Raw genomic sequence first — 53895 nt, forward strand, 5'->3', positions numbered from 1 at the left:
GGTTAAGTCCTGTCGCTGCCGCGATTTCCTGAAGCTGGATGCGCTTCCTCCCCCGGAACTCGAGATCCGCAATCCGCTCCCGCACCTTAAATCTTAACATTGCATGAATACCGATAGTTAAAACTATCAAACGATCTTGTATTTCGTCATCCGATAGCTAGTATTGTCATCGTGAGATCATTTAAATGATCGCATGATCACCAACACTCGCATAGGAGAATGCCGATGAGCGCCACGTACCTTACCACCGAACAGCTGTCCGAACGGATCCATTACGACGTCCGAACGATCCGCAATCGTCTTAAGGACAGCGTCCTGCTGGAGGGAGTCCACTACGTCCGCCCGTTCGGTGGGCGGAAGCTGCTTTTCCTCTGGGAAGCCATCGAGCGCGACATCCATACCGCCTCCTCAGCGCATGTCCCGTTGATTCCGATGGCCAACGGCGGAGTTGCGCATGGCTAAGGTTCGCGCGCGCCCCGAGACCAACTGCCTCTACCTGGACTTCTCGTTCCGCGGCAAACGATGTAAGGAGCAGACGGCCCTGAAGGACACCGCCCCAAACCGGCGGACCTTGGAGACGTTGGCGAACCGCATCAAGCGCGAGATGGCCAAAGGAACGTTCGATTACAGGGCGTTCTTCCCAGACAGTCCTCGCGCCGCCCAGTTTGACGGCGACACGGAAGCCATTCCTACGGTGGTGTCGACAAGCAGCCACGCCTCGCCGCCAAGTGGCTCCTCCACACCGACGCTGGGGCAGTTCGCCGGGACCTGGTACCAAGAGAACCTGCCGCGCTGGCGCCAAACCCATGCCGACACGGTTGAAGGGACCCTGCATCAGCACATCCTTCCCAAGCTGGGTGAGAGGCCGCTGGCTGAAATTACGAGGGCAGACTTGCTGGCTTTTCGGGCCGAGTTGGGCAAGCAAACCGGCAAAGGTCGTGGTGCCCTGTCTCCCTCGAGGATCAATCACATCATGACGCCTTTGCGCATGTTGATGGCCGAGGCTTCCGAGCGTTACGAGTTCCTCACCCCGTTCCGGAACATCAAGCCGCTGCGCCTGCCCAAGCTCGACATCCAGCCGCTTTCGCTGGATGAGGTGCACCGTGCGCTCGGCACCGTCCGCAAAGACTGGCATCCGTACTTGGCGACCCGCTTCTTCACCGGGATGCGGACAGGCGAGATCAATGCGCTGGAGTGGAAGCACATCGACTTTGAGCAGGATCTGATCCTGGTCCGCCAGTCGATCGTCAAAGGGAAGTTGGAGAACACCAAGACCGATGGCTCGATGAGGGATATCCCCATGGTTCCCTTGGTGCGCACGGCCCTGCTTGAACAGCGGAAACTGGTTTCCGAGGATTGCCGCTGGGTCTTTGCACAGCGCAACGGTGATCCGATCAACCTGGTCAACTTCACCAACCGGGTCTGGCATCCCCTGCTCCGCCATCTGGGCTTGGCGCCCCGCAGGCCCTACCAGACCCGCCACACGGCAGCCACGCTGATGCTGGCCTCGGGCGAGAATCCGGAGTGGGTGGCCCGGACCTTGGGCCATGCCAATACGGAAATGTTGTTCCGGGTCTACTCGCGCTACGTGCCGAACCTGACCCGCAACGACGGCAAGGCCTTCACGGGGCTGGTCACCGCCTCCTCCATGCCGACCAGTAGCACTGCCCGGACGAAGGATGCCCCGCAGGGCACGACCACTCCTTTGGCTGTGCTGACGCGCAAACAGCTCGAAGCCTTGGTCGCTCAACTGCAGCAGCAGTAACGGCCGCGCCGAGCAACCCCTGACGGCCCAACAGCATCCGCTTGACGCACTCGCGACGAGCCAAGCCCTCCTGTGTCTCAAAACCCACTCCACGGCAACTCATCCAAGGAAGACCCATGAACAAGCATCCCCTCATCACCGAGCCCGTCACCTTCGATGCCGTTCTCGAACCTGGCCTGATCAGTGGCGATGGCCTCCAGTCGGTACGCGTGCTCCATCCTGACGGCGAGCTCGCCGCGTGGACCTGGCATCACTTCGATGCAGCCAACACGGACTCCGTACTGACTGCCACCGTGAGCATCCACCCCCTTGGCTATCCCGTGGGACTGACCTCGGTCATTGATCGCATCCAGTGGCAGCCGGCCTTGCAGGTCATCGACCTGATCCCCGAGGTCACAGGCACCGAGAAACTGGTCGCTCGCTTTCGCGAGTTGGTGGATCAGATCCGCCACCCCGGTATGCGGCAGCTGCTCCAGGACGTCTTCGCCCTGCGCCCGCTGTTCTACAACTACTGGAACGCGACGATCGAGGTCGACGGCAAGGCCTGCTCCCTAGCGCAGAAGGCCATCACGAATGCCGAACTGGTGCAGTGGGGAGTTGGATTGTCGCCTTTCCAGCGCGCGGTGGGCATGACGTTCGCCCTGCTCCGAAACGCCGGACAGGCTTGGCCACGGGAGCAGTGGTCAGATGGCGAACATGCCTTGCATCTGCTTCAGCAGATCGATGGATCCATGTCGCATCTTGCCCAAGGGTACCCTGAGGATGCGGACGTGCTGAGGGAACTGATGGAGCACGAGTATCGCCTCTCCCTCAGCCCGCTGGCATTGTCCACCCTGGAGCATGTCGATCACCTCGCTGACATGAGCTGGCTTGATGCTCATTGGGGAGGATTGGACGGACAGGAAGCTAGCGGCACCAGCAACCTGGTTTCCTTGGACGCCTTCCGGCGCCGTCGAACTTCCGGGTCTACCTGACACCAGCGTTCCGCCCGATATGGGCGCAGTCGCGGTCTCACTACCTGATATCCGCTGCAGCCATCCTCTAACCCGACTATTTCGAGGCCACCTCATGACCATGCCAGATGAACGGACCCGAGCCCTGTTGTGGGCAGGGAGCTTCCTTGTCGACATTGCGCGTGACGAAGCACTTCCTACGCCCGTCAGGCGAAAGGCCGCAACAATCGCGAGGCATTTCCCTACTGTGGAAGACGTCGCCTGGCTGGCAGAGTCGATTCGCGAGTCTGTTCTCAGTATTCAGCTGGCCTCACCGGAAAAAGCACTTCCCGAACAGAGTGACTGGGACTTCGAGCCACTAAGGCATTCCACAAGACTCAGTTGGCCTGACGGCCCATAGATTGAAACATTGGCAACCATTCAGGGGCACGGTCACCGAGCTGAGCCGACGACAGGACATATCGAACACTCCTGCAATTCGAGAAGCAGTACCGGATAGTTCCATCAAGGGCATACAGGTCATGACATTCGCTCAACAGAAGCCATCAAGTTGCTTCCTACAGGGAATATGTGAAAACGGAACCCTTTCCCCGAGGATGTTCGCCGCACAGTTCCGCATTGACTTGGAGACGCTGGCTGATCTGGCACACGTCCCGCCAGAGCTCATCTCGCATGCTCCGGAGTCGGAGCTATTGCAGGACTACATGCGCAACGCCGCGAGCGTCATATCCGCACTTGTCGAAGTCGGCGACTTGGACATCGAGCGCGCAGTTACCTGGTTCCGCCACGCTCCATTGATCGAGCTGGGAGGCGCAACCGCCGAGCACTACGTGTCTCAGGGAAAGACCGCCTCGGTTCATGGCTACGTGCTGGCCCTAGCGGCTGGAGCAACCGGCTAAATATGGGTAAGCCGGTCTTGGCGTCTTTTCAATATGACTGCGATCAAGGTTCATTCGTCCTGATGTGCCTAGCGTTGGGTAGCTATTCCGATGGGTGATAGTTTGGAAGCCATGGCAGCGACATATCGCGCGGCGCTGGCGCAGAAGTACTTGTCGAGCCAGACGGCACAGGCTGTTCTTGACATTGATTCAACGATGCTGACGGCCTGGCGAAAAGAGCGGCGATTGCTTGCGGTCTGGCATCGACCTGCTAATGATTGGCTCTACCCAGACTTTCAGTTCGAAGATGGATCGCTGATCAAAGAAGTACAGGACCTGCTGGCTGTCTACGATACCTACTACAGCCAGGTCTGGAAGAACACGTGGAGCATAGTGGAGTGGTACATGTCCCCACATCTTCTTCTCGACGGAGCGCGGCCCATGGAAGTGCTGGTCAAAGATCCGCAGAAGGTACTCGAAGTAGCGCGAGCAGAGTTCCTGCAAGACCCCTCTACGATCTGGTGACGACACAGCCTGCACGCGCCGAGCTGGTAGCAGCTTTGTCTTGGTTTCCGCTTTCGCGAGAATTTCCACTTTCCGGCCAGAAGCGGACATCGACCAACGCCTAGATTGGGCTGATTTGGCCGCGCCGGCGGACAAGTTCGGCTTGAATGTACTGTTAGGTGCCCTTTCCTTCGCCTACTTTCTTTCGCTCCAAGTACTGTAGGTCGTCGATTGCAAGCTCCGGCGGAAATGCAAAAAATCTAGCAAACGGCTCTTGATCGAACATATATAGGAGATGGGGCTGCTGCCCACGCATCCGAAGCAGAGATTGGCAATTACCAGGCTGAATATTTAGCCTTTGCCGCGTTGTTAGCTTGTCACCAGCGCATGGTGGGCTATCCCCTTGACACGGCTCGATCTTAGGGCGGCTTGTAGGCGGCTAAAGCGCGTCATGTTGCGCGCGCTCCACATCCAGAAAAGTACGACAGATCCCCAGACGATCTCCGTCATGGAGTCTCCCCTTTGGTAACCGATACGGCGGCTTTCTGATTCGTAGACTCCGTCCAGGGGAATGCGTCCCGCCAGTTGAGCCACCATGCCTTGGGAGGGCGCGGAATGCGCTCCCACCACAGATTCATCGCATGCATGCTGCCACGTGACCACGCCTCTTGGTGCTTGGCATCCATCGGCACGCCGAGCAGCGCCGCCAGCTTCGAATAGACCGGCCCGTTGGCCAGTGCTGGATAACGTGTCAGCAGACTAAGCAGGGCGAAGCTGTCCGCTGTCGTCGCCTCGCGGACGACAGCCTCCTCGGCGCCGGACGGGTGTCCTTCTTCCGCCATCGCCAGATCGAGATGGCGGACGGCCGCGCGGAACGCGGCGCTCGAAGTGGTCGCGAGGGGGATGCCACTGCGCGTCGCATCGAAGTCGAGGCCCGATCCCGCCGGCACCAGCGTCTCCTGTCCGTTGACGCGATGCATGATCCAGCCGTTGGTTACGTGGATCGTCCCCTCACCCCGCAGGTTTCGGCTCATCTCGAATTCGCAGCCCAGGTCGACGGTTTCGCTGGTGCCCGCCGCGACGGCGAAGTAGCCGGGAGGCGCCCAGATGCGCGCACGCACGCGCCCCTCCAGCAGTTCCACACGATGATGGCCACCACGCGTATCCAGCAGCCGGATCCGCGTTCCCGGCAGCATGTCCATGCGGCCGATGCGCGCCACCCGGACGGTGGCCGACTCTCCGGCACGGGTCGTCAGCGTGCCGCCGACGGCCAGCGAGGCCGGCGCCGGACTGGCGTCGGCATCGACGGCCCATTCCCGGCGCTCCTCCCAGTGCAGGCGCCAAGGCACCCAGACGGCGACGCCGGCCAGGCACGCCGCAAGCGCGACGGCGGCGGCAAACAAGGCGCGCCGCGCGCGCGTGCGCGGAACGGCCGGCGGCTCTGTCGACCACACCCGCTCGGGGGCCGGAACATGCCGGTACCGGCCCAGCAATGACGCGAGATGCGCCAGCGTCTCGTCGCCGGGTTGCTGCGGATCCCACAGCGGATCAGGTCGTTCGATCATCACCCTTCTCCTCGTGCTGCGTGACGATGCCCAGCGCATCGCGCAGCCGGGCCATGCCGCGATGAAGGTTCACGCGGACCGACTCCGGTGTCAGTCCGGTCAGGTTCGCGATCTCCGGACCGCTCAGGCCTTCGACCAGGCGCAGCATCAGGGTCTCGCGGTAGGCTTCGGGCAAGCGCCGGATCGCACGCAGCGCTTCGCTGGCTTGGGCGGCCGCATCGGGACCCGCGCCACGCCACGCGTGATCGTCGACTTCTGCGAGGTCCCGTTCCTCGACCATTGAAACCGGGCGCCTCCTGCGGGCGATCATCGCGATCCACGGGCCGAAGGACGCAGGCTCGCGCAACTGCGCCAATCGCTCGAACGCGATGACGAAAGTTTCCTGCGTCAGCTCTTCTGCTCGCGCGCGCGACGTCACGCCCAGGTGGATGGCATGCACCAGCGGCGCGAAGCTGCGGTAGAGCCACGCGAACGCCGGCTGCGATCCACGTCGCGCGTCCTGCACCTGCCTGGCGATGTCAGCGGGATCGATCGTGGCCTTCATGGCCCATGGGGTCCGGGGTGGCCTGGAAGTAGAGGGCAGTTCGAGCGGAAGTGTTAACACGCCGGACGCGGTTAACGCAGCGTGGCGACGCCGGCTCTTCCCTTGTGGACCCTCCGGAGACCGCCCATGCCCCACCCCACGCCCTCGTTTCGCCCCTTCGCTGCCCGTGTTGCGCGCGTGCTCCTCGCGCCGCTGCTCGCCGCGTGCTCGGCGCCGGGCGCCGCCGCCACGCCGGTCGTCGGGTTGCCCTGCGAGGACTGCGACGTGCCCCTGATCGGGCTGCCCGCCGATCCTCCCGCCCTCGTCCGCCTGGCGCCCGATGACGAACCCGGCGAGCGCCTGCGCCTGACCGGACGCGTGACCGACGCGCAGGGCAGGCCGCGCCGCGGCGTGGTCGTATACGCGCACCAGACCGACCGCCAAGGCGTCTACCCGGGCGAAGGCGGCAAAGGCGATGACGGCATTCGCCAGCATGGACGACTGCGCGCCTGGGCCGCGAGCGATGCGGAGGGGAGGTACACCTTCCTGACCATCCGTCCCGGCAGCTATCCGCGCAGCACGATGCCGCAGCACATCCACCTGTACGTCATCGAGCCCGGCTGCGCGCTGTACTACATCGACGACGTGCTGTTCCGCGACGACCCGCACCTGACTGCGTCTGCCGCACGCAAGGCGGACAAGGGGCGCGGTGGCGGCGGCATCGTGACGCCACTGCGGACCGCGGACGGATGGCTGGCGCGCCGGGACATCGTGCTGGGCCAGAACATCCCCGGCTATCCCGGTTGTGCGCCATGAAACCGCAGCCCTTGGACCGCTATCCCTGCATCCTGCGCGTGCTGCATTGGCTGCTCGCCCTGATGCTGGCCCTGCAGTTCGTGCTCGGCTTCGGAGCGGAGTATGGCGCCGCGCGGGTGTCCGAGGCGCTGCTGCCGCTCCATTTCCGGCTCGGCGTCATGATCCTGGGACTGACGGTACTGCGTCTGTGCCTGCGCTTCGTGATGCCGACGCCAGCGGCCGACCCGGGAGAGTCGCCCAGTCTCCGTCGCGCCCGGTCGGCGGTCCACGGCGTGCTTTACCTGCTGGTGCTGGCGGTGCCGGTCAGTGGGCACGTGATCTGGGTATGGATGGGCGCGGACCGCAGTTTGCCCGGAGGATTCGAGGTGCCGGCATTGTTCGTGCCGCCGGAGGATGAAACCGGCCGCGCCGTCGCCTGGTACGTGCACGTCTACGGCGCCTGGATCCTGCTAGGGCTCGTAGGCCTCCACATACTCGCTGCAGTACTCCGCCAGCGGGCGCGACGTGATGGGTTCATCACCCAACGTATGGGGTTCAAGCGGCTTCAGCGGGAAGAACGCGGATCATGAGAGTCCTAGCGAGAAAGTTCGCAAATCCTCGACGCACTAACACCGTGGTGGAATGTCCGCTCCCGGCCAGAAGCGGACATGGGCGCCGACCAGAGAGATCGGCAGGCCACTTCCCTACCTAGATCGCGCGGAGGCTGACCCGCTTGGCGAGCTCTTCCGCGCTCTCCTTCCGTTCGCTATAGCGATCGACGAGGTAGGGCGAGACATCCCGGGTCAATAGCGTGAATTTCATGAGCTCTTCCATGACGTCCACGACGCGGTCATAGAAAGCGGAGGGCTTCATGCGCCCGTCTTCGTCGAACTCGTTGAACGCCTTTGCGACAGAGGACTGGTTGGGGATCGTGATCATGCGCATCCAACGCCCAAGCACACGGAGCTGGTTCACCGCATTGAAGGACTGCGAACCGCCGGAGACCTGCATGACGGCCAGCGTCTTGCCTTGGGTTGGTCGTACGGAGCCTTGAGACAACGGAATCCAATCGATCTGCGCTTTCATGATGCCGCTCATGGAACCGTGTCGCTCGGGTGAGCTCCAGACCATGCCCTCCGACCATTGCACCAGTTGCCGCAGTTCTTGGACCTTTGGATGGGTATCGGGCTCTCCATCTGGAAGCGGCAGGCCTGTCGGATCGAAGAGCCGGGTCTCGGCCCCCATCGCCTGAAGTAGTCGAGCCGCCTCCAGCGCGAGCAACTTGCTGTATGACCTCTTCCTCAGCGATCCGTAGAGCAGAAGGATACGCGGGGCGTGCATAGCGCGCGGGGTCGAGGATAGTCGGTCAACCTCGGGCAAATGGAACAGTTCGGCCGAGATGTTGGGCAGATCGCCAGGATTAGACATAAGGCTTTCCAAGTAGCTTGTGGATCATGGCGCCCAGAGCAGCCCCAATGGCCTGCGCCACAACGAAGGCAGGCACGTCGCCAGGCGAAATGCCGGCGAAGCTGTCACTGAACATGCGACCGAAGGCTGCAGCAGGATTCGCGAAAGAAGTCGACGAAGTGAACCAGTAGGCTGCACCGATATACGCAGCCACCATCATGGCTACACGGGATGCGGGTGCCCGCAGCACCACCAGCAGCAAACCCGCTGTCGCAACGATCTCGCCCAACCATTGACCTGCGCCGGTCCGCACCTTCGCGGAGAACTCCAGCATCGGAAGATCGAACATGGCGTTCGCTAAGAGAGCACCGCTCACCGCGCCCGTGAGCTGGACCAGGATGTATGCCGGCAACAGGGCCTTGGGCAGTTCGCCACGCGCAGCCATCACGGCGCTGACTGCGGGATTCATGTGCGCACCACTGATCGGGCCAAACACCTCAATGAGAACGTAGAGTCCGCCAACGGTCGCGAGGGTATTTGCTAGCAAGGCGACGACGTCGTTTCCGCCCGCAAGACGCTCGGCCATGATGCCCGAGCCCACCACCGTCACCAGAAGCAGGCCCGTGGCCAAGAACTCGGCAAAGAGGCGCTGGCGGATCATTCAGCGCCGACGCGTCCGATTTCGCCCAGCTTTGCCTGTGCGGCCAGACGGTCGAGGCTTTGCAGCGGCAGGGATAGCAATAGCTCGATACGGCGGCGCAGTGTGGCGAACGCTGCGGTATAGGCTCGACGACGGTCTTCTTCATCGCCCGTGGCGGCTACCGGGTCGGGCACACCCCAGTGCGCGAGTGCAGGATGGCCCAGCCATACGGGGCACGCCTCTCCTGCAGCGTTGTCGCAGACCGTGATGACGATATCCATCTCAGGTGCGCCTTCCACGGCGAACTCGTCCCAGTTCTTGCTGCGCACCTGCCCGGCGTCATAGCCGATGGCCTCGGCAAGCTCCCGCGCCATCGGCTGGACGTGGCCGCTGGGGTGACTGCCAGCGCTATAGGCCTTGAACCGGCCGTGGCCCAGCACGTTGAGGATCGCCTCGGCCATGATGCTGCGCGCGGAGTTGCCGGTGCACAGGAACAGTACGTTGTAGCTCTTGTCGGTCATGTCGTATCTCTGGAATGCGGATCAACGGAGCTTCTTCTTGACTGCCGGCGTGCAGGACTTCCCCCCGCAGCAGTTCTCCGTCAGGAAGCCGATCAGACCGTTCATGCGGTCGTAGTCGGCACGTATCCGGATGACCCGTCCTTCCCGCTCGTCAGTGACAAGCCCCGCGGCACGCAATTGATTCAAGTGCGCTGTCAGCGTGGCGGGCGGCAAATCGAGCTGATCCCGCAGCTCGCCCACGGCCATTCCGTCTGGGCCGGCCTGTACGAGCGCGCGGTAGGCAGCAAGCCGGTGGTCGTGCGCGAGCGCACGAAGTGCTTGAACGGTCTGGGGCGTATCCATGATTCTATATTTCCGGAATATTAGAAGTATTGCAACCCATCGTTGCAGCTGGATGACCGCTTCGGGTCGGAAGCGCACGCCGAACTAGTCCCAAGCAGTGCCGACAAACGGCAAGCGCGTACAGCGACGTCGACGCAGCGTGAGTAACTGTGAAAGGCTGCTTACATACGTCGTCCTGTTTGAATCCACCTCCATCACACGTGCGTAAAGCCCGTGCCTACAGTGGGTAGGCGCTATCCGTACTGATGGGAGAGGCACATGCAGATCAAACTTCTTGGCGCCGCCTTGCTGATGGCGGCAGGGCCCGCGTTCGCGGCAGGTCCCGAGCAGGGAAAATTCTCGATGTCGGTATTCGGTGGCGTCGACAGGCCGGTTAGCGGCGACGTCCACACCGGCGCCGTGGCACCGGTGCCGGATCTCGGTCCCTTGAACCCCGCGCTGGCGGGCGTCAGCGCGGAGTTGCGCATTCGTTCCCGTAGCCATGAGCAGATCTACGGCACTGCCAAGTCATGGGGCCTGGAAGTGGGCTATGGACTGAGCGACCGGAGCGAAGTGTTCCTCCAGGCGAGGGAGACCAGCGCCGATGATGGTCGCGTGCGAGTCGGTGCTGCCTACGTGCCGGCGCTCGAGACCGAGCTCGACGTATTCGGAAGGTTCTCGGGCTATGACGCATACGCGTGGGAGGCGGGGTACCGGCACTTCTTCCGCAACGGCAGCCGGGTCAGGCCATTCGTCGCGGCGCGACTGGGTGCGACCGAAACCGATGTCATACCGGCCACCTTCGAGATTCCCGATGCCGCGATCACGATCCCGAATGCGCCGTTCTACGAGAAGGACTGGGCACTGAGTGGCGGTCTTGAGGCCGGTGCGCAGATCTCGTTCACCGAGCGCTTCAGTATGAGGCTCACCGCAGGGGTGAACTACATCGACGATCTCTCGGACGACGATTCCGCGATCGCCGGACTCGGCCTGGCTGCCATCAACGACACCGGTCGCCGCGTCTCGGTGCCGCTATCCATCACCAGCCGCTGGGACTTCTGAGAGCGTTCGACGGCGGGCGCGGCAACGTGCCCGCCGCCCAGGCCCGACGTCAGCAGCCGAGATCAGGCTATCGCCATCGGTGTCCGCTACCGGCCAGAAGCGGACATGGGTTCTACCCCGAAATCACGGACGGTTGTGAAAGAGCTTGGAACTCCCGATCGCGCCTGGCGACTCTTCGCCGCATCCTCGGGTTATGGAACCGCTCGACGTATTCGAACACATCAGTCTTCGCTGCATCGAGTGTCAGATACTTCGTGCGGTAGATCCGCTCGCGCTTGAGCACGCCGAAAAACCCTTCGCAGGCCGCGTTGTCGCCGCAGTGTCCCACCGCGCTCATCGAACAGACCAGGCCGTTTCTCGACAGATACCGCTGGTAGTCGCCGCTTCGGAATTGACTGCCGCGATCGGAATGCAGGATCACCGGCTCCGCGCCTTGCCGCTGCCATACCGCCATCTGCACCGCCCGGATCACCATGTGCCGGTCCTGCCTGTGGTGCATCGACCAACCCACCACGCGCTGGTCGAACAAATCCAGCACGATGCATAGATACAGCTTGCCTTGTCCTGTTTTGATCTCAGTGATGTCGGTGACCCATTTGGTCTCCGGCTCCAGTGCGGTGAAGTCCCGCTCCAGCAGGTTGCGCACGCCCGGAGGCGTGAGCGCCGGCCGTCCGCGCTGACCGCGCCGCTTCGGGCGCGGCCAGCCCTGCAAACCCCATAGGCCCACGGCCCGAATCGGATAACACCGCCAGTATGCAGTGGTCTAGGTGCGATCACAGATCGTACAGCGTCGATCTCGACTGCGCTGGCCGCCCCTGTCCCTCTCAAGGGCCTCTGACGAGCCCACAGCAGCCACATGCCCGCTCGGTCACCGACGGGCAGCGGGGGCTGGCCGTTCCAATCCCGTCCGGCTGTCAAATCCTGTCAGTGCTCGGCATTCATTACCCCGACAAGAACGACTGATGTCAGCTCCAAGGTCGCGGAAAGCGGACATTACGCAAACCGTAAATTGAGTCGACGAGCGAAGCAGGCTTGGTCTGAATGGCGGACGTTAGACTGGCCTGCTCTGGAGCATGCGGTGGAGCAGCTCTTGAAGAAGCCGCTGATCCGACGCGCCGAGTTGGCCGATCACCGGCGCCAAGGCCTTTTGCCCTTGCGCACGCAGTTGCTTGATCAGTTTGGTGCCCTCGGCGGTGATCAGCACATCGGTGGCGCGACCATCGAGTTCATTGGGCGCACGCGCCACTAGGCCTCGGCCCTTATCACCTCGTATGACGCCCCACCCCAGTACTGCGATGTTGCCGATCCTCCTCCCGTGGAGTCCGGTCAGATGCTCGTGGACGTGGTGGCGGCCGGTTTGCATCACATCACCCGCGGTCGCGCCTCGGGCCAGCACTACTCCATCAACGGCACCTTGCCCGTCATTGCCGGCGTCGATGGCGTCGGTCGCGGCACCGATGGCCGGTTGCGCTACTTCGTCCAGGAGCCCGGTTTTTCCGGCTCGATGGCCCAGCGCACGGTCATCGCACTGGATCACAGCATCGAGCTCCCCCATGACGTCGACCCGGTCCTGTTGGCCGGCGCCATGAACCCAGCGATGGCCTCCTGGCTGGCGTTACGTTGCCGAGTGCCGGGATTTGGCCGGCGTTTGCCGTTTCAACAGCGCAAGCGGGTGCTGGTGCTGGGCGCCACTGGCAGCTCGGGACGCTTGGCCGTCCAGATCGCCCGACATTTGGGCGCCGGCGAGGTCATCGCCGCCGGCCGCGATCCGGGCCGGTTGGCGCAATTGCCGGCGCTAGGGGCGACCGACACCGTGACCCTGGGCGATCCCCGGTTAGGCGTACTGGCGAGTGAGGTGGATGTGGTCCTGGATTTTGTGTGGGGTCAAAGCGCGGTGATCGCCATGGAAGCGGTGCTTCGGCATCGCCAGCGACGCGATCGGCCGCTGGATTGGGTCCATCTGGGGTCTATGGCCGGCGAGAGCGCACCGCTTCCCGGGTCTTTTCTGCGCTCGACCAAGCTCCAGGTCATGGGCTGTGGGCACGGCGCCCTGTCAGGTCGCCAGATGCTGACCGAACTGCCCGCGCTGGCCGAAGCGCTGGGCCGCGGCGCTTTCCAGACGCAGGTACGGACCCTGCCGCTGAGCGAGGTGACGCGGGGGTGGGAGGCGCCAGATGACGGGGCTCGCCTGGTCTTCACGCCATGGCGGGTGTGATGGCCGCCCATGGCAATCATCGAGCTGGATTGCCAGCGCCCCCTAACATCGTTAGAGTGGACGAACTAACAGTGTTAGGGCACCTATGCGCAGCCCCCTGAAACAGGAGCACATCATCGAGGCGGCCTTCCGCTTGCTCGATGAGAGCGGCATCGAAGGCGTGAGCCTGCGCAAGCTGGCCTGCAGCCTGGGCATTCGGGCTCCCTCGCTGTATTGGCATTTCAAAAGTAAGCAGGCGCTGATCGATGCCATGGCCGACGCCATGATCGCGGATGTCGCGCGTGACATTCCCGCCGGTCAGCACTGGCGCAGCACGATGCACCAGATCGCCAATGAGTTTCGGACCGCGTTCAAGGCCCACCGCGACGGCGCACGTGTGTATGCCGGCACCTTCCTGGCCACCGAGAACGTGCTGCGTGTGGGCGATGCCACCATTTCTGCCCTGGTGGAGGCAGGTGCCGATGTCGAGTTCGCCGCGACCACGGCGCTGGACTCGATCTACTACGTGATGGGCTTTGTCATCGAAGAGCAATCCCTGCCCGAACAACCCGGCGTGATCGAAGGCGTGCAACAAGCCTTCTTCGAACTGGCCAAGGCGCGGTTTCCCCGCTGTTGGGAGGCACGCGAAGTGCTGGCCGAACCGAAGTTCGATGAGCGCTTCACCAACGGCATTGAGCTGATTCTCGATGGCGTTGAGCAGCAGATTTTAAAGAGAACTTAATGCGTCCTAAGAAGAATCAGGCCGCACCGATGGTCCCGCTGTCTTCATTCACAGCCATGCGTAAGCCCTCGGGCGCAGCGCAGTAGCAAGCAACACCAAACCCCCCACATCCTGGCTTCCCTATGCGCGCACCGATCCTGCGTTGGTCACTCCTGCTCGTTTCATTGCCCCTGCTCGCTGCCTGTGGCGACAAAGAAGACGAGGCAGCCGCCGAGCCGTCCTCGGCCTCGACCGTTGCCCTGACCCCTGTCCAGACCTATGCCCTGGCACGCAGCGTGACCGTGTCCGGGCCGGTCTCGCCCTACGAAGAAATGCAGCTGGGCGTTGAGCTCAGCGGTCAGCGCGTCACCGCCCTGAATGTGGATGTGGGCCAGCAGGTCAAGAAGGGGCAGGTCCTACTCGAACTAGACCATCGCACGCTGGACAGCTCGCTTGCGCAAGCCGAAGCCTCGACCCAAGAGGCCAACGCTGCCCTGGTGCTGGCACAGGCTCAACATGCACGCGGATCGAAGTTGGCGGCCGAGCAGCTGATCAGCGCGGCGGACCTGGATCAGTTGCGCGCAACCTCTACCCAAGCGCAGGCGCAACTGACCACTGCGCGTGCCTCGCGTGATGCCGCCAAATTGCAGCGCGACTTCGCCCAGTTGCGAGCACCGGCCGATGGCGTGATCTCCAAGCGCCTGGTCCAGCCAGGCCAGGTGGTCGCTGCGGGCACCGAGCTACTACGCCTGATTCGAGATGGGCGTTTGGAATGGCGCGCCGAACTGCCGGAGAACCAATTGGCACAGGTGACAGTGGGCAATGAGATCGTGCTGTCCTATGCCGGCCAGCAGATCACCGGCCGCGTGCGCGCTGTTACCCCCGGCATCGATGCGCAAACCCGCACCGGCACGGTCTATGCCGACCTGCCCTCCCCTGGGCCGCTCAAGCCGGGCACGTTTGTCGAAGGCCGGATCCTGACCGGTGAGGGCCAGGCCTTCATGGTGCCCAGCGCGGCCGTGGTCCAGCGCGACGGCCACAGCTATGTGTTCGTCACCCCCGACAAGCAAACCGTACAACGCCGACGTGTCCGCACCGGCCAGACCACACAGGGACGCATCGAGATCGTGGACGGCCTCAAAGCCGGTGAGCAGGTGGTCTCCGAAGGCGCCGGTTTCCTAGGCGATGGCGATCGTGTGCGGGTGGTGGCCGGTAAGAAGGCCAGCACCCCATGAATATCTCCGCCTGGGCCATTCGCCGGCCGCTGCCGGCCCTGATGGTGTTCTTCGTGCTGTGCGTGGCCGGCTTGTGGGGTTTTTATCAGTTGCCGGTAGCGCGCTTTCCAGACATCGCCTTCCCGATGACCACGGTGACGGTGACCCAGCCGGGCGCCTCGCCCAGCCAGCTGGAAACCGAGGTCACCCGCAAGGTCGAGGACTCGGTGGCCACCATCACCAACGTCAAGCGGGTGATGTCGACCGTCAGCGAAGGTATCAGTACCACCAGCATCGAGTTCGAACTGGAAACCGACCTGGCCACGGCACTGGATGACACGCGCGATGCGGTCACCCGGATCCGTACAGACCTGCCGCAAGACATCCAGGAGCCGGTGATCTCCAAGGTCGATATCGGCGGTTCGCTGATGACCTATGCGTTGGTCGCGCCGCAGATGACGGAGGATGAGGCAAGCTGGTTCGTCGACCGGGAAATCTCCCGCGCGATGTATGGCGTGCATGGCGTGGCCCGGGTCACGCGCATCGGCGGTGTCCAGCGCCAGGTGCGGGTGGATCTGGATCCCAATGCCCTGCTCGCCTTTGGCGTCACCGCCGGCGATGTCTCCCAGCAACTGGCGCAGATCCAGGTCGAGCGTGCCGGCGGCAAGGCTGAGCTCGATGGCGCCCTGCAGACCATTCGCACCTTGGGCACCGTCGCCAACGCCCATGCCTTGCGCGACTACTCCATCAGCCTGCCCGATGGCCGTTCGGTCCGGCTCTCGGCCTTGGCCACCGTCACTGACGCCGCGGCCGATCCCACCGAGGCCGCGCTGCTGGATGGCAAGGACGTGGTGGCCTTCTCCATGTCGCGCACGCGCGGCTCCAGTGAGGTCAAGGTCGAAGAAGGTGTTCACCAAGCCTTGGATGAGCTCAAGAAGGCCCACCCCGGCGTGGACTTTCGCCTAGTCACCACAGCGATCGATGAGACCCACCGCTCCTACGACTCGTCGATGACAATGTTGTACGAGGGCGCCTTGCTGGCGCTGCTCGTGGTCTGGGCGTTCCTGCGCGACTGGCGTGCCACGTGGGTGTCGGCTTTGGCCTTGCCGCTGTCCATCATCCCGACGTTCGCGGTGATGTACGCGTTCGGCTTCACCCTCAACATGATCACCCTGCTCGCCCTATCGGTGGTGGTCGGCGTGCTGGTCGATGATGCGATCGTGGAGATCGAGAACATCGTCCGCCACCTACGGATGGGCAAGTCACCAGAGGAAGCGGCCACGGAAGCCGCCGGCGAGATCGGCAATGCGGTCATTGCGACCTCGCTCACCTTGGCGGCCGTGTTCGTGCCGGTGGCCTTCATGCCGGGCATCGCCGGCAAGTTCTTCCGCGAATTCGGCTGGACGGCGGCCACCGCGGTGCTGTTCTCGTTGCTGGTGGCGCGCCTGCTCACGCCGATGATGGCGGCCTATTTGCTCAAGCCCCATGGCGAGGAGAAGCCCGACTCCCGGCTCATGACCTGGTACCTGCGCTGGGTCGATGCCGCCTTGCGCCACCGCGCACGCACGCTCTGGATCGCCACGGGCCTGTTCGTCGCCTCGCTGGCGCTGATCCCCCTGATCCCGGCCACCTTCATTCCCCAGTCCGATTTGGGCCGCAGCAATCTGAGTCTGGAACTGCCACCGGGCACCCGGCTGGAAGAAACGGTGGCCGTGGCCGAGCGCGCACGTGCGTTGCTCAAAGACATGCCCGAGCTCAAGCAGGTCTACACGGCCGCAGGCAGCGTACTGGATCTGGGCGATCCCTCTACCGTCGGCGTGGCCGATCCGCGTAAGGCCACGCTGGTGCTGGACTGGGGCCTGGCCGATGACCGGGACCGTGACCAGCGCGAGTTGGAGCGCGATGCGCGGGCTCGGCTGGCCGACATGCCCGGCGTGCGTGTGAGCTATGTCAGCTCCGAGCCGGGCAACTTGCTGCAACTGGTGCTGTCGGGCGATGACCCGCAGCGCCTGCAGGAAGCCTCGCTGGCCCTGGAGCGCGATCTGCGCGGCCTGTCCGGGCTGGGCAGCGTGACCTCTTCGGCTTCGTTGCTGCGCCCTGAAATCCAGATCGTGCCCAACGCGGCACGTGCGGCCGATATGGGTGTGTCCACCGCGGCGATCGCCGAGGCCGCACGCATCGCCACGGCCGGCGACTACGAGCAGCGTCTGGCCAAGCTCAACCTCCCTGATCGACAGATCCCGATTCGGGTCGGCTTCTCCGAGGCCACCTTGGCCCATCCTGCCCTGATCGGGCAGTTGCGCGTACCGGGCCGTTATGGACCGGTGCCCCTAGCCGCTGTGGCCGACATCCAGATGGGCAGCGGTCCCTCGCAGCTCTCGCGCTATCAGCGCCAGCGCAACGTGACCCTGACCGCCGAACTCAATGGCCGCCCGCTGGGCGAGGTCATGGAGCAGGTGCAGCAGTTGCCCAGCGTCACCCGGTTGCCGCCGGGCGTGAGCTTCCTTAACACCGGCGATGCCGAGGTCTTTGTCGAGTTGTTCGTGGGCTTCTTGCTGGCCATGGCCGCCGGCATCGTGTGCATCTACATGGTGCTGCTGTTGCTGTTCAACCATGCCTTGATGCCTCTGACGATCCTGATTGCGGTGCCACTGTGTGCCGGCGGCGCCTTTGGCGCGCTGCTGTTGACCCAGAACATGCTCTCGCTACCGGCGCTGATCGGCTTGCTGATGCTGATCGGTATCGCGACCAAGAACTCCATTTTGCTGGTCGACTACGCCGTCATCGCCGAAGACGAGCACGGGCTGAGTCAGCACGATGCCTTGATCGACGCCTGCCGCAAGCGTGCACAGCCCATCATCATGACCACCCTGGCCATGGGCGCGGGCATGATGCCGATTGCACTGGGGTTCGCCGGCGACTCCAGCTTCCGGGCTCCCATGGCGATCGCGGTCATCGGCGGCCTGGTCACCTCTACGCTCCTGAGCCTGATCGTCATCCCGGCAGCCTTCACCCTGATTGATGACATGGGCGAATGGCTTTCCCGGCGGTTCCGGGGACGCTCATCTCATCGGGATTCTCAGACGCTGCGTAACTAGTACGAGGCGCATCGTCAAAGTCTAATGAGCTCGACTGTCCGCTTTCGGCCTTGGATTCAACCGATCGACGCAACAGTTTGTCGATATCGCTCTGCCGGTGTCTCGTAGCCGAGTGTCTTGCGTGGTCGTTCGTTGAGCTGGCGTGCAACGGCGTCCAGCTTGGCCTGCGTGACATCGGCCAGATTGATCCCCTTCGGGAAGTACTGCCGCAGTAGGCCGTTAGTGTTCTCGTTGGTACCGCGTTGCCAAGGATGGTGCGGGTCGCAGAAGTAGACCTGGATGTCCGTGGCCAAGGTGAAGCGGCGGTGCGCCGCCATCTCCTTGCCCCGATCCCAGGTCAGCGACCGGTACAGCTGCTTCGGCAGGCGGCGTGCGTTCTTGATCAGTGCATTGACCACGGTCTCGGTGTCCTTGCCTGCCACCTTCACCAGCATCAGATAGCGCGTCTGTCGTTCCACCAGCGTGGCAATCTGACTATTCCGGTCACCGAACAGCAGATCGCCTTCCCAGTGTCCCGGCACGGCCCGATCTTCAGCGCTGGCCGGCCGCTCGCTGATCGAGACGGTGTCGGTGATCCGGCCGTGGTTCTCCGTCTTCTGGGTGTGATGTCGTGATCGACGCATCGCCCGCGTGCGCCTCAGATGGGCGAGCAGTTCCTGCTTCAGCGCCCCGCGCGACTGGATATAGAGCGTGCGATAGATGGTCTCGTGGGACACCTGACGGCTCGCATCATCGGGATAGGTGCGTTTGAGCCAGCCGGCCACCTGCTCAGGCGACCACTGCCGCTGGATCTTCTCTGCCACGCGAGCAGCCAAGGCTCGATGCAGCGCCAGCTTACAGGTCTTGGGGCGCCGCGCTCGGTCCCAGGCAGCCAGGTCGGCTTGGTTGGCGCGGTAGCCTTCAGCGCCCTCGTTGCGCCCGATCTCGCGGCTGACCGTGGATGGCGCCCGTCCCAGCAACGCGGCGATCACGCGGATCGATCGTCCCGCTGCCAGTCCACGGGAGATCTCTTCGCGCTCTGCCAGGCTCAGCACCCTCGGAGATCGCCGCCTCACTGGCGGACGAATGCCGCCGTGCTCGGCCAGGATGCTCCGCACGGAGCTGTGGTGCCGATCGAACAGGGCCGCGATCTGGTGTAGCGACTCGCCCTGCTGCCAGCGATCCCACATCAGTGCCTTCTGGGTGTCGGTGTAGTAGATCCTCTTCCTACGCTCCATCTGCAACACTCCCGCTGCCTATGCAGCTATCCGTGTGTTGCTTCGATCATATGAATCCGCGGCCAGGAGCGGACATCGAATGCTGAGTACGTATAACCGAAAATCGATGTCACATTGATTGAATCGCTATGCTGTGGGGCCAAGACTACGGCAAATTCTTGAGGCTAATGACTGCATACTCGTACGCGCTCTCCACGAGAGGCAGCTGGGTAGTAACGGTGCCGCCCTCTAAGAGCACGCCAGATTTGACAAGGTCATCGTAGAGCCCCGGCCGCAGGTCATGGCGACCGCCAGCAAACTGGCGTCCGCAGCCAACGCATCGGTATTTGTCACCCGAGTCGAGGATGGGATGAGCGAGCCTTCCGCACGAGTTGCAAGTTAGTGAGGAGTTCCTCACGCGCTTAGTGGCTAGTCGGCGAGCGAGCTCCTTTCTCTCTTCGTTCGGATCACGCCCATCTCTGATCGCCATTGCATCTTTAAACAACGTCTTGAAAGCATCCAGCATATCATCCTCACTTTGAAATCCAGATTGCTTGACAGCAGCGCGACGACGCAACTAAGTAGCTCCGCGAATCATCGATCAGATCACTCCAGAGCCTGCACCTGCCTCCAAGCCTCCGCACCAACTACGGTCAAGGATGATAGAGCTTTGTCTCTGTTTTGCGCGATCTCTACCGGTCTCGGCTCATCAGGCTCCGCGGACATGTAGCCGTTGATATGATCTCTGGTTGACGTGATCTGATCGATCAACTTCTGCTGATCTGGGTCTCCAGGAGAAAGCATCAGTGTAATGTTGTTCGCCGCTGTTCTTAGCTCACGATGAAGCCGTCCAAGCTCATCATTCCGTGATTTCTCTTCTAGAGGGGAAGCTGGAACTCGCAAGAGATCTACTAGTTCTTCCGCGTCAGCGAAGTAAGCTGAAACTCTTTCGCGAAGATCCTGTAGCCAACGAAGCCTTTCGGCCGTGACTAGCGAAACCTTCAGCTTGCTGTTCTCTAGTCTGTCTTGACGATCAAGGTTCAACTTGTTTGTTTTGTGCTGTTGAAGGGCCATCAGGCCCACACCCAGCAGGGTGAAGATCCCGGTTGTGATAGCAGTTTCTACCTCAAACATTAGCCAGTCCCCATATGGTTAAAAACGACCCAGTGGCCGAATCACTTACGCGCGCATGAAGAATAATCGCAGTGCCAAGTTCGGCTGGCCATTCCCCTTGGTACGACTGGATCATAGAGCGGCGGGGTCCAGCCAGAAAGCCAATGTTTAGCATGCCAGAGAAGCGTTCGAGGGGCGCAAATCCGGTGGCTAGCTACCCAATGTCGGAGCCCAATCCCGATGGGTCCATCGAGCCAACCCGAGCTGATTTTATCGAGCTTGACCCAACTCGCGTGCGTTGGATGTGTGCTTGAAGGAGTACACGGCGCAAATTGATTCAAGCGAGATGACTGGCCATCCTGTGCTTAGAGGACGAATCAGGTAAAGCGACACTAGAATTCATCAGCGAGGCGTTGCTCCCGAAATGCGCGCACAAATTGCAGCGGGAGACTATGCGACTTGAAGCGCCTATGATATGAAAAACAGGGGGCTAGGATGTCGATCGAAATCGTACTGAAGGAAACGAAGTCCATTGAATCCATGCTTGGCAAGCTTGGCGCCAACGGCCGAGGTTTGCGCGAGAAGGCGGAGAGCATCAAGCACCTTCTAACTGATGGTGCTTTTCGAAACATACGCTTCATGGCAACGGTCAGGAATAAGCTGGTACACGAAGATGGTTTCGACCTCACCGACAAACTAATTAGAGACATTGTTCGCGTTGCTGATTTCATAAAGAGAGAGCTTCACTTCATTCTTAATGAGCCAGGAAGTGTTCGAATGCTAGCTTCTGCTGGGCAGCTGAGGATGGCGGCGCCGCAGGCTGATGCGAGGCCGGAACCCACCGACTTCGTTCGCAACGACCGCCCGGCGGATGCAATCAAGATGCAAACAGGCGAGCAGACCTCACCTCCGATATCAGCTAACAAGAATCCTGGTGCCTCATTCGTCTCGTTCGGCCTTAGTAGGCCTTGGTATAAGCGGTTGTATTTTTGGTTCATTCTTCGTGGCTGGGTGCCCGGAGATTCGAAGGAGGCTCGCGAGGTCGCAGAGACCGTTCTCTTGATCGCGCTCGCTTTGGGCATAGAAGTACTGGCAGAAGAGTACCTCTGATGCGGTCCTCCTTGAACAGCACAGGGCGGCGGCCCAAGTATCTACGCTATCCGCGGTAGATCTGATCAAGTAGAGCTGGCTTTTGTTTGCTCCGCAGAGCGCAAGCGACTCCTCATCCGCCCCGTTGTCCGCTTCCGGCCGCGGATTCATATGATCGATGCAACACACGGGTAGCTGCGTAGGCAGCAGGAGTGTTGCGAATGAAGCGCAGGAAGAGGATCTACTACACCGACACCCAGAAGACGCTGATGTGGGATCGCTGGCAGCAGGGCGAGTCGCTACACCAGATCGCGGCCCTGTTCGATCGGCACCACAGCTCCGTGCGGAGCATCCTGGCTGAGCACGGCGGCATTCGTCCGCCGGTGCGGCGACGATCTCCGAGGGTGCTGAGCCTGGCTGATCGCGAAGAGATCTCCCGTGGACTGGCAGCGGGACGATCGATCCGCGTGATCGCCGCGTTGCTGGGACGGGCGCCATCCACGGTCAGCCGCGAGATCGGGCGCAACGAGGGCGCTGAAGGCTACCGCGCCAACCAAGCCGACCTGGCTGCCTGGGACCGAGCGCGGCGCCCCAAGACCTGTAAGCTGGCGCTGCATCGAGCCTTGGCTGCTCGCGTGGCAGAGAAGATCCAGCGGCAGTGGTCGCCTGAGCAGGTGGCCGGCTGGCTCAAACGCACCTATCCCGATGATGCGAGCCGTCAGGTGTCCCACGAGACCATCTATCGCACGCTCTATATCCAGTCGCGCGGGGCGCTGAAGCAGGAACTGCTCGCCCATCTGAGGCGCACGCGGGCGATGCGTCGATCACGACATCACACCCAGAAGACGGAGAACCACGGCCGGATCACCGACACCGTCTCGATCAGCGAGCGGCCGGCCAGCGCTGAAGATCGGGCCGTGCCGGGACACTGGGAAGGCGATCTGCTGTTCGGTGACCGGAATAGTCAGATTGCCACGCTGGTGGAACGACAGACGCGCTATCTGATGCTGGTGAAGGTGGCAGGCAAGGACACCGAGACCGTGGTCAATGCACTGATCAAGAACGCACGCCGCCTGCCGAAGCAGCTGTACCGGTCGCTGACCTGGGATCGGGGCAAGGAGATGGCGGCGCACCGCCGCTTCACCTTGGCCACGGACATCCAGGTCTACTTCTGCGACCCGCACCATCCTTGGCAACGCGGTACCAACGAGAACACTAACGGCCTACTGCGGCAGTACTTCCCGAAGGGGATCAATCTGGCCGATGTCACGCAGGCCAAGCTGGACGCCGTTGCACGCCAGCTCAACGAACGACCACGCAAGACACTCGGCTACGAGACACCGGCAGAGCGATATCGACAAACTGTTGCGTCGATCGGTTGAATCCAAGGCCAGAAGCGGACATCGGGAAACGGTTGAACTGAGCGGTGCGCAGGCCGTCGCTCGCGCTTCGTACTTTATTTTCCACTCGTCCGCTCAAGCGACTGGCTACGCGACAAGTTCAAGGTGGACCCGCCCAGGCAGCGCAACTTTCTGGCTCAGTAAGGTACGCCCAGGCGCCTCTGCGGCGACCGAGTCAATTGTGTAGCAACTCAATGACATGGAGATTCGATCGGGGTGTTGTTTATTCCACAGGACGCTGAAGCCGAACCCGTGCTCCTCGGGGGCGCTTGTGTGTGTTATCGAGATCCCGTCGGAACCCACAAGGCGTAGAGTGAATCCATCCCTTACCAATGGAAGCTCGCGGATGTCCGCGGCGAGCTCCGCACGTTCCAATGGTGAAGGCCAACGAAACTCCAGCAGATCAGGGTATAGCTCTTCGATGGTCCTACCATCGCCGCGTGGAGTCGCGTCAGTGAGGAACTCGACTCCGATGACTTGGCCGGTCGCCAAGCGCATCTGGTCTACCCATATCCGATGTTCAGTGGTACCGCTGTAATCGTATACACCACCGGTAACCGACAGGTCCGCGAAGTCTTCGTCGTCACGTGAACCGCCAACCCTGACATTGACGATATCGCGACCATCCGTTTCGACTGTTGCTACGGCAGTTCCATCGACAGTGACGCTGAGGAAAGGCATTCTTCACCTGACGCCTGAATTAAGCCGACCAGAGAAGCGGGTTCGGCTTGAATGAATTGTTAGGGGCCATGTCTAGACCCCCATCAGGAAAGGCTTCACTTCTGGATGACACGGTGCCGGGAGTTACTTGAGCTTCGCCAGAGCCAGCAGTTCCTGGACGACGTTGCGCAACAACGGGGCAAGCTTCTCAATGTCCTTGCGATGGGCGGTGTAGAATCTACTGTGAGCAGATTTGTCTCCGACGTCCTTCAAGTCAGGAAGTGCTCTCTTTGCGGCCCTGCTCAAGTTGAATTGTTGATCGGCCAGTATCGTGCTGATCAAGTCCGCTAGGAACAGGAAGTCCCCGCTGCCGTCCTTGATATCGCCAGCACGCCCGTTAGCCTCGTATACCTCGATTATCAACGTCTCCACTAAGCGTCTTACCATGACCGCCGAGGCGTCATACCAGCCGTTCTCATAGCTGCCGTTTATTTGATGCACGATCCGTTCGAGGTAGGGGCGCGTGCCCCGTACCAGCGACAACATGACGATGTTGTCCTCCGCACTAGGGCCACCCTCGTCGGGCGGTGGATTCTTTGCTCGTATTCCGTCACGCAGAAGCCTGACGGACTCCATGGCTGCATCGAAGCCAATAGACACGGAATTAGCCCTTCAGTGGGAGGTACTTCGCCATGCTCTCGAAGATCTTATCGATCTGTTCGGCAGTGCTATCTGGCGATATATGGATCTGGATGTCGACGTGTAGTTTCGGGCTGAAGCCCCGTGGCTGACCCTGACCTTTCTCGCCGTCTCCGCCTTGCCCACTATCCGCGGTGTTGTCGGGCTTACGCCCCACTCGAGCGGTCTCTTTCAGCGATGGGGGCGCCGCACGAGCGCGCGGTGCAGCCTTAGCAGGCGCGCCCGTTGCCTTGGGCTTAGCCGCGTTCTCCTTCCCCTTGGGGTTCTGCTCAAGCAGAAGTAGATACAGTGACGCGATGTTGTTCGCTGCCGACTCGCCAATTCGCAAGTGCTTTGAGAACCAACCCGCTACGTCCCGCAGGGTTGCAGAGGAGTCGTGGTAGAGCTCACGAACCTCTGTTGGATATGTGGACTCCAGCATTTTCTCGCATGCGCCAGCATAGGTGGCATCGTCGCGCCACTCGAAGGCTAAGTCAGTGAGCTTGTTGTCCTTACCGACGAGGCCGAGTGCCTTGAGCGGTGGAATCAGGTTTGCTGCGGATGGCTCGGCGATGCCCAGTGCCGAAGAGAGATAGGACACGGTGACTTCACTCGGAGGCTTTTGCCGAAACCTGTCGCGCAGCGAGAACCAGTTCGCACGCGGAATCTTTGGATAGGACTTCTTCTTGTCATCTGCCATGAAAATGTCTCCGTCGAAGGACGGAACCTCTCCCTGAGGCCCCCGTTCTGGCGGGCTTGTCCCGCCAAATCAGCTATTTAACACAAGGCTGACTCAGAAAATAGGACTGCACTTAGGGGGTTACGCGCGCGCAAAGTCGCGACCGAATGTTCGTCGTAAGCCCTCAAGACGAACAGGCCATGGAGAAGTTCGACGATAAGGCGAAGCAGAGGTTCCTCGAGGTGCTGGAGGACTTTGGCCTAGGCCGGGCCAAGCTATCGCCCCTCGACTGTCTCTCTGGATCCCGCACGCACGCGGTCGTCAATTCCTGTCTCAGGACCGGCGGAGTTACGCCCTTCAGGCTTAGGGATCACTTTGTGATGGGGTAAGCATGGGAGCGGACTCCCTGGCTGGATGGCAGCTATCGGCCAGAAGCGGACATCGACTAACGTCTTACGTCTCTGGACTTCTCTACTGTAGTGGCCGAAAACCCGGCGTGCGACCTATTTATGGGCGCCGGTATTCTGAAACTCGCACTTCAGGAAACGGCCAGTCAATCGCCCGCCTGATCAACGGCGGGGAACCCGACTGCCGGCGCCGTTTCGGCAACACCACCGGCTAAAGGCCGTAGTTCATTGATCAATGTGAGGAACACTTTTCCGGGCTCCTCCACCAGCATTTCGTGGGCCGAGTACTCAAACCAGACCAGCTTCTTTGCCGGCGCTCGGACCCAATCAAACCATTCGGCCGCCACTTGCGCCGACACATTGATATCGTGCCGACCCAGCAGCAAGACGACCGGAACGCGGAGATCTGACAGCGATGACATGGATAGCTCCATGACTTCCGGCATCAGGCGCTCGACCGAAGTGGCCTGTGCTTTCCAGACGTCCCTCAGGTTGTCGTCAGTGTAGTCCGGTGAGAGCGCCATCGCCGCTGCTTCAAAACCAGCATCGGGACGATTGTAGGCGGCGCCACCGAAAGCATTGACCCACTTGCGCTGCATGTAGAGGTCGGCGATCGGCACTGCGACACTACCTTCCGCATAAGGTGCGATGGACTGCAGTTCAGCCACGGCTTCGCTATTACCCCGCTCTCGCGCCTCCCGCATGGCCCATGCCCATCCACGTCGCTCGCTCTCACGCATGTCCACCACCTGCCCCGCTCCTACGTAGGCATACAGCCATTCCGGATGCCGTCGGGCCAGGTCCAAACCCAGCAGACTCCCCCAGCTGTGACCGAGCAGGAATATTCTGTCTTGCCGGGTCTCCGACCTTATCCAGCCAACCAGGGTGTCCAGATCCCGCCGCATCTGCTCGACGCTCAACGTATCGACGGTACTCGGATCGTAGGACTTGCCTGCGCCGCGCTGGTCCCACTGGACTACAGTGAAGTACTCATCCCATCCCTGCGCGAAGTACCAGGATGTGGGCATGGCGACCCAGCCCGGTCCGCCATGGACCACCAAGAGCACCGGATTAGCGCGGTCACGACTCCTTATCGATACCCACTGCTCCACCCCGTTGATACTGAGCGCTTGTAATCGCTCGACTCCGCCTGGAGTCACGATTTTTCTTAGGCCCGCAACAATCTTCACGGCTTCAGTGCGGTTCCAGGGGAATCCCTCAGTAGCTGCGTGAACTGGTGTGGACGCGTACAGGAACGCGACCAGCAACATCAGAAACCACAAGGAACGGCGCACCACGGAGATCTCCCGGTCTTCAACGAAGTTCAATCAGTGGCTTTGCACGCAGAGGACGAAGGGCGCCAAGCCCCTACTGCCGCCCTGATGATATAAGTCGAAAGAGCGACCACGGATCCTCCACACACTTTCCAGCCTCCCGCAGTCTTCGCCCAGAAGCGACAGTATCTGAATCTTCCACGGAAGGCGGCTCCATCCAATGATCCCGAAAGGTCCGCTGTCACCAACGTGACCGCCGACTGTTCATGCATGACACTCCGTACCGATACGTAGTCAATCATGTCTAGTCTCTGCCGACCCGATCTATGCAGTGCCAGATCGTCCTCTTTGCCAAGCACCTCACCCGAGGGGCCCACAAAGATCAGGCCCTCATCGATCAAGTTATCAAGTGCATCCACATCGCCTGCAAGCATCGCGACGCGTAGGTCTTCTTCGTGTTTCCGAATTTCGGTATCCATGGTGACTCCGTGAATTGCTTCGGAGAGAAACAAGTCTTGCGTGATCATCAGAGGCTTCTGCCGTGCTCACGTCTAGTGATCGGCTTCGCACCTTCCTCCTAGCCCGGCCTGCGTTCGGCTGCCAGGCCAATCGCTAAACCGGCGAGCGCGGACCCCATGACATACCTCTGCGCCGCGATCCAACCGGGGCTCCTGGAGAAGAACGCAGCCAACTTTGCGGCAGACAGCACGATGCAGAGATTCACGACGAAACTTATCAGTATCTGCAGCGTACCGAGCTGGATGCTTTGCCAGAGGATTGATCCGTTTCCAGCTGATATGAACTGAGGGAAGACCGCCATGTAGAAGATGGCGATCTTGGGATTCAGAGCATTGGTCATGAATCCCATCAGGAATAGCCGGGCGGGCGACTCGGCCGCCAGTTCGCGGATCTCAAATAACGATCTTCCATTCGGCCTGATTGTTTGCCACGCGAGATAGAGCAGGTAGCCAACGCCCGCCAGCTTGAGGGCTTCATATGCGAAAGGCACTGCGGCGAAAAGTGCCGTCACGCCAATGGCGGCGGCGAGCATGTGCAGCAGAAAGCCCGCAACCACGCCATACAGCGACATCACACCAGCGCGTGTCCCTTGGCAAATCGAGCGGGACACCAAGTAAACCATGTTCGGCCCGGGCGTTAGCACCATCAGTAGCGCTGCGCCGCCAAAGAGTAGCAGTTCGTTCAAGGGGACCATCACTTGATTTTCCTTCCAAACGCGGTTCCGGATCCCGTCAGACGGGAACCGACGCGATGGCCTCCACCTCGAACAGCATGCCGTCCAGCGCCAGACGTGGTACTGGAATTAGAGTGCACGCAGGTTTCTGACCGGGCCCGTAGGCGGCCGTGAGCTCGTCACCCAGTACCTCCAGCCGGGCCTGGCTGTGATCCACGACCAGAACCGTCTGTTTTACTACATGGGAAAGTTCGCCGCCTACAGCGCGCAGAGCAGTCTGCACATTCTCCAACGCCTGTCTGACTTGCACCCGGAAGTCGTCGGCGAGCTTGCCTTGTACGTCCTCGCCTCCTTGGCCTGCGATGAATACTAGCCGGGCCCCAATCGCAGGAAGACCCACGTGCGAGTAGCCATTCGGAGTCGGGTCGTAGAGGCCTTCGGGGTTGAGAAGGGTGGGTAGCGCAACATGGAGGGCGTGGGGGGGCACTGCGTGTGTCTCCGGAACGAAATGGGGGATGAGAGGGCCTGCGCCTATTGGGGGGCGTGCCGCGTGGGTGTCACATCAGGCAGCGATTCCTGACCTTCTCTATTTCTTTACCGACGATCCAGTGGACCGTCGTGTGACGTGCCCGAGTTCTCAGTGCAGCATCAAAGGTTGACTGCGTATCTGAGGCTGAGCCGGCTTCCCTCAGAACGCATTTTCGCCTCAGCTTCGATATAAGCAGCCGCATGCAACGAAGTTCTGCCACGCTTCCAGCTGAGCGACGGGCCGAAGCCGAAGACCCGCTCGCGGCCCGGCCGATCGGCGCCATCGATGCGGTCATTGCTGATCTGCATGAGGACGTACATCGAACCCCCGATGCGCAAGTTCTCGTTTGCCGACCGGGACACTGCCAAGTTCAGGTGTACCGCTTGGCCGGGCTGCGCTCTCGACTTTTCGCCGCCATCAACAAGGGCATGATGCCCATCTACCCACAGGTAGTGAACACGACCACTTATCTCCCACTCGGGTGATGCTTCCCATGTGAACGCATAGTGCGGATTCAACTGCAACGCGCCGCTGCCGAGGTCCATGCGTCCTGGTCGTCCGTGCCGGGCCGTGGGAAGGGTCATGTTGAGATTCAATCGCTGCCAGAAGGAGCGCCCCGACAGCGAAACCGCAGGCCATTGGAGGATGAATGGACTGACGAAGATGTCGCCCGCTCCAGTAGCGTGGATGGCTTCGTCCGTTGGCGGCTTCAACCGGACATGCGTGAAAGGGACGATAACCTCACCGCCCCAGTACGCCCCCAGCACACGATGCTCCGACAGATAGCTGAGCTGCGTGAGCACAGCGACCGAGGTGACCTTGGGCATGCCCTGGAGATGGCGTCCGTTTTCATCGCGCGACGTATTGGCGCGATAGGCCGAGAGTGTCTGCTGGAACATCGCCCCCGGCCCAGCGATGCCATCCTGGAACGTGCTGTCGCCAAGATTGACAGGCGGCAAGGCAACTTCGCATCGTGCCTGCCCGGCCGACAACAGCCAAGCTGCAACCAGCCACATTGCCGCGAGTCGGCGCGCTCCTGTGCTCATCATGCCGCCTCCAGTTGGTGGCGGTACACATAAGCGCTGACAGCGGCCGCCAGCGCGATGGCAACCACAGGTGGGACTACCCACTGCCAGCCCGCGACACCTGCAATGGAACCCGCCACGGCGGGCCCGACTACGATGCCAAGATTGTTTCCTTGGGTCGCCAAGCCGATCGTAGAGCCAAGTAGCGAGTGCCTTGGGGACAAGCGCGGGGCGGCATCGAAGATCACGACGGGGATGAAGGCACCCATGAACGAGAAGAGCACGCAGAGCGCGTAGGCCAGCTCTGCGGGCATGGGTACGAGCAAGATGCCAACACTGCAGAACGCAATCGTGGAGAAGCCTGCCACCAGCAGGCGGGATGCGCGGAAGCCGCGTTGCAGCAGTACGCCGCAGGCGATGCAGCCGACCGCACCGGCGGCGATGGCGATCGCGCTCAGTATTCCTGCCGCCGTGTCGCCCACGCCGAGGCGCTCTCGCAGGATGTCGGGCAGAAAGCCGAACAAGGCGAAGAATGTTGCCGTGTAGGCACAGAACTGGGCTGCCAGGAACCAGGCAGCGGGCGAGCGCAGCGTGTCTCGCAAAGCTCGAAGCAGTCCGTTGTTCCGAACTGGGGATGCTGTACCAACGGTCGGCCGATACGTGCCGACGGCAAGGAGCACAGCGTAGCCAGTAAGCGCCACGGCGTTGATCCACCACAGGCCACGCCAGCCGAGCGTGCCGAGCAGCGGAGCCGCCAGCATGATGATCGCCATTCCGACCGGCATGAACGTGGCCCACGCCGCAAAGGCGCGATGTCTTGATCGTGGCATCGTCGAGGACACCACCATGGTGGGTGCGGCCACAGTCACAGCGAGAAACCCCAGGCCCTCCAGCGCACGCGCCCCCAACAACCACGGCAAACTTGCCGCGAGTGCGCCCAGCCCCGACCCAGCCGCCTGCAGCAGCAGTCCTGCGATGACGGCTTGCCGGGCCTGAACGCGATCCGAGACAGCTCCGATCAGAAGACTTGTCGCGGCACCTACCAAGGCGAATGCCGACAGAACCCAGGACACCGCTCCCAGCTCCACACCCAGGTCGCCCTGCAATGACTGCAGAGCTACCGGAGCCTTGCCCACCTGGAAGGCAGAGAGGATGCCCGCACCGATCACCAGAACCAGCACGCGGTTGTCGTCGGTCAGCCGCGGGTGAGCGGCACTTCCGGTACGTCCGTTATCACTCATGGCGCCGGTGCTGTTTGCACGAGGTTGTGCTTGAGCGCAGCCGCGATCCGGGCGACGTGCCGTCCCTGAAACCTGGCCCCGTCGAGTTCGTTCTCTGACGGCTGACGATCGCTATCACCTTTTCCGCTGGCCAAGGTGGACGCCCCGTAAGGCGTGCCGCCGGTAACCTCGTCCATAAGCAACTGGCCTTTGAACGAGTAGGGCAGGCCTACAATCACCATGCCCAAGTGCAGCATCACGGTGTGGGTGGACTGAAGCGTGGTCTCCTGCCCGCCGTGCTGGCTGCCGGTGGACGTGAACGCGCTGCCCACCTTCCCCACCAACGCATCTCGAAACCAGAGGCCGCCGGTCTGGTCGAGGAAGTTCTTCATCTGAGCGGCCATGTTGCCGTAGCGCGTCGGCGTGCCGATGATGATCGCGTCGTACTCGGGTAGTTCGGCGATGGTCGCGATCGGCGCTTCTTGGTCGATCCTGTAACCGGACTTGACGGCCACGCCCTCCGGAACGAGTTCAGGCACCCGCCTGATCGCGACTTCTGCCCCCACATCGCGGGCACCGTCCGCCACGGCTTTCGCCATGGTTTCGACATGGCCATAGGCCGAGTAGTAGAGCACCAGAATCTTGGGCATGACGACGTCTCCGTGGGTTACGCACACGTTGGCAGTCACGAATGATCTTAGGAAGTGCTAATCTTTTGCCCGTTCTGATCGATGAAATAGATCATGCTAGATGGACTGACGCTCGATCAGTTGCGCGTATTGGTCGCCGTCGCCGAGACGGGGAGCTTCCGCGCTGCGGCCAAGCGCATCCGGCGGGTGCAGTCCGCGGTGAGCCACGCCATCGCCACGCTGGAGGCCCAGTTGGGTGTGGTGCTCTTCGACCGCTCCGCCCGGCGTCCGGAGATGACTCCAGAAGGCCGCGCCCTGCTGACCGACGCAAAAGCGATTCTGCTCAGGGCCGATGCTATGCGCGCCCGTGCACGCGGCATGGGGGAAGGTGTCGAGCTCGGCGTTTCGCTGGTGGTGGACACGCTGTTTCCCTTGAAGGCTGTTGCGTATGCATTGCGGGACCTGCAGAAGGCCTATCCGTCCGTGGCAGTCAATCTACGCACGGCACCTCTTGGCGAGCCACTCGTCGCGCTGCGCGATGGCCGCTGTGCACTGGCCATCACGGTAGGAGAAGAATTCCGTGAGCCGCAGATACAGTTGGAAGCGCTGTCGCCGGTGCCCTTCGTCGTCGTCGTAGCCGCGCATCATCCCTTGGCGAAGCACCCTGATCGATCAGGACCGTTGAATCCGGCCGAGCTGGCGGAACATCTGCAAATCGTGCTGGAAGACACGACGGCCCAGACCGGACGGAAAGACTTTGGAGTCCTTTCGCCCGGGACATGGCGTGTCGCCGGGCAGGACGTCAAGCACGCCATGATCCGCGAAGGGTTGGGTTGGGGAAGATTGCCTTTGTGGGCGGTGGAAGACGATCTGGCGCAAGGCAGGCTCAATCGCCTGGACGTTTCGGCGCTGGGGCGGCACGGGCGCGTGGACCTGGAGGCCTATCTGGCGCATCGCAGTGATCAGACGCTCGGACCTGCTGCGCGCGCGATCCGCTCGGGGCTGCTGTCTTACTTGGCCGTCGCGGGCGCCTGAGGCGTTTCACGTGATTGTCTGCGGCGTTTCCCTCGGCAGACTGGCGATGGCAGAGCTCGCACTTCGTTCTTCTCTAGGCCAGCCGCTTTCGCCATATGCGATCGTCATCGACGCGTTCACCCAACACGAACGTGCAGTGCCCTACCTCTTCGAAACCATGCCTGGTGTAGAAGCGTTTCGCCCGCTGGTTGTGGTCGAACACCGTGAGATACAACTCTTCCGCCCCTCGGTCGCGCGCAGTCGTGATAGCCCATTCCATAAGCGCCTGCGCCACTCCCGATCCATGCCAGTCGGCAAGAACGTATATCTGCTGCAACTCAAGCGAATCGGGGGCGGGCCGTACTGCCGGTGCTCGAAGCGGTGTCAGCTTCGCATAGCCGACCACCTCGCCGTTAGCGATGGCTACCTTCCAGTCGACCTCGGGATTGGAGAAATCCCGGGACATGGCCCCGTCGCAGGCGTAGACCTGTTGGCAGAAGGCGGCGAAGGCCTCCCTCTCATACAGATGCGAGAATGCCTCGGTGAAGATGCGGCGTGCGACTGGCAACAACGTGTTGAGTACCGAGAGGGCGGGTGACGCCAGTGAGAATGAGGTGTCTGCCATGCGCTTCTCGGAACGGGATTCTGTATCGGTATCTGGGCCGATGAGAAATCAAGTGGACAACAGGCCTCTCGGGGCTGGCGCTGCACGAGAGAAGTCGTGAACGGGCAGGCGGATATTCCTCGCTCCGCGGCGCTCATCGCCAACCTTTCCACATCACGCCGATGCATGCGATCGGGGCCAGCGCGATCACAGCCAATAGCCATCGCGCAGCATTGCCAGCGTTGAAGACGCCCATGTCGCCAACATCACCGGCGAGATTGACGACGAGACCCGCCAGGGCCGCTCCGAATGCGGTCGCACAAAGCTGGACGGTCATGATGGAGGCGGAGGCTTGGTCCGCCTGCTCGTGCGTTGTGACCTGCATGATGCGGGCGCAGAAGTGCGGGTACGCCAGCCCTACCCCCATGCCGCTCGCCACCAGCGCACACAGGGTGACCGCGCCTGCCAACGTGCTTTCCGGAGGCATCGGCAGTGCCCCCATGAGCGCGACAAGCGATGCCAGGGAGAGAAAAGGCCCCAGGTGCACTGCCCGATCAAGCCAGTGTCCGCGCAGGCTTGCGCTGGCGATGGCAGCCAGTGTCCATCCTGCCGACATGAGGGCAGCGCTGTACCCCGCCGCCAAGGGTGAGAAGCCCTTCAGATCCTGGAGGAACAAGGGAAGAAAGATCTCGGTACAGGTGACGGTGGCTGCCATGAGCACCGACAGACCGTAGAGTCGCCCGATAGGCGAGCAGCGATGGAATACCCCTTGTGGCAACACACGATGGGGCGACCGCATCTCCAATCGCACGATTGAGTGCACCAAGACCGCCGCCAGTGTGAGGCCGCCCAAGGTCTGCATGATGCTGTCCGCGAGGCCTCCAAAAGATACCGCTACCACCGCAGCGAAGAGCAAGACCAACTGAGGCCAAGGCAGCTTGCTACCTCGGGCGGACCGCAGCACAGCTTCGCGCCGCGGCAAAGCTCTGACGGCCAGGAGCGGGAGCAGCAGGGCGGCGATCGCAACGAACCCGAATGCAGCGCGCCAGTTGCCCATCTCGGCAAACACTCCGCCTGCCGCAGGCCCAAGAAGTGTGGCCATGCCCCAAGTGCTCGATAGCAAAGCCATTGCTCTCGACCACACTGGCTCAGGGTAGACGCGACGGACCAGAGCAAAAGCGAGAGCGAGTAAGAGCCCGCCACCTAGCCCTTGGATGATGCGGCCGGCAAGCATCATCGCCATCGTGGGCGCGAGCGCACAGGCCACTGATCCAACCGCAAAGGTACCCGAGCCCAGCGCATATGCACCACGGGGGCCGACGCTGGCCAGAAGTCGCGACGACAGCGTGGCGCCCAATATGGATGCCGCCACAAACATGGTCGTGTCCCATGCGTAGTACTCGAGCCCGCCTATGTCCTGAACAATCGAGGGCAGGATCGTGGCAGATACGTACAAGTTGACGGCATGCAGCGCCACGCCTGCACATAGGGCGAGAGACACCACGCGGCTTCGGCCCGAAAACAGCGCCCGCCACCCGTTCTCAGGATACTCAAGGCACTCCATGTCCGCCGCGCTCACTGGACGCACAGTCCTGGATGCGGCAGGTGGTCAAGCTTATCGGGGTTCCGGGTGATGAATATGCGGGAAAGTCTTCCGTGGAGGTCGTATGCGAAGCTCACAGAGACCACGACCCGGCCATCGTCGAACAGAAGGATGCCTGCTGTGCCATTGATGCGTGCACTCATCCATCCGGCATAGCACCTCCAGTACTCATGCAGCCGTTCGGCGATAAATGTAAGCACGGCTTCCTTGCCGGCCAGCGACCCCTGCAAGGTGGGCACCTTGCCGCCTCCATCGGCACTGAGTCGGATGTCTTCCGACATCAGTGCCTCAAGCCGCTTCGTCGATCCGGTTCCCACCGCCTCCCTGAAGGCCTCTAGCATTTGTTCCTGGCGGGGCTGGGGTGCGGGCTGTCGAACGACATCGTGGCCGACTTTCGACTTCGCGCGTGATACAAGCTTCCTGCAGGCGGCTTCGGATACGCCGAGCGTAGACGCAACCTCGCTGTAGGGACGGTCGAAGATCTCGTGGAGCAGATAGGCTGCCCGTTCTTTAGGCGCCAGCCGCTCTAGCGTGAGGAGGAAGGCCATCGAAAGGGACGACGATAGTTCCGCCTGCGACTCTGGTGTGTCCGGGCTGGTCATCTGGATGGGCTCTGGCAACCATGATCCGACGTAGTCGGTGCGCGACCTCCTCGCCGCACGCAGCAGATCGATACAGTGCCGAGTACATACCGTCGTCAACCACGCCGCCGGGTTGTCTATGCCCTTCAGATCGAGGCAGTTCCACTTGAGATAGGTGTCTTGGACGGCATCTTCCGCGTCGGAGTACGAGCCAAGTATCCGATAAGCAAGGCCCAGCAAGAATGGACGACGCTCCTCAAGAAGGGCATCAAGGCTTGCAGGCGTCATGTCAATGAGAAGATACCTGGATGCGGTTCCAGAGATTGACCATGGCGATGGTGGCTGTGAGGGCGCTCGCCTCGGTTTCACTGAAGTGCTCGCGAAGGCGCATCCTTGCCGAACCATAATCGCTTTTTGGATCGAGGCTTGTCAGCAACTCGGTCCATGCGAGCGCGGCACGCTCCTTCTCCGTGAAGTCGGATACGTTCTCCCAGACGACAAGCCGATCCAGCCGTTCATTCGTTTCTCCGTCCGCACGCGCTTCCCTTGTATGCATCTTCACGCAATACGCGCAGCTGTTTAACTGAGAAGCCCTCAGGTGAACGAGGTGGTAGATCACACGATCCAGCCCGTGGGCGTCTATGAAGGTGTGGACGTTCTCAAGCGAAGCGAAAACATCCGGAATCGCGGCGAAATGGTTGAAAGCTGTCTTGCTCATGTTGTTTAGGATTTGTCTGGGGAAATATCGAGTATGACGAATCAGGAGAAGCTGTTGTGACGCACCCAGGGTGCGTTCCATCTTGGAGCGCTAAAGCGAAATACCTGAATACCAGCCGCTTCTTATCAGGAAACCTTCCGCATCCCGCATCTCGAGGATTTCCCGGATCGCTTGCGATTTGTCCTCCGCATGGCGGTAGTAAGCCTTCGCGATGAGATATCCCACTCAATAGCCCAGCTCACCCGGATGTTCCTTCGAGCCGCCGCCAGGATGATGTGACGGATGACGCGTCAGGCATGATCCATCGCCACAGGACCGACTCAGGCCGGCCAGTCAAGCCAGTCTCCGGGTGCCAACTCCTGGACGTGGATGGATCGCTTGCTCGCCGCGCGGCGCAGGTTCCCGATCGGATCGGGGACCTCCACGTACTCCTTCATGCCTGTAACCCCGTAATGGATCGGCACAAGGACCTTGGCTCCTAGGATGTCGGCAGCAGCGACGGCCTGTTCGGGGGTCAGTACGCCGGGCTGGTCGCTTGCGGGCTTGCGCCACCCGAAGCGCGCCCCATTCACCGGCAGGAACGCCGCGTCGAAAGGACCGAACTGACGACCAATGCGCCACCAATACCCATGCCACAGCGTGTCGCCACCATGAAAGATGCGCCGCCCGCCTGCCGTAACGACCCACGACACTTGGGTATCGCCATAACCGTCCGCAGCCGGAACAGGCGTCGCAGTGAAGTCGCCCAGCAACTGGGGCTCCCAAAGCGGACTGGGGCGGGCTCGTACGCCCTGAGGTAGCGCCAATGGAGGAATGCCGGTCGGATGTGCCAGCACGCCCCCTCGACGCAGCGCGGATGTCGCTGCCCCTACATCGAAGTGGTCCGAGTGCGAGTGGGTGATCAGCACGCTCGTGTCACCCACTGCGTCGCTCACGGAGACCAGTTTGTCGGGAAGTGCGGCGCCCCAAGCCTCCTGGTTCGTCAGCGGGTCAACGAAAAGGGTCGCGTCCGGAAGTTGCAAACGTATGCCTGCCCAAGCGAGGCGTTGGATGCGCAATACCGCTTGCGACGAGGCCAGGAGCGATGCAGGAAGCAGTGCGGCGGCGGATGCACCTGCAACGCCTAGGAGAAATCGCCTGCGGCTTTCCTCGTCCGGCATCCTAGTCTTGCACCCGCTCATGCGGAAGCACTCGGGGAGGCAAGCGATGCGTCCAAGCTGAAGATGGACTGTGAAACGATTACCTCCAGGTTTCTCTCGTGCCACTCCCGCTCGAAGGCCGTTGGTTGTACCTGCGGCTCTACGCAATCCTCAATCCGAATCGATGCAATCCGGTGCGGAACCTCCGCCGCCGGCCAATCCATGCGAATGCGCACGACGCTCTTCCTGACCCGCTCCAGATAGTGCAATGCGTTGTCGAGCACGGAGGCATCGAAAACACCGATGTGCCCACCCACTATCCTGCTTCTTCCGAACTGGCGGATGCGGCCGATGGCAGCGCGCTGTAGGACCGGATCAGCCTTCGATAGATATACCGTGTTGCCGACGATGTTATCCCCTGCGAACGCGAGATCCGCAGTCGGTACATCAACGCTAAAGTGGTCCATCGTCTTGCCGGGGTTGAACAGAAACCGGAGCTGGTGCTGACCCCAGTGAATGGCCATGTTGTCGAAGACGATGTCGGGCTCCCGGTAGAGCGCTGCGACCGGTCGATTCTGCGAGAGGAATGTGTGGCGATGATGCCGGTGCGCCATGACCAGTGCGTCCGGGAACTGCGTGAGTCCCGCCATGTGGTCGCTCATGAAGTGGGTAGTGGCAGCCAGGCGTACAGTCAGCCCCATCTGGTCGCAGAGCACACCTCGTAGCCAGCGCGCATCTTCTTCGCTTCCAAGCGCGTCGATGAGGAGTACTTCATTGCCATCAATGAAAGCGGTAGCTACGGATTCGTATGCATCGCCCACGAACATCATTACGTCAGTACACAGTTCTTCGATTCGCACGACGGGAACCTTTGTCAGGAGGTCCGCATCGTGGTCAATCGTGGGAGCCGGGACAAACGAGTTATTTTTGACTTTTCGTTACAAAAACTAATGCGATACGATCGCTATACTTTCGTGCCGGAATGCTCGTGAAACGACGCCACACCGCCCCTCTCAATGCCCTGCGAACCTTTGAGGCTGCTGCCCGCCATCTCAGTTTCAGCGGAGCTGCACAGGAATTGTTCGTGACGCCAGCGGCCGTCAGTCACCAGATCAAGCACCTTGAGACCTACCTGGGCACGGCACTTTTTCAGAGGAACCATCGCGCGGTCGCTCTTACACAGGAAGGTCAGGCTTTGGCCGACACCGTGGGAGATTTGCTCGGCCAATTGGATGTGGCGCTCGATCGCGCGATGTCAGGCGCATCTGCTGATTTGCGAGTTACAACAATGGAATCCTTCGCTGCGAAGTGGCTGGCACCGCGACTCCATCGCTTCCATAGAATCCGACCCGATGTCCGGGTGCACGTCGTGACCAGCGACAAGCACGTTGATTTCGTGAAAGAGGGGTTCGATGTTGGAATTCGCTACGGAGCCGGTGGCTATGCGGCCGTCAGCTGCGAGGCCTTGATGGATGCGCAGGCGTTTCCGGTATGCGCACCTTCCCTGCTTTCAAACGACTCCCCTCCGCTTGCCTGCCCGGAAGATCTTCGGCATCACACGCTACTGCACGACGAAAGTTCGCGCGGCCGGCCGGGCGTTCCTTCTTGGCACCACTGGCTGAACATCGCCGGCGCCCGCGACGTAGACGCACGTCGCGGCCCCGTGTTCGCCAGCATCTATCTCGCACAGGAGGCGGCCATTGCCGGACATGGGGTCGCGATGGGCGTTGCACCCTTGGTGGAAGAAGATCTTCGCCAGGGTCGTCTCGTCCGACCCTTTGAACCTATATCGGAAAACGCTTACCGGTTCTGGCTTGTCCGGCAGGCAGGACGGAAGGGCGACGCTACCGTAGAGGCTTTCTGCGCGTGGCTTCACGAGGAAGCCGGGGCATCGACTAGTTGACCGGGAGCCCCCTTGCTGCGAGTTTGCGTTATCACACACCGTTCGGATGGGACCTCAACGCCAGCTCCGACTGCTTTATGTCGGCGATCGGACCAAGAATGGCGGTGTCGAACTCGCGTAGCGACATACCTCGCTGAAGCAATCGCGGCATGTCCGGGTTGGCCAGTGCGCCCCGCCCCATAGCGACGAGATCTACCCCCCAATCAAGCATGGCACTTGCTCGGCCTATGTCGTGGAGGCCGCCGTTGACGATCAATGGCACCGCCGGTGCGTAACGCCTGGCCAGCTCCGCGAGTGTGGCGCTGTTGTACTCGAACGCGGGTTGCCATGCCTGGAACTCGGTGATGTGCAGATAGTCCACGCCTGCATCGGCCAGGGCTGCGAACACGACTTCGGCATCGCTCTCGCCACCGCTCCACTTCGCATGGAAGTCATTGACCTTGCCTTGTGAGATTCGGATGCCCACCGGCGCTCGACCGGCCACGGCTTGCTTGACGCGTTGGATGACTGCCACCAGAAGTCTCATGCGCTCACTCACACCGCCACCCCACCGGTCGGTACGCTGGTTGGTGGTGGAGGTCAGGAACTGATCGAGCAGATAGCCGTTGGCCCCGTGGATCTCGATAGCATCGAATCCGGCTAGCGTAACCGCGCGTCGCGCGCTCTTCGCGAAACCAACGATGACATCCTCGATCTCCTCCTCCGTGATCTGCCGAGGCAGTTCATAGGCGCCCTGGCCGTAGTAGAACGCCATCTGTTGGCCCTTTGGCTGTATGGCCGATGGCGCAACAGCATGTGCACGGAAGCGGTTGCCTTGGCTCAGTGCGCCGGCATGCATCAGTTGGGCGACGATCCGGGCGCCGTTCGCCTGCGCGGCGGCGGTGATTGGCGCCCATGCGCTTGCCTGGCCGTCCTCCGCGAGACCGGGCTGATTGAGGTAGCCCTGCGCGAAAGCCGTGTCGGTGTAGAGGCCTTCGCTGATCAAGAGGCCGAAGCCACCTTTGGCAAAACCCTCGTAGTAACGCGCCATCGTCCCGGTCGGCAGGCCTTCCGGAGTAGCGGTGACGCGGGTCATAGGCGCCACGGCCAGACGATTGCGCAGCCTGAGCTGGCCGAGAGCGTGTGGGCTGAGCAGCGCACTGGGGGTGGGCGTATTCAGCAGGGCATGGGCGACGGCGCTCATGCTTCGGCCTTTATCTTCTTGGCCGCAGCAATCGCTTCGATCTCGATCATGGCATTGGGGTCATACAAGGCCTTGATCTCGGCAATGGTGTCTGCAGGATACGGCGCCGAGAAGAACTCCCGCCGCAGCTGCACAACGTCCTGGAAATGGCCCATGTCGGTGACAAAGATGGTGACCTTGATGACGTCATGCAGGCTCGAGCCTCCGGCCTCCAGTGCACGGGCCAGATTGGAGAAGGCTTGGCGGCCCTGAGTCAGAAAATCACCTGGAACGATCTTCCCGTCTTGGCCTCCGGCGGCCTGACCGGAGATGAAGAGCAGATCGCCGAAGCGGATGCCTTGGGAGAGCAGATAGGGGGCGTAGTGGTCCGGCTCGGTGGTGATGTGTTCGCGCATGTTCGGTTCCTTGGTGGTAGCAAGTCGGGATGATGTGAATTCATCAGTGTCCCGGTGCCGTGCATGTTGATTGGGCACAACTGAGCCGACAAACGATCATTTTTCACTCGATAGATGATAATTTTTCATCTATGACATCACTTGCTCGTCGCCTCCCCCCCATGTCCACCCTGCGCGCCTTCGAGGCAGCGGCGCGCCATGGGAGCTTTAAGCAGGCAGCGGCAGAGCTTGCGGTCACACCTACCGCCGTGAGCCACCGAATCCGGACGCTTGAGGGCCATCTCGGGGTCAGACTGTTCGATCGCCACGTGAGACAGGTATCGCTCACGCGCGCCGGTCTGCAGCTGTATCCGGTGCTCCAGCAAGGTTTCGACATGTTTGATGTCGTCATCCGCCGGCTAATGACGCCCGCCGAGCGCGAACGAGTCACCATCTCCGCGACCAACGCATTTGTAGCGAAGTGGCTTGTACCCCGCGTAGCGAGCTTCCGTGCCGATCATCCGGGCATTGATCTGCAGCTACATGCGTCGGACACAGTCGTGGATCTGGCCAGCCATGCGTTCGACATCGCTATCCGCTACGGCAAAGGGCCATATCCGGGGTGCCGCAGCGAAGTACTCTTCGCAGACGCCTATGTCCCGGTGATCAATCCGATGCTCCACGCGCACTCGCCACAGGACATGGCGGCATATCCGCTGATTCACTTCGATTGGCAGAAAGCGTCACCGGACAACCCTACCTGGACGAAATGGCATGCAGAAGTCGGTATCGCGCTTTCCACCACCCAGGCGGAGTTTCGCTACTCGGATGAGAGTCATGCAATCCAGGCAGCGGTGGCCGGACAGGGCATCGCGCTGCTAAGTCGAGCACTGGTAGCTGATGAAATCGCTGCCGGGCGATTGATAGATCCATTCGGACCTGCGATTCCCGGCTACACCTATCACTTGGTGACGCGAGAGCAAAGCAGCCCTAGTTTGGCCGTTACCACGGTGATGGATTGGCTTCGCCAGCATGCCGCCATGGTGATATCGACAAACAGTTGCGCCGATAGTTGAATCCGAAGGTTCGCACCTACCGCTTGTTGCCACGTACGACCTGCCCGCCTTGGTGCAGTTCCACTGATATGACTTGGCCTGCGGCATCGCGGCCGAAATGAAGCTCAGCCTCGACACCATCCACCGCAAACGTATCGCCCCCAAGTGGAGCAATCGAAAGCTCCTGCTGACCAGTAGCCTGCGCGAACATCGCGCCGTCGCGCGCGCGCACGACGACGTCGAAATCAGGCGCCAAGGCGTACGTTCCCTCGAACGCCGCTGGATCGGCAGGCATATCACCGATATCACGGGGACGCAATGGCGTACCGAGCGGAAAGCTGGCATCGATCAGATGCATGCCCATGCTCGCACCGACTCCGCCGAGCGAGAAAAGACTGGTGTCCGATAGCACGACAACACCGCGGGTTCGAGACACATCCAGTGCAACGAAGCTGCTGAAACCACCGGTAGCGCCCTCATGGGCGTGGACTACGCGGTCACCGAGTGGGGAGAGCAGCCAACCGATGGCCATTGGCTGCCCAACAGACGATGGCTGAGGCTCCCGCCCCAGCGCCAGCGCGGCACCGCCGACGAGCGTCGCTGCCCCAGCTGCGCCTGCACGTAGCGCACCATGTCCTCTAGCGAGGCGCGCACACCGCCGGCGCCAGCGAGATCAGTCGCAAAGTTCCAAGCGGGTACGGGGCGGCCATTGACCGAATGGCCGACTGCCGTGCGGACATCGTCAGGCGCGTTCTCGATGTGAGCCGTATCCATGCCAATAGGTGTGAAAAGACGGGTGTCCAGCAGCTGTTCGAAATTCAAGCCGCTGCGGTACGCGAGTGCGACTGAAATCAGCATGGTCCCCAAGTTGGAGTACTCGAACTGAGAGCCTGGTGCGTGCTCCAACTTAATGGCAGCCAACGATGCCAGCATGTCCTCGACCTCAAGGCCCGCATAGGGATCGTTGGGGTCTGCCGTGTCCATGCCCGGGGGCAGGCGCGGCAAGCCTGACGTGTGCATGACGAGGTGCCGTAGCAAGATGGGCTTGCCTTGATGATTCGGCACGTGCGTACCCTCGGGGAGGTGGTCAGCAAGCGGGTCGTCCAGTGACATCTCTCCGCGCAGAACCATGTCGGCGAGCATCGCACCGGCCATGGTCTTGGCCACCGAGCCGATCTCGAACACCGAACTTGGACCGATACGCCCATCATTCAACGGGTCGGAGCACCGATAGGCCCTCGCAACGCTTCTCGACTCGATCACGGCTACCGCGAAGCAGGCGCCGGTGCGGTCACCAAGCAAGCGCTGGTCGACAACCCTTTCCAACGCGGGAGAGTCGATTGCATGGGCTGGTGGCGCAGAGGCCAGCAGGATACTGACAACTAGTGATGCGATGCACGTCAGGATCGCAGTCTTTGACATGGGTGATTTCCTATATCTAGGGAGGTATCCAAGCGGCACTTTTCTTAACCCGGCGTATCGCCCGCCAGCGCGTCTAGTTGTGCCTGAAGTTGTTCCGCGTGCGCGCGGAAGCGAGTCCGCCCCGTATGCCAATTGAGTAAGGCGAGAACGACGCCGAAGGCCAACACGACGGCGAGATAGATCATGACTTTCACGGTGGGCCCTGCGACTGTCAGCGAGAGCGCCGTGACGCCGATTACGCAGGGCGCGACGTACCATAACCATGCAGTCTCCAGCATGTGTGCCTGCGCCAAGGCGGCGTCCCGCCGGCGATTCAAATGCTCCGCAAGCGACAACGATGGCAACGGCGGTGCCGCCCGCCTACGTGCTTGGCGCAAGCGCAGGGGAACGAACACGGCCCATGCCACCAGTCCGCCCGCCGCCAACGCCCGCCACCAATATTCGTTCCCCAGAGCATTGATCGTGTACACACTCAAGAACCCGACCACGGCGATAGCGGCCAACGTTTCCAGTACATCACGCCAAACTACCGCGCGAGCTAGCCTCTTGTCCCGCTCACGCAAGGCGTGGATCGTCATCGCGGGAACGGCAGCGACTGGCTGCTGCTGCCAACGATTACGGACTTGGTCCCATTCCATCGCTTAGTTCTCCAGAAAAAGACGTTCATAGGACTGCCGCAGGCGCGTCATCCGCACCTCGACAGCATTCGGGGTAAGGCCCAGTACTTCGGCGATCTGTTCGCGAGGAAGCCCTTCCAGATCCAGCAGCAGCACACTGCGCTGCATCGGATCTAGGGTTGCCAGAAACGCGTCGAGTACATCTAGCGGATCGACAACATGGCCGCCATCGCCTTGTTCGGCGATCTTGTCCAGTCCGTAGTGTTCGTACCGCGGCTTGCGCACATGGCTTAGCGCGGTGTTCAGTGCAACCCGATAGACCCAAGTCGACCGCTGGGCGCGGCCTTCGAAGGCGTTGAAGCTGCGCCACAACTGGAGATGAATGTCTTGCAGCAGGTCTTGCCAATCCTCTTGGCCGGCGTAGCGTCGGGCTAGTCGAACCAAGGCGGGCTGACTATCCTCGACCATACGCGAGAACTTAGCCTCGACGTCCTTGCTCACTTCAGATTGCCTCTATTTGAAGGGAACTCGCTAGAGTTAGTCGCTACAGAGCCAGAAAATTTTCTGGAACAACCAAAGGTCGACGCCCAGGTTGAAGCGACTGCTCAATCGTTAGCGAGGCCTTAAGCGGAAAGTCAACTATCAGCTAGGAGTGGGTACGGGCTCCGACCAGAGAGGTCGGCGGCGCACTTTCATCCCTATATGGCGCGAAGGCTGACTCGCGTGGCAAGATCTTCCGCACTTTCCTTCCGTTCGCTATAGCGATCGACCAGGTAGGGCGAGACATTCCGGGTCAGTAGCGTGAATTTCATGAGTTCTTCCATGACGTCCACGATGCGGTCGTAGAACGCGGAGGGCTTCATGCGCCCATCTTCGTCGAACTCGACGAACGCCTTTGCAACAGAGGACTGGTTGGGGGTCGTGATCATGAGCATCCAACGTCCAAGTACGCGGAGCTGGTTGACGCATTGAAGGACTGCGAACCACCAAAGACGTGCATGACGGCCAGCGTCTTGCCTTGGGTTGGCCTTACGGACATCGCCGGCTCTTAGAGCGCCCGATGGGCCAGGCCGTCGAGCTACAAGATCCCACGCCCATCGGTTGTGCGAAGTCTGTGCGCGATCGGAAGCGTCGCGGCCAGAAGGATAGCCATCGCCACCAGTACGGAGGCGATGCCCCACACTATGGACACGCCGGCCACAGCCACAGGGGTCACCGCCCGGGCGAAGCCTTGGACGCGAGCGATCTCGCCATTCCATTGGCCTGCCGATGACGATCCGTAGATGGCCTGGACGAGCCAGGGTTTGGCGAGCGTCTGCAAGCCAGCCCCTAATCCGAATACGGCTACTGCAACCAGACTGATCCATGGATTGTCGACCAAGGTGACGCCCAGCATGCCCAGCGCCATAAGGAGGATCGGGGTAATCGTGAGCGTCGTTGCGGAGAGAGCTCTGGTCTGGCGCAGTAGCCAGATTCGCCCTGGAAGCTGTGCAGCACCGAATGCGGCAAGGACAAGAGCCGCTGCACTCGCAGAGGTTCCACGCTCGATAAGAAATGGAATCAGCAACGTCGTCAACGCGATGCTGGCAAGACTCCCGATGCCGAAGACGACGGCAAGCGAAGGCATAAAGCGAGGCCACGCCTTATGCGTGAAGGCCGCCCGCTCAGCATCCTGTTGCATAGAAGGAAGCGACGGAAGAACCCATGCCTCCATAAGGTATGCCACCAACAGCACAGCGCAAGCACCCGAGAAGGCAGCGGCCCGCCAGCCCCACAGATCGATCACATATGAGGTCAGCGGAAGGAAGATAGTGCTCGCCAAGCCCCCCATGATCGTTACGGCTGCCAGGGACCGGAGCCGGTGGCCGGGCTCGACGACGGCATGCATCACTAGGACGAAGGCAGGCTCATACAGCAGCAGTGCCATCGCAATTCCCATTACTAACCAAGCTGCATAGAGCAATGCGATCCCGTCAGACAGCCCGAGTAAAAGCAGCCCCAGCATGGCAAGTGCAAGGCCATAGTGGGTAACACGCCTGGAATAACCGCTATCCAGCCAGCGCCCTACTTGGGGCGCAATACAAGCCATCGCAATTAAGCCGGTAGAGAAAGCACCTGCGACAACGGTTCGTGTTGTCTCCAGCGCTTGCTCCAATGGCACGAGTAGCACAGAGAAGCTGTAATAGAGCACGCCCCAGAGGATGCACTGGCAAAGACCAAGCAGCCAAACCGCGCGCTTCTGCGTGGGAGACATTTCAGGAGCAGCAGGCCGATCGTGGGTGCGCAGTCGGCGAGGCCTTCTGACAGCCACAACCCGACTCGCCCGCTTGCTTGGCCTGCGCATCTTTGACGCAGCACGCATCCATGCCCTGCGGAGCAGGGCCACCACAGCAAGTCTCGCTTTTTGTGATCAGCTCTTCGGGCTTGGGCGCACAACAGCCCGCGGACACCGGAGCCTCAGCCTCCTCATCGTTGAACTGCGTAATGCATACGCCAGTCTCCGGCAGCACCAACTCCACCCGTCTTGCGGCCTCCCAATCTCCCGCGATTGCAGCTGCGACTGAGCGCACTTGCTCATATCCGGTCAGCAGTAGGAAGGTGGGCGCGCGGCCGTAGCTCTTCATGCCTACGATGTAGACGCCGGGATCAGGGTGCTTGAGTTCTTCTGCACCGTGCGGTCGGACACTTCCGCAGCTGTGCAGGTTAGGGTCTATTAGCGGGGCCAGTGCCGTCGGCGCCTGTGTTCCTTGATCTAGGGAAATTCGTAGCTCGGAGAGAAGTGCGACGTCCGGGCGAAATCCTGTTGCGACCACGATCTCATCAACCGGCCCGAGCGCCCGTGATCCACTCGTGGGGATGATGCCCTCCGGAGTCTGCTCCAGCTTGTCCAAGTAGAATCCGGTTGCAACCTGAATGACTCCGCGCTTGGCAAGGTCGGCAATGGTCAGGCCGAGTCGCCCCCGCTCCTTTAGCTGGTCACCTTTGCCACCGCCAAGCACGCGTGCAGTGCTCTGGCGCCGCAACGCCCATTGGATCTGCATGCCAGGCGACCGATCAGACAGCTTGGCCATATCCGCCAGGACGTTGAAGGCCGAATGCCCGCTGCCAATGACAAGCACGCGCTTTCCCTCGTACCGCGCGCGCTCACTACCGAGCACATCTGGCATGCCATAGAAGACGTGCGCGCGTAGCGCGGTCTCCCCCAGCGCCGGCAAGCCTGAGGCGCCGGCAGGGTTCGGCGTGTCCATTGTCCCTGAGGCATCTACCACGGCCTCAGCCAGGAGTTCATGTTCGCCGCTTTCGTCCGAGTACCGAACTAAGAACGGGCTGTTATCGCGTCGTTCGTCTTTCATACGATCCTTACTCAGTCGCGTGACCGCGGTAACGCGCGCGTTGGTACGGATGATGGCCGCCATTTCTGCAGTAGCCGCCAGTGGCCGAAGATACCGGTCGACGACTTCACCCCCTGTGGGGAAATGTTTCGGGTCTGGCGCTGACCAGCCATGACGCGCGAGAATTTCCCCCGCCTCGCGATCAATGTTGAACTCCCAAGGGGAGAACATGCGCACGTGTGCCCAGCGCCGCATGCCAGAACCGACAGTTCCGCCCGCTTCAAGTACAAGAGGCGAGCGCCCACGCGCCAGCAGATGTGCTGCTGCGGCTAGACCGACAGGGCCAGCGCCGATGACGACAACGGGAAGATCAGTATTCATTGCGATTCCTCAGTTGGAAGGAGCGGGCGTGGTGAACACTGCCCGGTTGATCATGTTTTCAGGGATAAGGCGCTCGACGATCACGACGTCCAGCCATCGACCATCAAGTTGCGCGTGGCTTTCGTAGAGGCCGACCTCCCGGAAGCCGGATGACCTGCAGAGGGCGCGGCTCGCGGTGTTGAAGGGAAAAATCCGCGATACCAACTTCCAGTACCGCAGTGCGGTCGCCTCATTCACCAATGCTTCCAGCAAATCTCGCCCGATCCCCCGTCCGCGGACGTTCTCATCCAGATAGATCGAGAACTCGGCAATGCCGGCGTAGCAGTCGCGCATGCGGTAGCTACTCAGGCCCGCCCAGCCGACCACGCGGCCCCGATCATCCTCCGCCACGAGAACGGGATACTTCGTCTGATCTTCAAAACGGATCAGCATGTCCTCGGGAGTGCGCAGCGTCGTTTCGAACGTGGACGATCGCTCGACGATGCCTTGGTTATAGATCTTCGCTACAGACGCTGCGTCACTTGGTCTTGCGTTTCGAAAATTCATACGTGCTCCACGTTGTCACTAGCAACAATTTGGACAGGCGAAAGTGCTCAGTGAACGCCTATCGGGCAGCAGCGCTTCATCGCGCACGAGACCCAGCTGGTCGCGCGCTTGAACGGAAGCATCAGGAGGGGGCCGAGCGCTGATTCCGCTGGATATCTCCGAGGCTCAAATATCCCGACAGTCGCTGGCTCAGCACCTCGCCTGTAGGTACCGAACACCTGATCCCATACGGGCAGCGTCGTCCCGAAGTTGCCCGCCTCGGCTTCGTTGGTGCTGTGATGCAGGCGATGAAGCTCAGCACCACCGAGCAGCCAAGTCAGTGGCCCAATGGTCCCCGCAACGTTGGCGTGGGTGGCCAAAGCTTGAGTGATACCGAATAGAGCGATCGCAACAAAGGCTTCAGGCGACAGACCTAAGATCAGTAGGGGCAGCAGTTTGGCTACTTTGTCGTAGGCGGCATTGATGGGATGCGCCAGAAGCGCATTTGTTGCCGTGAGACGGCCAGGTAGGTGGTGCATTACATGCACCCGCCATAGCCAGCCCTCCGCGTGGCTCAAACGATGAACCCAGTAGCTGCCAAGCTCGGCCGCCAGAACCCCCGCGAGAACTTGCAGGGGAAGTGACCACGTGCTGCTTCCAGGAAGCCACGCGATAACCAAGGCGGTGAGCATTGCACCCACAGCTGCATCTACGACGACGTTGACGCCACCGATAAGACCATCACGTCGCATGATCTGCTTATCCCCATGCCAGTCGTCTCGATACGGGCGTCTCCGTTCGGCAAGCAACAGCACCGCCAGGTTGAGTGCAAGCCAAACGCCCAATGCTACGGCTGGTGGAATGCTGTGCTCTTGCACGAAATGCCAAGCAAGCGGCAGCAATGAAAGCAGTGCTAGGTGGGGCAAATTCCAGCGCTTGGGCGTGTGGTCGCGATGCACTCCGACTCTCCGTTGTTAGTGACAACTATTTGGGCAAAAAATCAGCCGCACTTGCGCGTGGCGTCCGTGCCGCAAGAAGGTTCGCACGAGCCCACGCTGACCCCTGAAACGAATCGATCCTGTGCAGCGCGTGCAAGACGACGAATAACCTCGATCGAGGCGCGCCTGACCTCAGGATCTAGACCCTGAATTAGCGATGCCTGCTGCTCAACGAGTTCATTGTTGATGCGCTCGTAGAGTGCACGTCCTTCCGGGGTGACGCTTAGGGCGAGCGCGCGAGCATCCTCTGCCTCGGCTTGCCTCACCACATACCCTTTCTTTACGAGAGCGTCCACGACACGTGTGGTGGTGCTCTTGTCGAGCATCAAAGCATCAGCCAGCGTCTGGCTGCGGCTGGGGCCGTGCTCCACGAGAGCCTCAAGCGCATAACACTGGGTGACGGATATGTCATAGCAACAAATGCGGTCTCGATCTCTGAACTGATACACCCTGACCAACTGAGAGACAGCCGCGTTGAGCGCTTCTGCGTCGGTAAGCAAAGCGGTCTCTTTGCTGGCTTTTGCTCTCTGGGATGGCATACACACCCACTTGGTTGCTAGTCGCAACTATATTTATCGGGTGGACCCTTGTCAAGGGAGCCGCGTAGGTCGTCTGCTTCTGGCCGGAAGCTGACGTCAAGTATCTGTTGCTATCTCGAAAACATGCACTAGCCCTCTGGCCATACGAGAGAGCGGTGGATCTGGGCGCCCGCCCATGCCCCATCTGCGACTGCCAGAGAAACCGAGTGTGGAACGCGAGCAGCGTCACCACACGCGAAAACGCCGTCGATGCTTGTTTCCTTTGTCTCGCTGGTCTGGATCTGCGCACCCATAGGAGTCTCTGCAAGGGCGCACCCGAGCACCTCCGCTATCGGCGTCGATGGTGCGTTCTTCGAGGCAGTGAATAGCCCCGCGAAGCTGAGGTGCCGGCCATCCGTGAGCAGCACATCGGCATGGGCTTCGATCCTGTCGATGCAGGTTGTCTCTACGGCTACGCCGCGCGCCGACAGATCCTGCAGCGTTGGCTCATCCAGCTCCACCACTCCATTGGTGAGGAAAGTCACCGATCCCCACTCCGGCAGTAGCTGCGCTTGGTGAACGGACATGGGGCTGGCAGCGATCACCCCGATCTTTCCTTGGTCCAGCTCGTAGCCATGACAGTAAGGGCAGTGAAAGACACTGGTTCCCCACCGCTCAGCCAACCCCTTCACGTTCGGCAGCGTGTCAGATACACCGGTTGCTAGAAGTAGTCGGCGAGCACCGAATACCTCGCCTGTAGCCGTCTCGACGGTGAAAGCATCGCGCGATCCGGACGCCTTCACCACAAGATCGTCCACCCATGACAGCGTTGGATAGGCCTTCAACTGCGTCCGCGCGGTGTTGGCAATGACGGCCGGATCTGCGCCGTCCTGGGAGAGAAATCCGTGCGAGTGCGAGGCGGCTCTGTTTCGCCGCTTGCCAGCATCAATGACCAGCACGCTGCGTCGCGCACGCACGAGCTGCAGTGCAGCCGCCATGCCCGCATAGCTGCCACCTACCACGATGACATCGCAGTTCTTCATTGGGTTTCCTTCTCGAGATTTGCCTTGTGCCGGCGTGCAAAGTCTTCTGCCAGGTCCGCCAGCGACACCGAAGCGAAGCGCTCGAGGAGAAGCGCCTCGGCTGCATCGAAGGCCTCACTCAGGGCGGCATTGACGGCCTGCTCAACAAGACATTCAGGGTTCTCGTGTCGATTCCCCATGGCGAACAACGCCGGCTCACCCAGCGCCTCATGCAGTTGGAGCAAGCTGACCTTGGAGAGGTCCGCCGTGATATGCCAACCGCCTGAGTGCCCTCTCGCTGAAGCGACCAGCCCCGCCTCGCGGAGCAAGCCCATCGTTCGACGTACGACGACCGGGTTGGTGCTCAGGCACAGCGCCAGTTCCTCGGAGGTCATCGGATCGGTGCGCTCCGCCATGTGCAGCAAGGCGTGGAGGACGGCAGAAAGTCGACTGTCTCTTTTCATGTAACAAATAGTGTTACATGAGATGCGGCCGGTCAACTCCGCCTTACAAGTCGAGATGGCGAGCCGCGGGATCTTGCCTTCTCTTGTGAATGTAATGTTATTACATTATGGTAAATGGCTGCCCCGCAGTGAGCCCTACCAGCCTTGAACGCGCCTAATCCTGTCGTCGACATCCAGTCCTTGACCGTGTCCTTTCCCGGTAAGGCCGTTCTATCCGGCCTCGACCTAAAGGTGGAAAAAGGCAGCATCTATGCGCTTCTCGGCGGCAATGGCACGGGCAAGTCGACCACGCTATCGGTGCTTCTGGGCTTCTTGAAGCCGACATCCGGCGAGGTCCGTGTGGGTGGGTTCACCCCATGGCAGACGCCGGACCGGGCGCGCGCGCAGCTGGCCTACCTGCCAGAGAACGTCGCGCTCTACGAACACCTCACCGCCGTCGAGAACGTCGACTATCTGCTCTCGCTTGCCGGTCGCCGGCACGATGCATCGGCCATCGGGGATGCCCTGCGCGCTGCGGGACTGCAGGAGTCGGCGTGGCGGCAGCGCCTTGGTGGGTTCTCCAAGGGCATGCGTCAGAAGGTGGCAATCGCCACCGCGCTGATGCGCGAAGTGCCGCTGTTGCTGCTCGATGAGCCCACCTCCGGTCTCGATCCGGGCGCGAGCGCAGACTTCCATGGCCTGCTGGAATCGGTGAGGGCACGCGGTGCATCGGTCCTGATGGTCACCCACGACCTGATGGGTGCGGTCGACGTCGCCGACCGGATCGGCGTGCTTGAACATGGTCGGATCGTGCACGAAGCCGATCGCACGGAATTCGACCTGAAGGCGCTGCACGCGCACTTCGCCGGACGAGCCCACGCCGCATGAGTGCACTCGTTCCTGTCATGCGCAACGAACTGCGCGCGATGGTCCGTAACCGCACGGCCCTGGCCGGGATCGCGCTGCTGGCGATGCTCGTCATCGTGGCGACCGTGGTATCGCTGCACCACATGAACAGTGCGGCTGAATACCGCAGCCGCCAACAGGCCGCAGCGCAGGCCGCCTTCGAGGCCCAGCCGGATCGCCATCCCCATCGCGTGGTCCACTACGGCCACTTCGTGTACCGGCTGCCTTCCGCACTGGCCGCCTTCGATGCCGGCGTGGATCCGTTCACCGGCAGCAGCATGTTCCTGGAAGGGCATCGCCAGAACACGGCCAACTTCGGCGATGTCATGCAGGGCTCCATCCTGACGCGCTTCGGCCAACTCACGCCGGCATTCGTGTTGCAGGTGCTCGCGCCGCTGGTGTTGGTGTTTCTCGGTCACGGCGTGCTGTCGCAGGAGCGCGAGCGCGGAACCTTGCGGCAACTGATGCTGCAGGGCGCGTCTTCCCGAAGCATCGTCGGTGGCAAGCTCCTGGCACTGCTCGTCGTGGCCGGCGTGTTCATGCTGCCTGCATTCGTTGGCCTGGCGATCATGGCCGCCGCGCCTGCGGCATCCACGGCAGTCGCTTCCGCCGTCATGCTGGGTTACGTGCTGTACCTGGGCCTGTGGTCGGTCCTCATCGCGTTCGTGTCGGCTGCCATGAAGCGGCGCCGTGACGCCCTGCTTGCGCTGGTAGCGCTGTGGGCACTCTCCACGCTACTGATCCCGCGCATCGCGCCCGACGTCGCCTACGCGGCGCAGCCGCTGCCGGACCGGCTGCAGACCGAGGTGGGTATCGCACGGGACCTGCGGGCCATGGGCGACAGCCATGACCCCAACGATCCGTACTTCAACAAGTTCCGGCAGAGCGTCCTCGATCGCTACGGCGTCACGCGCGTCGAGGACCTGCCGGTCAACTACAAGGGACTGTTGGCGGTCGAAGGTGAGCGCCTGACGTCCCGCCTCTTCGACGAGTATGCCGCTCGCAGCGCCGGCATCCAGCATGACCAGAACCGATTGGTCTCCTGGTTCTCTGTCCTCAGTCCGTCCATCGCCCTGCGCCAGGTCTCAATGGCCGCTGCGGCCACCGATCTGTCGGCGCATCTGCGTTTCCTGGAACAAGCAGAGGCCCACCGCTATCGCATGGTGCAGCAGCTCAACCAGTTGCAGGCCGATGGTGTCTCCTACGCGGATGACACCGCCCGCGACGCCGGGGCCGACCAGCGCAAGCGCGTCGACCACGGCCACTGGCAGGAGATTCCGCGCTTTGCGTTCACGCCTCAACCCCCCGATGCTCTGCTGAGGACGATGCTGCCGGGCATGTTGGTTCTTCTGGCCTGGCTGGCGGTGGCGGTGTTTGCGCTGGACTGGCGCGCACGCCGGCTGGAGGTGACCCGATGAACCTCTGGCACTACGAATGGCGCCTTCTGCTGCGCTCACGCATCCCGGTGATTGGCCTGCTGGTGCTGACGACACTTACAGTCGCCAGTCTCGTATCAGGCGTGCAGCGTATCGACAGCCAGCGTGAGGCGATCGCCCGTATCGCATCCCTGCAGGCCACCGATAGCGCCGCGGTGGCGGCGGCCCACGGTGAGTCGACCGACGCGGGCCAAGCGGCCTATTACTCCTTCCATCCCACCTGGAATTCACCGTCGGCGCTGTCCTTCGCGGCGGTCGGCATGCGCGACGTGGCGCCCTTCATGCTGCGTGTGCGGGCATTGGGACTGGAAGCACAAATCCACGACGGAGATGTCTTCAATCCGGAACTCGCGCTGGCGGGTCGCTTCGACTTCGCGTTCCTGTTGACGTTCCTGCTTCCCGTCTTCGTGATCGTGCTCTTCCACGACCTGCGCTCCAACGAAACGGAGTCTGGCCGCGAGCGGATGTTGCGCAGCTTGCCCATGGGCCTCGGCCGCTTGTACCTGCGCAAGGCCATGGTCCGTGCGTTGGCGTTGCTGGCTTGCGTGGGCGTGCCATTCATGGTGGTCGCGCTCCAGCAGGACGTAACGCTGTCGAAGATCGCCGGCGTATTGGGACTGGCCACGGCTTACCTGGTGTTCTGGGCCGGGGTGTCCTTGCTGGTGGCCCGGCGCGGGTGGAGTTCGGCGACCAATGCCGCGACCCTTGCGGGATCCTGGGTCGCGATCGCACTCGTGCTGCCCGCCCTGGCGCACGTGGCGATAGAGCGCGCCATTCCGGTGGATCAGGGAGCCGAGATTGCGCGCGCCCAGCGCGAGGCGGTCAACCGGGCATGGGACATCCCGCGTGAAGACACCATGCAGCGCTTC

Annotated in this window: 61 protein-coding genes and 2 pseudogenes (2 of these 63 cut by a window edge); 23 read left to right on the plus strand and 40 right to left on the minus strand. The window is 61.6% G+C overall.

All coding sequences use genetic code 11. The features are described from left to right. A protein-coding gene (locus ACSQ1W_RS18135) for a helix-turn-helix domain-containing protein (RefSeq protein ID WP_436045184.1) crosses the window boundary here: on the minus strand, positions 1-100 show its 5' end (the start). 152 nt of this gene lie to the left of the window's left edge; the window shows 100 of its 252 coding nt (coding positions 1-100); it begins with the start codon at positions 98-100; its stop codon lies off the left edge, out of view. A 125-nt stretch (positions 101-225) separates the two neighbouring features. Here ACSQ1W_RS18135 and ACSQ1W_RS18140 point away from each other — a divergent pair, with 125 nt between their 5' ends. From ACSQ1W_RS18140 to ACSQ1W_RS18165, 6 genes are all read left to right on the plus strand, one after another. After that, the gene (locus tag ACSQ1W_RS18140) at positions 226-462 is read left to right on the plus strand and encodes a hypothetical protein (RefSeq protein WP_436045185.1); all 237 of its coding nucleotides are present in this window, start codon (positions 226-228) and stop codon (positions 460-462) included. Continuing rightward, entirely contained in the window at positions 455-1765 is a 1311-nt protein-coding gene (locus tag ACSQ1W_RS18145; RefSeq protein ID WP_436045186.1) for an Arm DNA-binding domain-containing protein, read from the plus strand. Before ACSQ1W_RS18140 ends, ACSQ1W_RS18145 begins: the two co-directional genes overlap by 8 nt. 116 nt (positions 1766-1881) lie before the next feature. Next, positions 1882-2739, plus strand: coding sequence for a hypothetical protein (locus tag ACSQ1W_RS18150; protein WP_436045187.1), 858 nt, complete (start codon positions 1882-1884; stop codon positions 2737-2739). Positions 2740-2839: 100 nt separating this feature from the next. Further along, a complete protein-coding gene (locus tag ACSQ1W_RS18155; RefSeq protein ID WP_436046244.1) occupies positions 2840-3118 on the plus strand; it encodes a BPSL0761 family protein in 279 nt (92 codons plus the stop codon). 196 nt (positions 3119-3314) lie between these two features. Continuing rightward, positions 3315-3617, plus strand: coding sequence for a hypothetical protein (locus tag ACSQ1W_RS18160; RefSeq protein ID WP_436045188.1), 303 nt, complete (start codon positions 3315-3317; stop codon positions 3615-3617). Between the two features lie 90 nt (positions 3618-3707). Then, positions 3708-4121, plus strand: coding sequence for a hypothetical protein (locus ACSQ1W_RS18165; protein WP_436045190.1), 414 nt, complete (start codon positions 3708-3710; stop codon positions 4119-4121). 485 nt (positions 4122-4606) lie between these two features. Here ACSQ1W_RS18165 and ACSQ1W_RS18170 read toward each other — a convergent pair whose 3' ends face one another. Together ACSQ1W_RS18170 and ACSQ1W_RS18175 are read right to left on the minus strand one after the other, a co-directional pair. Further along, positions 4607-5665: a hypothetical protein gene (locus tag ACSQ1W_RS18170; protein ID WP_436045191.1), complete on the minus strand. Its 1059-nt coding sequence runs from the start codon at positions 5663-5665 to the stop codon at positions 4607-4609. Further along, positions 5649-6209 carry an RNA polymerase sigma factor gene (locus ACSQ1W_RS18175; protein WP_436045192.1) on the minus strand — a complete coding sequence of 187 codons (561 nt, stop codon included), beginning with the start codon at positions 6207-6209 and terminating at the stop codon, positions 5649-5651. The genes ACSQ1W_RS18170 and ACSQ1W_RS18175 overlap by 17 nt, the downstream gene beginning before the upstream one ends. Before the next feature lie 126 nt (positions 6210-6335). Between ACSQ1W_RS18175 and ACSQ1W_RS18180 the strand changes: the two genes are divergently transcribed. Continuing rightward, positions 6336-7004 (plus strand): hypothetical protein, encoded by a 669-nt coding sequence (locus ACSQ1W_RS18180; RefSeq protein ID WP_436045193.1) that lies wholly within the window; start codon positions 6336-6338, stop codon positions 7002-7004. Between the two features lie 11 nt (positions 7005-7015). Beyond that, positions 7016-7573 (plus strand): cytochrome b, encoded by a 558-nt coding sequence (locus ACSQ1W_RS18185; RefSeq protein WP_436045194.1) that lies wholly within the window; start codon positions 7016-7018, stop codon positions 7571-7573. A gap of 118 nt (positions 7574-7691) precedes the next feature. On the opposite strand, the gene arsH is transcribed toward ACSQ1W_RS18185, so the two are convergent. The 4 genes from arsH to ACSQ1W_RS18205 are packed head-to-tail and all read right to left on the minus strand — an operon-like array spanning position 7692 to position 9893. Continuing rightward, positions 7692-8411 (minus strand): arsenical resistance protein ArsH, encoded by a 720-nt coding sequence (gene arsH, locus ACSQ1W_RS18190; RefSeq protein ID WP_436045195.1) that lies wholly within the window; start codon positions 8409-8411, stop codon positions 7692-7694. Next, a complete protein-coding gene (locus ACSQ1W_RS18195; protein ID WP_436045197.1) occupies positions 8404-9051 on the minus strand; it encodes an aquaporin in 648 nt (215 codons plus the stop codon). Before ACSQ1W_RS18195 ends, arsH begins: the two co-directional genes overlap by 8 nt. Beyond that, entirely contained in the window at positions 9048-9551 is a 504-nt protein-coding gene (locus ACSQ1W_RS18200; protein WP_192273556.1) for an arsenate reductase ArsC, read from the minus strand. Before ACSQ1W_RS18200 ends, ACSQ1W_RS18195 begins: the two co-directional genes overlap by 4 nt. 21 nt (positions 9552-9572) lie before the next feature. Continuing rightward, complete coding sequence (locus ACSQ1W_RS18205) at positions 9573-9893, minus strand: ArsR/SmtB family transcription factor (protein ID WP_192273557.1); 321 nt, start codon at positions 9891-9893, stop codon at positions 9573-9575. 258 nt (positions 9894-10151) lie between these two features. Here ACSQ1W_RS18205 and ACSQ1W_RS18210 point away from each other — a divergent pair, with 258 nt between their 5' ends. After that, positions 10152-10934 (plus strand): hypothetical protein, encoded by a 783-nt coding sequence (locus ACSQ1W_RS18210; RefSeq protein ID WP_436045200.1) that lies wholly within the window; start codon positions 10152-10154, stop codon positions 10932-10934. A gap of 112 nt (positions 10935-11046) precedes the next feature. On the opposite strand, the pseudogene ACSQ1W_RS18215 reads toward ACSQ1W_RS18210, so the two are convergent. Next, a pseudogene (locus tag ACSQ1W_RS18215) lies at positions 11047-11649 on the minus strand (IS3 family transposase); the annotation flags it as partial. 375 nt (positions 11650-12024) lie between these two features. Here ACSQ1W_RS18215 and ACSQ1W_RS18220 point away from each other — a divergent pair. The 5 genes from ACSQ1W_RS18220 (at position 12025) to ACSQ1W_RS18240 (ending at position 18161) form a co-directional block, all read left to right on the plus strand. After that, on the plus strand, positions 12025-12183 hold the full coding sequence (locus ACSQ1W_RS18220) for a hypothetical protein (RefSeq protein ID WP_436045202.1): 159 nt from the start codon (positions 12025-12027) through the stop codon (positions 12181-12183). 81 nt (positions 12184-12264) lie between these two features. Continuing rightward, complete coding sequence (locus ACSQ1W_RS18225; protein WP_436045203.1) at positions 12265-13149, plus strand: hypothetical protein; 885 nt, start codon at positions 12265-12267, stop codon at positions 13147-13149. Positions 13150-13234: 85 nt separating this feature from the next. Continuing rightward, positions 13235-13870 (plus strand): TetR/AcrR family transcriptional regulator C-terminal domain-containing protein, encoded by a 636-nt coding sequence (locus ACSQ1W_RS18230; protein WP_299345277.1) that lies wholly within the window; start codon positions 13235-13237, stop codon positions 13868-13870. Positions 13871-13992: 122 nt separating this feature from the next. Further along, entirely contained in the window at positions 13993-15084 is a 1092-nt protein-coding gene (locus ACSQ1W_RS18235; RefSeq protein ID WP_436045205.1) for an efflux RND transporter periplasmic adaptor subunit, read from the plus strand. A gap of 41 nt (positions 15085-15125) precedes the next feature. Beyond that, complete coding sequence (locus ACSQ1W_RS18240; RefSeq protein WP_436046246.1) at positions 15126-18161, plus strand: efflux RND transporter permease subunit; 3036 nt, start codon at positions 15126-15128, stop codon at positions 18159-18161. Between the two features lie 56 nt (positions 18162-18217). Here ACSQ1W_RS18240 and ACSQ1W_RS18245 read toward each other — a convergent pair whose 3' ends face one another. Continuing rightward, positions 18218-19378 carry an IS30 family transposase gene (locus ACSQ1W_RS18245; protein WP_436045207.1) on the minus strand — a complete coding sequence of 387 codons (1161 nt, stop codon included), beginning with the start codon at positions 19376-19378 and terminating at the stop codon, positions 18218-18220. Positions 19379-19963: 585 nt separating this feature from the next. Next, positions 19964-20491: a hypothetical protein gene (locus ACSQ1W_RS18250; protein WP_436045209.1), complete on the minus strand. Its 528-nt coding sequence runs from the start codon at positions 20489-20491 to the stop codon at positions 19964-19966. Between the two features lie 474 nt (positions 20492-20965). On the opposite strand from ACSQ1W_RS18250, the gene ACSQ1W_RS18255 reads away from it, so the two are divergent. Then, on the plus strand, positions 20966-21580 hold the full coding sequence (locus tag ACSQ1W_RS18255) for a hypothetical protein (protein ID WP_436045211.1): 615 nt from the start codon (positions 20966-20968) through the stop codon (positions 21578-21580). A 200-nt stretch (positions 21581-21780) separates the two neighbouring features. Further along, the gene (locus ACSQ1W_RS18260) at positions 21781-22941 is read left to right on the plus strand and encodes an IS30 family transposase (protein WP_436045212.1); all 1161 of its coding nucleotides are present in this window, start codon (positions 21781-21783) and stop codon (positions 22939-22941) included. Between the two features lie 105 nt (positions 22942-23046). On the opposite strand, the gene ACSQ1W_RS18265 is transcribed toward ACSQ1W_RS18260, so the two are convergent. The 3 genes from ACSQ1W_RS18265 to ACSQ1W_RS18275 all read right to left on the minus strand — a co-directional run bounded on the left by ACSQ1W_RS18265 (position 23047) and on the right by ACSQ1W_RS18275 (position 24997). Beyond that, a complete protein-coding gene (locus ACSQ1W_RS18265) occupies positions 23047-23640 on the minus strand; it encodes a hypothetical protein (protein WP_436045213.1) in 594 nt (197 codons plus the stop codon). 123 nt (positions 23641-23763) lie between these two features. Then, entirely contained in the window at positions 23764-24255 is a 492-nt protein-coding gene (locus ACSQ1W_RS18270) for a DUF4145 domain-containing protein (RefSeq protein ID WP_436045214.1), read from the minus strand. A 28-nt stretch (positions 24256-24283) separates the two neighbouring features. Beyond that, the gene (locus tag ACSQ1W_RS18275; protein WP_436045216.1) at positions 24284-24997 is read right to left on the minus strand and encodes a DUF5343 domain-containing protein; all 714 of its coding nucleotides are present in this window, start codon (positions 24995-24997) and stop codon (positions 24284-24286) included. Between the two features lie 179 nt (positions 24998-25176). Here ACSQ1W_RS18275 and ACSQ1W_RS18280 point away from each other — a divergent pair, with 179 nt between their 5' ends. Continuing rightward, entirely contained in the window at positions 25177-25365 is a 189-nt protein-coding gene (locus ACSQ1W_RS18280; RefSeq protein ID WP_436045218.1) for a hypothetical protein, read from the plus strand. A 164-nt stretch (positions 25366-25529) separates the two neighbouring features. Here the strand turns inward: ACSQ1W_RS18280 and ACSQ1W_RS18285 are convergent, their stop codons facing one another. The 7 genes from ACSQ1W_RS18285 to wrbA all read right to left on the minus strand — a co-directional run bounded on the left by ACSQ1W_RS18285 (position 25530) and on the right by wrbA (position 31273). Then, on the minus strand, positions 25530-26711 hold the full coding sequence (locus ACSQ1W_RS18285; protein WP_436045220.1) for an alpha/beta fold hydrolase: 1182 nt from the start codon (positions 26709-26711) through the stop codon (positions 25530-25532). Further along, a complete protein-coding gene (locus ACSQ1W_RS18290; protein ID WP_436045221.1) occupies positions 26708-27184 on the minus strand; it encodes a nuclear transport factor 2 family protein in 477 nt (158 codons plus the stop codon). Before ACSQ1W_RS18290 ends, ACSQ1W_RS18285 begins: the two co-directional genes overlap by 4 nt. A gap of 50 nt (positions 27185-27234) precedes the next feature. After that, complete coding sequence (locus tag ACSQ1W_RS18295) at positions 27235-27870, minus strand: LysE family translocator (RefSeq protein WP_436045223.1); 636 nt, start codon at positions 27868-27870, stop codon at positions 27235-27237. A 37-nt stretch (positions 27871-27907) separates the two neighbouring features. Continuing rightward, positions 27908-28336: a RidA family protein gene (locus tag ACSQ1W_RS18300; RefSeq protein WP_436045225.1), complete on the minus strand. Its 429-nt coding sequence runs from the start codon at positions 28334-28336 to the stop codon at positions 27908-27910. A 161-nt stretch (positions 28337-28497) separates the two neighbouring features. Beyond that, positions 28498-29427: a SphA family protein gene (locus ACSQ1W_RS18305; RefSeq protein WP_436045227.1), complete on the minus strand. Its 930-nt coding sequence runs from the start codon at positions 29425-29427 to the stop codon at positions 28498-28500. After that, the gene (locus tag ACSQ1W_RS18310) at positions 29424-30644 is read right to left on the minus strand and encodes an MFS transporter (RefSeq protein WP_436045229.1); all 1221 of its coding nucleotides are present in this window, start codon (positions 30642-30644) and stop codon (positions 29424-29426) included. Before ACSQ1W_RS18310 ends, ACSQ1W_RS18305 begins: the two co-directional genes overlap by 4 nt. Continuing rightward, positions 30641-31273: an NAD(P)H:quinone oxidoreductase gene (wrbA, locus tag ACSQ1W_RS18315; protein WP_436045231.1), complete on the minus strand. Its 633-nt coding sequence runs from the start codon at positions 31271-31273 to the stop codon at positions 30641-30643. The genes ACSQ1W_RS18310 and wrbA overlap by 4 nt, the downstream gene beginning before the upstream one ends. Before the next feature lie 93 nt (positions 31274-31366). On the opposite strand from wrbA, the gene ACSQ1W_RS18320 reads away from it, so the two are divergent. Further along, on the plus strand, positions 31367-32287 hold the full coding sequence (locus ACSQ1W_RS18320; protein WP_436045233.1) for a LysR family transcriptional regulator: 921 nt from the start codon (positions 31367-31369) through the stop codon (positions 32285-32287). Positions 32288-32360: 73 nt separating this feature from the next. On the opposite strand, the gene ACSQ1W_RS18325 is transcribed toward ACSQ1W_RS18320, so the two are convergent. The 6 genes from ACSQ1W_RS18325 to ACSQ1W_RS18350 form a co-directional block, all read right to left on the minus strand. Further along, on the minus strand, positions 32361-32891 hold the full coding sequence (locus tag ACSQ1W_RS18325; protein ID WP_436045235.1) for an N-acetyltransferase family protein: 531 nt from the start codon (positions 32889-32891) through the stop codon (positions 32361-32363). A gap of 133 nt (positions 32892-33024) precedes the next feature. Then, entirely contained in the window at positions 33025-34347 is a 1323-nt protein-coding gene (locus tag ACSQ1W_RS18330) for an MFS transporter (protein WP_436045237.1), read from the minus strand. Positions 34348-34445: 98 nt separating this feature from the next. Then, positions 34446-35342 (minus strand): RNA polymerase sigma factor SigJ, encoded by an 897-nt coding sequence (gene sigJ, locus ACSQ1W_RS18335; protein WP_436045239.1) that lies wholly within the window; start codon positions 35340-35342, stop codon positions 34446-34448. A gap of 1 nt (position 35343) precedes the next feature. Next, positions 35344-35772, minus strand: a complete 429-nt coding sequence (locus ACSQ1W_RS18340; protein WP_436045241.1) for a carboxymuconolactone decarboxylase family protein — start codon at positions 35770-35772, stop codon at positions 35344-35346. Positions 35773-36092: 320 nt separating this feature from the next. Further along, positions 36093-36932 (minus strand): MBL fold metallo-hydrolase, encoded by an 840-nt coding sequence (locus ACSQ1W_RS18345; protein ID WP_436045242.1) that lies wholly within the window; start codon positions 36930-36932, stop codon positions 36093-36095. Between the two features lie 17 nt (positions 36933-36949). After that, complete coding sequence (locus ACSQ1W_RS18350; RefSeq protein ID WP_436045243.1) at positions 36950-37771, minus strand: MBL fold metallo-hydrolase; 822 nt, start codon at positions 37769-37771, stop codon at positions 36950-36952. A gap of 128 nt (positions 37772-37899) precedes the next feature. On the opposite strand from ACSQ1W_RS18350, the gene gcvA reads away from it, so the two are divergent. Further along, positions 37900-38814, plus strand: a complete 915-nt coding sequence (gcvA, locus tag ACSQ1W_RS18355; RefSeq protein WP_436045245.1) for a transcriptional regulator GcvA — start codon at positions 37900-37902, stop codon at positions 38812-38814. Between the two features lie 31 nt (positions 38815-38845). Here the strand turns inward: gcvA and ACSQ1W_RS18360 are convergent, their stop codons facing one another. Both ACSQ1W_RS18360 and ACSQ1W_RS18365 read right to left on the minus strand, forming a co-directional pair. Then, positions 38846-39997: an NADH:flavin oxidoreductase gene (locus tag ACSQ1W_RS18360; RefSeq protein ID WP_436045247.1), complete on the minus strand. Its 1152-nt coding sequence runs from the start codon at positions 39995-39997 to the stop codon at positions 38846-38848. Further along, on the minus strand, positions 39994-40392 hold the full coding sequence (locus ACSQ1W_RS18365; RefSeq protein ID WP_436045249.1) for a RidA family protein: 399 nt from the start codon (positions 40390-40392) through the stop codon (positions 39994-39996). The genes ACSQ1W_RS18360 and ACSQ1W_RS18365 overlap by 4 nt, the downstream gene beginning before the upstream one ends. A gap of 161 nt (positions 40393-40553) precedes the next feature. Here ACSQ1W_RS18365 and ACSQ1W_RS18370 point away from each other — a divergent pair, with 161 nt between their 5' ends. Beyond that, positions 40554-41447, plus strand: a complete 894-nt coding sequence (locus ACSQ1W_RS18370) for a LysR substrate-binding domain-containing protein (protein WP_436045251.1) — start codon at positions 40554-40556, stop codon at positions 41445-41447. Between the two features lie 16 nt (positions 41448-41463). Here ACSQ1W_RS18370 and ACSQ1W_RS18375 read toward each other — a convergent pair whose 3' ends face one another. The 12 genes and pseudogenes from ACSQ1W_RS18375 to ACSQ1W_RS18430 all read right to left on the minus strand — a co-directional run bounded on the left by ACSQ1W_RS18375 (position 41464) and on the right by ACSQ1W_RS18430 (position 50705). After that, positions 41464-41784, minus strand: coding sequence for a hypothetical protein (locus ACSQ1W_RS18375; RefSeq protein ID WP_436045253.1), 321 nt, complete (start codon positions 41782-41784; stop codon positions 41464-41466). A gap of 131 nt (positions 41785-41915) precedes the next feature. Then, complete coding sequence (locus ACSQ1W_RS18380; protein WP_436045255.1) at positions 41916-42848, minus strand: serine hydrolase domain-containing protein; 933 nt, start codon at positions 42846-42848, stop codon at positions 41916-41918. A 44-nt stretch (positions 42849-42892) separates the two neighbouring features. Continuing rightward, the gene (locus tag ACSQ1W_RS18385) at positions 42893-43426 is read right to left on the minus strand and encodes a hypothetical protein (RefSeq protein WP_436045257.1); all 534 of its coding nucleotides are present in this window, start codon (positions 43424-43426) and stop codon (positions 42893-42895) included. Between the two features lie 63 nt (positions 43427-43489). Further along, complete coding sequence (locus ACSQ1W_RS18390) at positions 43490-43966, minus strand: RNA polymerase sigma factor (protein WP_436045259.1); 477 nt, start codon at positions 43964-43966, stop codon at positions 43490-43492. A gap of 197 nt (positions 43967-44163) precedes the next feature. Next, positions 44164-44501, minus strand: a pseudogene (locus tag ACSQ1W_RS18395) (arsenical resistance protein ArsH); the annotation flags it as partial. Between the two features lie 42 nt (positions 44502-44543). After that, the gene (locus ACSQ1W_RS18400; protein WP_436045261.1) at positions 44544-45719 is read right to left on the minus strand and encodes an MFS transporter; all 1176 of its coding nucleotides are present in this window, start codon (positions 45717-45719) and stop codon (positions 44544-44546) included. A 1-nt stretch (position 45720) separates the two neighbouring features. Next, on the minus strand, positions 45721-47178 hold the full coding sequence (locus ACSQ1W_RS18405) for an NAD(P)-binding domain-containing protein (protein WP_436045262.1): 1458 nt from the start codon (positions 47176-47178) through the stop codon (positions 45721-45723). A 9-nt stretch (positions 47179-47187) separates the two neighbouring features. Continuing rightward, the gene (locus ACSQ1W_RS18410) at positions 47188-47724 is read right to left on the minus strand and encodes an arsinothricin resistance N-acetyltransferase ArsN1 family A (protein ID WP_436045264.1); all 537 of its coding nucleotides are present in this window, start codon (positions 47722-47724) and stop codon (positions 47188-47190) included. 47 nt (positions 47725-47771) lie between these two features. Continuing rightward, the gene (locus ACSQ1W_RS18415; RefSeq protein WP_436045266.1) at positions 47772-48662 is read right to left on the minus strand and encodes a sterol desaturase family protein; all 891 of its coding nucleotides are present in this window, start codon (positions 48660-48662) and stop codon (positions 47772-47774) included. Between the two features lie 41 nt (positions 48663-48703). Beyond that, positions 48704-49240, minus strand: coding sequence for a MarR family winged helix-turn-helix transcriptional regulator (locus ACSQ1W_RS18420; RefSeq protein ID WP_436045268.1), 537 nt, complete (start codon positions 49238-49240; stop codon positions 48704-48706). A gap of 128 nt (positions 49241-49368) precedes the next feature. Beyond that, on the minus strand, positions 49369-50262 hold the full coding sequence (locus tag ACSQ1W_RS18425) for an NAD(P)/FAD-dependent oxidoreductase (RefSeq protein ID WP_436045270.1): 894 nt from the start codon (positions 50260-50262) through the stop codon (positions 49369-49371). Further along, entirely contained in the window at positions 50259-50705 is a 447-nt protein-coding gene (locus tag ACSQ1W_RS18430) for an Rrf2 family transcriptional regulator (RefSeq protein WP_436045272.1), read from the minus strand. The genes ACSQ1W_RS18425 and ACSQ1W_RS18430 overlap by 4 nt, the downstream gene beginning before the upstream one ends. Positions 50706-50849: 144 nt before the next feature. On the opposite strand from ACSQ1W_RS18430, the gene ACSQ1W_RS18435 reads away from it, so the two are divergent. The 3 genes in view from ACSQ1W_RS18435 to ACSQ1W_RS18445 are tightly spaced (each overlapping or abutting the next) and all read left to right on the plus strand, a layout consistent with a single transcriptional unit that may run on beyond the window. Then, positions 50850-51572, plus strand: coding sequence for an ABC transporter ATP-binding protein (locus ACSQ1W_RS18435; protein WP_436045274.1), 723 nt, complete (start codon positions 50850-50852; stop codon positions 51570-51572). Then, positions 51569-53008, plus strand: a complete 1440-nt coding sequence (locus ACSQ1W_RS18440) for an ABC transporter permease (RefSeq protein ID WP_436045276.1) — start codon at positions 51569-51571, stop codon at positions 53006-53008. Before ACSQ1W_RS18435 ends, ACSQ1W_RS18440 begins: the two co-directional genes overlap by 4 nt. Next, positions 53005-53895: the 5' portion of an ABC transporter permease gene (locus tag ACSQ1W_RS18445; protein ID WP_436045278.1), read on the plus strand. It continues 363 nt past the right edge of the window; 891 of the gene's 1254 nt are visible here — the first part of the coding sequence; it begins with the start codon at positions 53005-53007; its stop codon lies off the right edge, out of view. Before ACSQ1W_RS18440 ends, ACSQ1W_RS18445 begins: the two co-directional genes overlap by 4 nt.

It is taken from the genome of Pseudoxanthomonas sp. LjRoot143, from assembly GCF_964252945.1.
In the GTDB taxonomy this organism is placed as follows: Bacteria; Pseudomonadota; Gammaproteobacteria; order Xanthomonadales; family Xanthomonadaceae; genus Pseudoxanthomonas_A.

What these genes read in the sequence shown, in the direction of transcription:
- ACSQ1W_RS18140 (WP_436045185.1), top strand. Translation starts at nt 226, where the DNA reads ATGAGCGCCACGTACCTTACCACCGAACAGCTGTCCGAACGGATCCAT.
- ACSQ1W_RS18145 (WP_436045186.1), top strand. Translation starts at nt 455, where the DNA reads ATGGCTAAGGTTCGCGCGCGCCCCGAGACCAACTGCCTCTACCTGGAC.
- ACSQ1W_RS18150 (WP_436045187.1), top strand. Translation starts at nt 1,882, where the DNA reads ATGAACAAGCATCCCCTCATCACCGAGCCCGTCACCTTCGATGCCGTT.
- ACSQ1W_RS18155 (WP_436046244.1), top strand. Translation starts at nt 2,840, where the DNA reads ATGCCAGATGAACGGACCCGAGCCCTGTTGTGGGCAGGGAGCTTCCTT.
- ACSQ1W_RS18160 (WP_436045188.1), top strand. Translation starts at nt 3,315, where the DNA reads ATGTTCGCCGCACAGTTCCGCATTGACTTGGAGACGCTGGCTGATCTG.
- ACSQ1W_RS18165 (WP_436045190.1), top strand. Translation starts at nt 3,708, where the DNA reads ATGGGTGATAGTTTGGAAGCCATGGCAGCGACATATCGCGCGGCGCTG.
- ACSQ1W_RS18170 (WP_436045191.1), bottom strand. Translation starts at nt 5,665, where the DNA reads ATGATCGAACGACCTGATCCGCTGTGGGATCCGCAGCAACCCGGCGAC.
- ACSQ1W_RS18175 (WP_436045192.1), bottom strand. Translation starts at nt 6,209, where the DNA reads ATGAAGGCCACGATCGATCCCGCTGACATCGCCAGGCAGGTGCAGGAC.
- ACSQ1W_RS18180 (WP_436045193.1), top strand. Translation starts at nt 6,336, where the DNA reads ATGCCCCACCCCACGCCCTCGTTTCGCCCCTTCGCTGCCCGTGTTGCG.
- arsH (WP_436045195.1), bottom strand. Translation starts at nt 8,411, where the DNA reads ATGTCTAATCCTGGCGATCTGCCCAACATCTCGGCCGAACTGTTCCAT.
- ACSQ1W_RS18195 (WP_436045197.1), bottom strand. Translation starts at nt 9,051, where the DNA reads ATGATCCGCCAGCGCCTCTTTGCCGAGTTCTTGGCCACGGGCCTGCTT.
- ACSQ1W_RS18200 (WP_192273556.1), bottom strand. Translation starts at nt 9,551, where the DNA reads ATGACCGACAAGAGCTACAACGTACTGTTCCTGTGCACCGGCAACTCC.
- ACSQ1W_RS18205 (WP_192273557.1), bottom strand. Translation starts at nt 9,893, where the DNA reads ATGGATACGCCCCAGACCGTTCAAGCACTTCGTGCGCTCGCGCACGAC.
- ACSQ1W_RS18210 (WP_436045200.1), top strand. Translation starts at nt 10,152, where the DNA reads ATGCAGATCAAACTTCTTGGCGCCGCCTTGCTGATGGCGGCAGGGCCC.
- ACSQ1W_RS18225 (WP_436045203.1), top strand. Translation starts at nt 12,265, where the DNA reads ATGCTCGTGGACGTGGTGGCGGCCGGTTTGCATCACATCACCCGCGGT.
- ACSQ1W_RS18230 (WP_299345277.1), top strand. Translation starts at nt 13,235, where the DNA reads ATGCGCAGCCCCCTGAAACAGGAGCACATCATCGAGGCGGCCTTCCGC.
- ACSQ1W_RS18235 (WP_436045205.1), top strand. Translation starts at nt 13,993, where the DNA reads ATGCGCGCACCGATCCTGCGTTGGTCACTCCTGCTCGTTTCATTGCCC.
- ACSQ1W_RS18240 (WP_436046246.1), top strand. Translation starts at nt 15,126, where the DNA reads ATGGTGTTCTTCGTGCTGTGCGTGGCCGGCTTGTGGGGTTTTTATCAG.
- ACSQ1W_RS18245 (WP_436045207.1), bottom strand. Translation starts at nt 19,378, where the DNA reads ATGGAGCGTAGGAAGAGGATCTACTACACCGACACCCAGAAGGCACTG.
- ACSQ1W_RS18250 (WP_436045209.1), bottom strand. Translation starts at nt 20,491, where the DNA reads ATGTTTGAGGTAGAAACTGCTATCACAACCGGGATCTTCACCCTGCTG.
- ACSQ1W_RS18255 (WP_436045211.1), top strand. Translation starts at nt 20,966, where the DNA reads ATGTCGATCGAAATCGTACTGAAGGAAACGAAGTCCATTGAATCCATG.
- ACSQ1W_RS18260 (WP_436045212.1), top strand. Translation starts at nt 21,781, where the DNA reads ATGAAGCGCAGGAAGAGGATCTACTACACCGACACCCAGAAGACGCTG.
- ACSQ1W_RS18265 (WP_436045213.1), bottom strand. Translation starts at nt 23,640, where the DNA reads ATGCCTTTCCTCAGCGTCACTGTCGATGGAACTGCCGTAGCAACAGTC.
- ACSQ1W_RS18270 (WP_436045214.1), bottom strand. Translation starts at nt 24,255, where the DNA reads ATGGAGTCCGTCAGGCTTCTGCGTGACGGAATACGAGCAAAGAATCCA.
- ACSQ1W_RS18275 (WP_436045216.1), bottom strand. Translation starts at nt 24,997, where the DNA reads ATGGCAGATGACAAGAAGAAGTCCTATCCAAAGATTCCGCGTGCGAAC.
- ACSQ1W_RS18280 (WP_436045218.1), top strand. Translation starts at nt 25,177, where the DNA reads ATGGAGAAGTTCGACGATAAGGCGAAGCAGAGGTTCCTCGAGGTGCTG.
- ACSQ1W_RS18290 (WP_436045221.1), bottom strand. Translation starts at nt 27,184, where the DNA reads ATGATCACGCAAGACTTGTTTCTCTCCGAAGCAATTCACGGAGTCACC.
- ACSQ1W_RS18295 (WP_436045223.1), bottom strand. Translation starts at nt 27,870, where the DNA reads ATGGTCCCCTTGAACGAACTGCTACTCTTTGGCGGCGCAGCGCTACTG.
- ACSQ1W_RS18305 (WP_436045227.1), bottom strand. Translation starts at nt 29,427, where the DNA reads ATGATGAGCACAGGAGCGCGCCGACTCGCGGCAATGTGGCTGGTTGCA.
- ACSQ1W_RS18310 (WP_436045229.1), bottom strand. Translation starts at nt 30,644, where the DNA reads ATGAGTGATAACGGACGTACCGGAAGTGCCGCTCACCCGCGGCTGACC.
- wrbA (WP_436045231.1), bottom strand. Translation starts at nt 31,273, where the DNA reads ATGCCCAAGATTCTGGTGCTCTACTACTCGGCCTATGGCCATGTCGAA.
- ACSQ1W_RS18320 (WP_436045233.1), top strand. Translation starts at nt 31,367, where the DNA reads ATGCTAGATGGACTGACGCTCGATCAGTTGCGCGTATTGGTCGCCGTC.
- ACSQ1W_RS18325 (WP_436045235.1), bottom strand. Translation starts at nt 32,891, where the DNA reads ATGGCAGACACCTCATTCTCACTGGCGTCACCCGCCCTCTCGGTACTC.
- sigJ (WP_436045239.1), bottom strand. Translation starts at nt 35,342, where the DNA reads ATGACGCCTGCAAGCCTTGATGCCCTTCTTGAGGAGCGTCGTCCATTC.
- ACSQ1W_RS18340 (WP_436045241.1), bottom strand. Translation starts at nt 35,772, where the DNA reads ATGAGCAAGACAGCTTTCAACCATTTCGCCGCGATTCCGGATGTTTTC.
- ACSQ1W_RS18345 (WP_436045242.1), bottom strand. Translation starts at nt 36,932, where the DNA reads ATGCCGGACGAGGAAAGCCGCAGGCGATTTCTCCTAGGCGTTGCAGGT.
- ACSQ1W_RS18360 (WP_436045247.1), bottom strand. Translation starts at nt 39,997, where the DNA reads ATGAGCGCCGTCGCCCATGCCCTGCTGAATACGCCCACCCCCAGTGCG.
- ACSQ1W_RS18365 (WP_436045249.1), bottom strand. Translation starts at nt 40,392, where the DNA reads ATGCGCGAACACATCACCACCGAGCCGGACCACTACGCCCCCTATCTG.
- ACSQ1W_RS18370 (WP_436045251.1), top strand. Translation starts at nt 40,554, where the DNA reads ATGTCCACCCTGCGCGCCTTCGAGGCAGCGGCGCGCCATGGGAGCTTT.
- ACSQ1W_RS18375 (WP_436045253.1), bottom strand. Translation starts at nt 41,784, where the DNA reads ATGCATCTGATCGATGCCAGCTTTCCGCTCGGTACGCCATTGCGTCCC.
- ACSQ1W_RS18380 (WP_436045255.1), bottom strand. Translation starts at nt 42,848, where the DNA reads ATGTCAAAGACTGCGATCCTGACGTGCATCGCATCACTAGTTGTCAGT.
- ACSQ1W_RS18385 (WP_436045257.1), bottom strand. Translation starts at nt 43,426, where the DNA reads ATGACGATCCACGCCTTGCGTGAGCGGGACAAGAGGCTAGCTCGCGCG.
- ACSQ1W_RS18400 (WP_436045261.1), bottom strand. Translation starts at nt 45,719, where the DNA reads ATGTCTCCCACGCAGAAGCGCGCGGTTTGGCTGCTTGGTCTTTGCCAG.
- ACSQ1W_RS18405 (WP_436045262.1), bottom strand. Translation starts at nt 47,178, where the DNA reads ATGAATACTGATCTTCCCGTTGTCGTCATCGGCGCTGGCCCTGTCGGT.
- ACSQ1W_RS18410 (WP_436045264.1), bottom strand. Translation starts at nt 47,724, where the DNA reads ATGAATTTTCGAAACGCAAGACCAAGTGACGCAGCGTCTGTAGCGAAG.
- ACSQ1W_RS18420 (WP_436045268.1), bottom strand. Translation starts at nt 49,240, where the DNA reads ATGCCATCCCAGAGAGCAAAAGCCAGCAAAGAGACCGCTTTGCTTACC.
- ACSQ1W_RS18425 (WP_436045270.1), bottom strand. Translation starts at nt 50,262, where the DNA reads ATGAAGAACTGCGATGTCATCGTGGTAGGTGGCAGCTATGCGGGCATG.
- ACSQ1W_RS18430 (WP_436045272.1), bottom strand. Translation starts at nt 50,705, where the DNA reads ATGAAAAGAGACAGTCGACTTTCTGCCGTCCTCCACGCCTTGCTGCAC.
- ACSQ1W_RS18440 (WP_436045276.1), top strand. Translation starts at nt 51,569, where the DNA reads ATGAGTGCACTCGTTCCTGTCATGCGCAACGAACTGCGCGCGATGGTC.